This is a genomic window from Mycolicibacterium wolinskyi, from assembly GCF_002101965.1.
Classification (GTDB): Bacteria; Actinomycetota; Actinomycetes; order Mycobacteriales; family Mycobacteriaceae; genus Mycobacterium; species Mycobacterium wolinskyi.
On record NZ_LQQA01000015.1, the window covers coordinates 689,561 to 747,231 of the forward strand.

At 66.5% G+C, this 57,671-nt stretch carries 49 protein-coding genes and 1 tRNA gene (2 of these 50 running past the window's edge); 25 read left to right on the forward strand and 25 right to left on the reverse strand.

Features of this window, described 5'->3' with window-relative positions; translation table 11 throughout:
* Together AWC31_RS17720 and AWC31_RS17725 are read right to left on the reverse strand one after the other, a co-directional pair.
* On the reverse strand, positions 1–108 hold the start of the coding sequence (locus AWC31_RS17720) for a nuclear transport factor 2 family protein (protein WP_085145518.1). The gene continues 351 nt to the left of window position 1, outside the view; 108 of the gene's 459 nt are visible here — the first part of the coding sequence; its start codon is at positions 106–108; the stop codon falls past the left edge of the window.
* Positions 109–147: 39 nt separating this feature from the next.
* Positions 148–1,659, reverse strand: coding sequence for an FAD-dependent oxidoreductase (locus AWC31_RS17725; protein ID WP_085145519.1), 1,512 nt, complete (start codon positions 1,657–1,659; stop codon positions 148–150).
* 210 nt (positions 1,660–1,869) lie between these two features.
* On the opposite strand from AWC31_RS17725, the gene AWC31_RS17730 reads away from it, so the two are divergent.
* Entirely contained in the window at positions 1,870–3,693 is a 1,824-nt protein-coding gene (locus AWC31_RS17730) for an Hsp70 family protein (protein WP_085145371.1), read from the forward strand.
* Here AWC31_RS17730 and AWC31_RS17735 read toward each other — a convergent pair.
* The 5 genes from AWC31_RS17735 to AWC31_RS17755 are packed head-to-tail and all read right to left on the reverse strand — an operon-like array spanning position 3,684 to position 9,260.
* Complete coding sequence (locus tag AWC31_RS17735) at positions 3,684–4,667, reverse strand: ABC transporter ATP-binding protein (protein ID WP_085145372.1); 984 nt, start codon at positions 4,665–4,667, stop codon at positions 3,684–3,686. The two genes, AWC31_RS17730 and AWC31_RS17735, sit on opposite strands and share 10 nt — an antisense overlap.
* Positions 4,664–5,680, reverse strand: coding sequence for an ABC transporter ATP-binding protein (locus tag AWC31_RS17740; protein WP_085145373.1), 1,017 nt, complete (start codon positions 5,678–5,680; stop codon positions 4,664–4,666). Before AWC31_RS17740 ends, AWC31_RS17735 begins: the two co-directional genes overlap by 4 nt.
* Complete coding sequence (locus AWC31_RS17745) at positions 5,677–6,639, reverse strand: ABC transporter permease (protein ID WP_067853052.1); 963 nt, start codon at positions 6,637–6,639, stop codon at positions 5,677–5,679. The genes AWC31_RS17740 and AWC31_RS17745 overlap by 4 nt, the downstream gene beginning before the upstream one ends.
* A 3-nt stretch (positions 6,640–6,642) precedes the next feature.
* Positions 6,643–7,620 (reverse strand): ABC transporter permease, encoded by a 978-nt coding sequence (locus AWC31_RS17750; RefSeq protein WP_085145374.1) that lies wholly within the window; start codon positions 7,618–7,620, stop codon positions 6,643–6,645.
* Positions 7,620–9,260 (reverse strand): ABC transporter substrate-binding protein, encoded by a 1,641-nt coding sequence (locus AWC31_RS17755; RefSeq protein WP_085145375.1) that lies wholly within the window; start codon positions 9,258–9,260, stop codon positions 7,620–7,622. The genes AWC31_RS17750 and AWC31_RS17755 overlap by 1 nt, the downstream gene beginning before the upstream one ends.
* 406 nt (positions 9,261–9,666) lie before the next feature.
* On the opposite strand from AWC31_RS17755, the gene AWC31_RS17760 reads away from it, so the two are divergent.
* Both AWC31_RS17760 and AWC31_RS17765 read left to right on the forward strand, forming a co-directional pair.
* Positions 9,667–10,527, forward strand: coding sequence for a glycoside hydrolase family 16 protein (locus AWC31_RS17760; protein WP_085145376.1), 861 nt, complete (start codon positions 9,667–9,669; stop codon positions 10,525–10,527).
* Between the two features lie 91 nt (positions 10,528–10,618).
* Positions 10,619–11,803 (forward strand): hypothetical protein, encoded by a 1,185-nt coding sequence (locus AWC31_RS17765; RefSeq protein WP_085145377.1) that lies wholly within the window; start codon positions 10,619–10,621, stop codon positions 11,801–11,803.
* A 140-nt stretch (positions 11,804–11,943) separates the two neighbouring features.
* Here AWC31_RS17765 and AWC31_RS17770 read toward each other — a convergent pair whose 3' ends face one another.
* From AWC31_RS17770 to AWC31_RS17785, 4 genes are read right to left on the reverse strand one after another with little or no spacing between them, the layout of a single operon-like run.
* Complete coding sequence (locus tag AWC31_RS17770) at positions 11,944–12,966, reverse strand: zinc-binding dehydrogenase (RefSeq protein ID WP_085145378.1); 1,023 nt, start codon at positions 12,964–12,966, stop codon at positions 11,944–11,946.
* Complete coding sequence (gene phnE, locus AWC31_RS17775) at positions 12,942–14,540, reverse strand: phosphonate ABC transporter, permease protein PhnE (RefSeq protein ID WP_085145379.1); 1,599 nt, start codon at positions 14,538–14,540, stop codon at positions 12,942–12,944. Before phnE ends, AWC31_RS17770 begins: the two co-directional genes overlap by 25 nt.
* Complete coding sequence (gene phnC, locus AWC31_RS17780; RefSeq protein ID WP_085145380.1) at positions 14,537–15,295, reverse strand: phosphonate ABC transporter ATP-binding protein; 759 nt, start codon at positions 15,293–15,295, stop codon at positions 14,537–14,539. Before phnC ends, phnE begins: the two co-directional genes overlap by 4 nt.
* Before the next feature lies 1 nt (position 15,296).
* The gene (locus AWC31_RS17785; protein WP_085145381.1) at positions 15,297–16,268 is read right to left on the reverse strand and encodes a phosphate/phosphite/phosphonate ABC transporter substrate-binding protein; all 972 of its coding nucleotides are present in this window, start codon (positions 16,266–16,268) and stop codon (positions 15,297–15,299) included.
* Between the two features lie 123 nt (positions 16,269–16,391).
* On the opposite strand from AWC31_RS17785, the gene AWC31_RS17790 reads away from it, so the two are divergent.
* The 4 genes from AWC31_RS17790 (at position 16,392) to AWC31_RS17805 (ending at position 20,745) form a co-directional block, all read left to right on the forward strand.
* Positions 16,392–17,141 carry a GntR family transcriptional regulator gene (locus AWC31_RS17790; RefSeq protein WP_067853086.1) on the forward strand — a complete coding sequence of 250 codons (750 nt, stop codon included), beginning with the start codon at positions 16,392–16,394 and terminating at the stop codon, positions 17,139–17,141.
* A 138-nt stretch (positions 17,142–17,279) separates the two neighbouring features.
* Positions 17,280–17,942 carry a VldE C-terminal domain-containing protein gene (locus AWC31_RS17795; protein WP_085145382.1) on the forward strand — a complete coding sequence of 221 codons (663 nt, stop codon included), beginning with the start codon at positions 17,280–17,282 and terminating at the stop codon, positions 17,940–17,942.
* Positions 17,943–17,988: 46 nt separating this feature from the next.
* Positions 17,989–18,870: a hypothetical protein gene (locus tag AWC31_RS17800; RefSeq protein ID WP_085145383.1), complete on the forward strand. Its 882-nt coding sequence runs from the start codon at positions 17,989–17,991 to the stop codon at positions 18,868–18,870.
* 33 nt (positions 18,871–18,903) lie between these two features.
* Positions 18,904–20,745 carry an ABC transporter ATP-binding protein gene (locus AWC31_RS17805; RefSeq protein WP_234816889.1) on the forward strand — a complete coding sequence of 614 codons (1,842 nt, stop codon included), beginning with the start codon at positions 18,904–18,906 and terminating at the stop codon, positions 20,743–20,745.
* Here AWC31_RS17805 and AWC31_RS17810 read toward each other — a convergent pair.
* Positions 20,742–21,350, reverse strand: a complete 609-nt coding sequence (locus AWC31_RS17810) for a maleylpyruvate isomerase family mycothiol-dependent enzyme (RefSeq protein ID WP_085145384.1) — start codon at positions 21,348–21,350, stop codon at positions 20,742–20,744. The two genes, AWC31_RS17805 and AWC31_RS17810, sit on opposite strands and share 4 nt — an antisense overlap.
* 64 nt (positions 21,351–21,414) lie before the next feature.
* Between AWC31_RS17810 and AWC31_RS17815 the strand changes: the two genes are divergently transcribed.
* A complete protein-coding gene (locus AWC31_RS17815; RefSeq protein ID WP_085145385.1) occupies positions 21,415–21,849 on the forward strand; it encodes a MarR family winged helix-turn-helix transcriptional regulator in 435 nt (144 codons plus the stop codon).
* A 74-nt stretch (positions 21,850–21,923) separates the two neighbouring features.
* Here AWC31_RS17815 and AWC31_RS38150 read toward each other — a convergent pair whose 3' ends face one another.
* The gene (locus tag AWC31_RS38150; protein WP_165765982.1) at positions 21,924–23,444 is read right to left on the reverse strand and encodes a hypothetical protein; all 1,521 of its coding nucleotides are present in this window, start codon (positions 23,442–23,444) and stop codon (positions 21,924–21,926) included.
* Between the two features lie 420 nt (positions 23,445–23,864).
* On the opposite strand from AWC31_RS38150, the gene AWC31_RS17835 reads away from it, so the two are divergent.
* Entirely contained in the window at positions 23,865–24,413 is a 549-nt protein-coding gene (locus AWC31_RS17835; RefSeq protein WP_207626372.1) for a hypothetical protein, read from the forward strand.
* A gap of 37 nt (positions 24,414–24,450) precedes the next feature.
* Here AWC31_RS17835 and AWC31_RS17840 read toward each other — a convergent pair whose 3' ends face one another.
* The gene (locus AWC31_RS17840; protein ID WP_085145387.1) at positions 24,451–24,735 is read right to left on the reverse strand and encodes a hypothetical protein; all 285 of its coding nucleotides are present in this window, start codon (positions 24,733–24,735) and stop codon (positions 24,451–24,453) included.
* A gap of 547 nt (positions 24,736–25,282) precedes the next feature.
* On the opposite strand from AWC31_RS17840, the gene AWC31_RS17845 reads away from it, so the two are divergent.
* The 3 genes from AWC31_RS17845 to AWC31_RS37175 all read left to right on the forward strand — a co-directional run bounded on the left by AWC31_RS17845 (position 25,283) and on the right by AWC31_RS37175 (position 27,566).
* Positions 25,283–26,218 (forward strand): sce7726 family protein, encoded by a 936-nt coding sequence (locus tag AWC31_RS17845; protein WP_165765983.1) that lies wholly within the window; start codon positions 25,283–25,285, stop codon positions 26,216–26,218.
* A 42-nt stretch (positions 26,219–26,260) separates the two neighbouring features.
* Entirely contained in the window at positions 26,261–27,217 is a 957-nt protein-coding gene (locus tag AWC31_RS17850) for a sce7725 family protein (protein ID WP_165765984.1), read from the forward strand.
* 121 nt (positions 27,218–27,338) lie between these two features.
* On the forward strand, positions 27,339–27,566 hold the full coding sequence (locus tag AWC31_RS37175; protein WP_133060181.1) for a hypothetical protein: 228 nt from the start codon (positions 27,339–27,341) through the stop codon (positions 27,564–27,566).
* A 683-nt stretch (positions 27,567–28,249) separates the two neighbouring features.
* On the opposite strand, the gene AWC31_RS17860 is transcribed toward AWC31_RS37175, so the two are convergent.
* The 3 genes from AWC31_RS17860 to AWC31_RS17870 form a co-directional block, all read right to left on the reverse strand.
* Positions 28,250–29,200, reverse strand: coding sequence for an HAD family hydrolase (locus AWC31_RS17860; RefSeq protein ID WP_085145390.1), 951 nt, complete (start codon positions 29,198–29,200; stop codon positions 28,250–28,252).
* Positions 29,201–29,635, reverse strand: coding sequence for a hypothetical protein (locus tag AWC31_RS17865; RefSeq protein WP_234816890.1), 435 nt, complete (start codon positions 29,633–29,635; stop codon positions 29,201–29,203).
* A 179-nt stretch (positions 29,636–29,814) separates the two neighbouring features.
* A tRNA-Gly gene (locus AWC31_RS17870) sits at positions 29,815–29,888 on the reverse strand.
* A gap of 371 nt (positions 29,889–30,259) precedes the next feature.
* On the opposite strand from AWC31_RS17870, the gene AWC31_RS17875 reads away from it, so the two are divergent.
* The 9 genes from AWC31_RS17875 to rfbA all read left to right on the forward strand — a co-directional run bounded on the left by AWC31_RS17875 (position 30,260) and on the right by rfbA (position 40,617).
* A complete protein-coding gene (locus AWC31_RS17875; protein ID WP_133060182.1) occupies positions 30,260–31,822 on the forward strand; it encodes a DUF7159 family protein in 1,563 nt (520 codons plus the stop codon).
* 31 nt (positions 31,823–31,853) lie between these two features.
* Positions 31,854–32,423: a dCTP deaminase gene (gene dcd / locus AWC31_RS17880; RefSeq protein ID WP_067853131.1), complete on the forward strand. Its 570-nt coding sequence runs from the start codon at positions 31,854–31,856 to the stop codon at positions 32,421–32,423.
* A 163-nt stretch (positions 32,424–32,586) separates the two neighbouring features.
* Positions 32,587–33,903, forward strand: coding sequence for an ammonium transporter (locus AWC31_RS17885; RefSeq protein WP_067853133.1), 1,317 nt, complete (start codon positions 32,587–32,589; stop codon positions 33,901–33,903).
* Between the two features lie 220 nt (positions 33,904–34,123).
* Positions 34,124–35,791: a DUF7159 family protein gene (locus AWC31_RS17890; protein ID WP_085145392.1), complete on the forward strand. Its 1,668-nt coding sequence runs from the start codon at positions 34,124–34,126 to the stop codon at positions 35,789–35,791.
* 80 nt (positions 35,792–35,871) lie between these two features.
* Positions 35,872–37,230: a UDP-glucose dehydrogenase family protein gene (locus AWC31_RS17895; protein ID WP_085145393.1), complete on the forward strand. Its 1,359-nt coding sequence runs from the start codon at positions 35,872–35,874 to the stop codon at positions 37,228–37,230.
* Between the two features lie 66 nt (positions 37,231–37,296).
* Positions 37,297–38,613 (forward strand): cytochrome P450, encoded by a 1,317-nt coding sequence (locus AWC31_RS17900; RefSeq protein WP_165765985.1) that lies wholly within the window; start codon positions 37,297–37,299, stop codon positions 38,611–38,613.
* A gap of 1 nt (position 38,614) precedes the next feature.
* Positions 38,615–39,367, forward strand: coding sequence for a maleylpyruvate isomerase family mycothiol-dependent enzyme (locus tag AWC31_RS17905; RefSeq protein WP_067853146.1), 753 nt, complete (start codon positions 38,615–38,617; stop codon positions 39,365–39,367).
* Between the two features lie 18 nt (positions 39,368–39,385).
* A complete protein-coding gene (locus AWC31_RS17910; protein ID WP_085145525.1) occupies positions 39,386–39,754 on the forward strand; it encodes a nuclear transport factor 2 family protein in 369 nt (122 codons plus the stop codon).
* Positions 39,754–40,617, forward strand: coding sequence for a glucose-1-phosphate thymidylyltransferase RfbA (gene rfbA, locus AWC31_RS17915; RefSeq protein WP_085145394.1), 864 nt, complete (start codon positions 39,754–39,756; stop codon positions 40,615–40,617). Before AWC31_RS17910 ends, rfbA begins: the two co-directional genes overlap by 1 nt.
* A 1-nt stretch (position 40,618) precedes the next feature.
* On the opposite strand, the gene AWC31_RS17920 is transcribed toward rfbA, so the two are convergent.
* The 5 genes from AWC31_RS17920 to AWC31_RS17940 all read right to left on the reverse strand — a co-directional run bounded on the left by AWC31_RS17920 (position 40,619) and on the right by AWC31_RS17940 (position 46,888).
* Positions 40,619–42,721, reverse strand: coding sequence for a xanthine dehydrogenase family protein molybdopterin-binding subunit (locus tag AWC31_RS17920; protein WP_085145395.1), 2,103 nt, complete (start codon positions 42,719–42,721; stop codon positions 40,619–40,621).
* Entirely contained in the window at positions 42,718–43,710 is a 993-nt protein-coding gene (locus AWC31_RS17925) for an FAD binding domain-containing protein (RefSeq protein WP_085145396.1), read from the reverse strand. Before AWC31_RS17925 ends, AWC31_RS17920 begins: the two co-directional genes overlap by 4 nt.
* Complete coding sequence (locus AWC31_RS17930) at positions 43,707–44,234, reverse strand: 2Fe-2S iron-sulfur cluster-binding protein (protein ID WP_085145397.1); 528 nt, start codon at positions 44,232–44,234, stop codon at positions 43,707–43,709. Before AWC31_RS17930 ends, AWC31_RS17925 begins: the two co-directional genes overlap by 4 nt.
* 42 nt (positions 44,235–44,276) lie before the next feature.
* Positions 44,277–45,506, reverse strand: coding sequence for a YibE/F family protein (locus AWC31_RS17935; protein WP_085145398.1), 1,230 nt, complete (start codon positions 45,504–45,506; stop codon positions 44,277–44,279).
* 107 nt (positions 45,507–45,613) lie between these two features.
* Positions 45,614–46,888, reverse strand: a complete 1,275-nt coding sequence (locus tag AWC31_RS17940; RefSeq protein ID WP_067853401.1) for a pyridoxal phosphate-dependent aminotransferase — start codon at positions 46,886–46,888, stop codon at positions 45,614–45,616.
* Positions 46,889–47,142: 254 nt separating this feature from the next.
* On the opposite strand from AWC31_RS17940, the gene AWC31_RS17945 reads away from it, so the two are divergent.
* On the forward strand, positions 47,143–47,379 hold the full coding sequence (locus tag AWC31_RS17945; protein ID WP_085145399.1) for a hypothetical protein: 237 nt from the start codon (positions 47,143–47,145) through the stop codon (positions 47,377–47,379).
* 74 nt (positions 47,380–47,453) lie between these two features.
* Here the strand turns inward: AWC31_RS17945 and AWC31_RS17950 are convergent, their stop codons facing one another.
* The 3 genes from AWC31_RS17950 to AWC31_RS17960 all read right to left on the reverse strand — a co-directional run bounded on the left by AWC31_RS17950 (position 47,454) and on the right by AWC31_RS17960 (position 55,078).
* Positions 47,454–50,579: a 4Fe-4S dicluster domain-containing protein gene (locus AWC31_RS17950; RefSeq protein ID WP_234816891.1), complete on the reverse strand. Its 3,126-nt coding sequence runs from the start codon at positions 50,577–50,579 to the stop codon at positions 47,454–47,456.
* A gap of 203 nt (positions 50,580–50,782) precedes the next feature.
* A complete protein-coding gene (iniR, locus tag AWC31_RS17955; RefSeq protein ID WP_085145401.1) occupies positions 50,783–53,275 on the reverse strand; it encodes an isoniazid response ATPase/transcriptional regulator IniR in 2,493 nt (830 codons plus the stop codon).
* Positions 53,276–53,281: 6 nt separating this feature from the next.
* On the reverse strand, positions 53,282–55,078 hold the full coding sequence (locus AWC31_RS17960; RefSeq protein ID WP_085145402.1) for an Hsp70 family protein: 1,797 nt from the start codon (positions 55,076–55,078) through the stop codon (positions 53,282–53,284).
* Between the two features lie 218 nt (positions 55,079–55,296).
* Here AWC31_RS17960 and AWC31_RS17965 point away from each other — a divergent pair, with 218 nt between their 5' ends.
* The 3 genes from AWC31_RS17965 to iniA all read left to right on the forward strand — a co-directional run.
* Positions 55,297–55,824, forward strand: coding sequence for an Rv0340 family IniB-related protein (locus AWC31_RS17965; protein WP_085145403.1), 528 nt, complete (start codon positions 55,297–55,299; stop codon positions 55,822–55,824).
* A gap of 262 nt (positions 55,825–56,086) precedes the next feature.
* Positions 56,087–57,181 carry an IniB N-terminal domain-containing protein gene (locus tag AWC31_RS17970; RefSeq protein WP_085145404.1) on the forward strand — a complete coding sequence of 365 codons (1,095 nt, stop codon included), beginning with the start codon at positions 56,087–56,089 and terminating at the stop codon, positions 57,179–57,181.
* 99 nt (positions 57,182–57,280) lie between these two features.
* Positions 57,281–57,671 carry the beginning of an isoniazid-induced dynamin-like GTPase IniA gene (gene iniA / locus AWC31_RS17975; protein WP_085145405.1) on the forward strand. Its footprint extends 1,454 nt past the window's final position, so 391 of the gene's 1,845 nt are visible here — the first part of the coding sequence; the start codon lies at positions 57,281–57,283; its stop codon lies beyond the right edge, outside the window.

The following is a 57,671-nucleotide window of genomic DNA, read 5'->3' on the forward strand; positions in this document are numbered from 1 at the left end:
GCCTGCGACGTCCTCGGTGAGGGTGTCGGCGAACTCGTCCCAGTGCTTGGTGTCGAGGGCACGCAGGTACCGGTATTTGACTTGCTTGATGTCGTCGATATCACCCATGCCCGACATTGCAGCACACCTGCCGTCGCGGCCACAGCGTTATCGGACGGCAGTGAGATTCCGGGTCGCCGGGCCCTCCAGCAGCGTGCCGTCCGGTGCGAATCGGGACCCATGCAGCGGGCATTCCCAGGACTCGTCGGCGTCGTTCCAGTTGACGATGCCGCCCAGGTGCGGGCACACCGGCGAGACCCGATGCTCGACACCGTCGATCACGCTGCAGGCCTCCATGTGCCACGGCGGCCCGCTGACCACGCCACCGTCGTCGGGCACGTGGCTGCCGATGCGGGTGACGGGCGTGATCCAGCCTTTCGCGAGGTTGAGCCCCACCTCGAGGTTCACTTTCATGGCGGCCGGAATGCCCGATAGCTCATGCGGGCTCCAGCTCGCGAACGCAGTCGCCCAGTCCATGCGGCCGCCGAGAATCTGACTCGACAGCGCCAACGCCGCCGCCGTCCCGTTGGTCATGCCCCACTTGTCGAATCCCGTTGCCACAAAGATCTTCTCGTGGCCGGGCAGGATCGGGCCGACATAGGGCAACTCATCGACGGGGGAGTAGTCCTGCGCCGACCAATAGTGCGTCTGCATGGCCCCGGGCCAGTGCACCTTTGCCCATGACGCGAGCTCCTGTACCGATTGGGCGGCGTTCGCGCGCCGGCCGACCAGATGGCCCGCACCGCCGACGATCAACCGGTCGCCGTCGGGGGTGGGTGCGTACCGCACCGACCGGGTCGGCGAATCGGTCGAGATGTACATGCCGCGCGTGAGATTTCCCGGCACCCGGAACGCCATGCAGTACGACCGGTTCGGGCTGAGTCGGGCGAAGAACCCACCGCGGTCGAGTATCGGAATCCCGGTGGCCAATACGCACCGGCTCGCGAGCACGTCGAACTCGGCCCCGGCATTCGTCCGTACATGCAGTTTCAGCCCACCGCCATCGTCGGAGACGCGCTGCACCCGCACGCCTTGCGCGAGTCGGCCGCCGCGCTCGTCGAGTTCGACGATCAGGCTGTCCAACAAGGGCATCGGGTTGAACTGCGCCTGATCGGCCAGCCGGACCCCGCCGTGGAACGGGAACGGCACTTCGGCGTCGTCGCTGTCGACCCAATCGACATCGAGCCCCGCCGTGCGGCACGCCTCCAATTCATTGCGGGCGAGCCGGACGCCGTCCTCGGATTGCGCATAGGTGTAGGCGGCTTCGCGTTGAACAGACAGACCGTGCGCCTCACAGTGCCCCACGAGCCACTGCTGGCCTTCGAGATTGCCCTCGACGTACTGCTTGGCGATCTTGGGGCCGTGCTTCTTGAGGATGCTCGACATCTTCGTGCCCTGCAGCAGGCTGATCTTGGCGGTCGTGTTGCCGGTGGTACCGGCACCCGCGGTGTGGGCCTCGAGCACCAGCACATCCTTGCCGGCGCGGGCCAGCAGCACCGCGGTGATCAGGCCCGTGATGCCGGCGCCAACCACCACGACATCGGCGGATCGGTTGATTTCATCGAGGGGTTCGGGCGGAAGCGGCCGTTCGGCGCGGTCGGCCAGCCACAGAGATGTCATGGCCATCCATGTACCCGCGCACGGCCGATCGAAACGACGCGTCCAGAGAAACGTTGCCCTGGCTGCCTGAACCCTTTCTCACGTGGTGAGTCTCTTCGGCGCGTGGTTGCTGAGACGGGCCAAAGGTGCATCGGCGGAACGCGCTTGGACCGCCGGACGCGGAGTGTCGGCTGAACGTTGCCCGGTTCGGCGGCTAGGGTGGCGTGCGTTATGAGCGACCCGTTGGGGTTGTCGATCGGGACCACCAACTTGGTTGCGGCGCGAGTCGGCAATCAACCTGTCAGCCGGCGATCGGTGTTGACCCTGTCGACAGACCGTACGCCGCAGGTCGGTGTGCCCGATTCGACGACAGGTGTCACGCTGGCCGGCTTCGTCGAACGCGTCGGCGATCCGGTACCGCTCGTGGCGCCCGACGGCGCGTCCTATCCCGCTGACACGCTGCTGGTCGAGGCGCTCGACGCGATGGTGGAGGCGGCAGGCGGGCCATCGCCACAGCTGGCGATCGCCGTGCCCGCCCACTGGGGCGCGCCGACCCTGCGGGCCTTGCGCAACGCGCTGCGGACGAACCCCAGCCTGTCCCGTGACGGTATGCCCGCCCGATTGATTCCCGACGCGGTCGCCTCGCTGACCGCGTTGCGCGCCAATCCCGGCTTACCGCAGGGCGGCGTCGTCGCGCTGATGGATTTCGGTGGCGGCGGCACGAGCATCACACTCGCCGACGCGGCCTCGGCGTTCGAACCGATCGACGAGACCGTCCGATTCCCGGATTTCTCCGGCGACCAGATCGACCAGGCGCTGTTGAAGCATGTGCTCGACGGCGTGGCCCAGGCCGGCGGGCTCGATCCGGCCGGTACCGCGGCCGTCGGATCGCTGGCCCGGTTGCGGGAGGAGTGCCGGCAGGCCAAGGAACGGCTGTCGTCGGTGACGGCCACCGACCTGGTGGTCGAGCTGCCCGGTTACTCGGCCACCGTCCGCGTCACCCGCAGCGAACTCGAATCGCTCATGCGACAACCGCTCGCCGGCGCGCTCGAAGCGCTCGAAAATGCGTTGGAGCGCAACAGGATCAGCTGGTCGGCGATCTCGGCGGTGGTGACCCTCGGCGGTGGGGCGAGCATTCCGCTTATCACTCAACAACTTTCGGAGCATTCCCGGGCCGTGGTGGTGACGACGCCGCAGCCGGCGCTCGACGCCGCGATCGGCGCCGCGCTGTCGGCGGCTTACGTCGCCGATGCCGACGCCATGACCGGTGCGGCTCCCACGCTCGGGGTCGCGGCTGCCCCGGCGACCCAAACCGCGCCTGCTGTGGTGCCCGAACAGCCGGGATCGTCGACGTTCCGGGCGCTGGCCTGGTCGCAGGACGATTCCGGTGACGACGTCGTGCCCTACAGCGGGCCCGATGTGGTCGACACCTACGGCAGCGAGACCTCGGCACGGCCTGCGGTGCAGTACGTTCCGCCGACGGGACCGATCGAGCAGCGGCGCTCGGCGTGGCAGCGGTTACCGCTCGCGGTGTTCGGTGTGGCCGGCGTGTGTGTACTGCTTGCTCTGGGTGGCGTGACGTATGCGCTGACCAGTTCCGAGGGCAGCACTCCCACATCGGAAGTCAAGACCGCCGAGCCGAAGCCCCTCACTCCGGAGCCGCAACCCAGCGCCGTCGCGCCGCCGCCACCGCCGCCGACCGTGACCGAGGCACCGCCGCCTCCGCCGGTGACGGTCACCCAGGCGCCGCCGCCACCTCCGCCGCCCGTCACCCACACCGAGGTCGTCACGCAGACCACGACGCCGCCGACCACGACCACGACAACAACCACCACAACGACAACGACCACCACGACCACAACAACGACGACCACGACGACACCGACAACCACCACGACGACGCCGACCACGACGACGACCACGACCAACCCGATGACGACGACCTACGTCACGGTGCCGTTCGTGCCGGTGCCCATCCCGATCCAGGTGCCCAACCAGCAGCCGCAGAATCCGTACCCGCAACAACCACGGAATCCGTTCCAGCCCTATCCCTGATTACGCGGGTGGTGACAGGCCGCCGCGTGCCCGGGGGTGAGGTCGAGCAGGGCAGGCGTATCGACGTTGCACACCTCGGTGCACCACGGACACCGGGTGTGGAAACTGCAGCCCGCGGGCGGATCGATCGGGCTGGGCACGTCCCCTTCGAGCACAAGACGCTCCCTGGCCGCGTTGCGCCGCGGATCCGGGATGGGCACCGCCGACAGCAACGCACCTGAGTACGGGTGAAACGGCCTGCGGTAGAGGCTGTCCGCATCGGCGGTTTCGACGATCTTGCCGAGGTACATCACCGCCACCCGATCGGATACGTGGCGCACCACGCCGAGATCGTGCGCCACGAACAGGTACGACAACCCGAACTCCTGCTGCAGGTCCTTGAGCAGGTTGATGATCTGTGCCTGCACCGAGACGTCGAGCGCCGAAACCGGCTCATCGGCGATGATGAGTTTCGGCTGCAGGGCAAGGGCTCTGGCGATTCCGATGCGCTGTCGCTGGCCGCCGGAGAACTCGTGCGGGTATCGGTTGTAATGCTCGGCCTGGAGGCCGACTCGATCGAGCAGTTCGTGCACCCGGCGCCTGGCCTCCGAGCCGCTGGCCAGGCCGTGCAGTTCGATCGGATCGCCGATGATCTGTCCGACGCGTTTGCGTGGATTCAGCGACGCGAACGGGTCCTGAAAGATCATCTGCATCTGCCTGCGCATCGGACGCAGGTCACGTTGCGAACGTCCGACGAGTTCATGGCCGTCGAACCGCACCGAACCGGATGTGGGCTGGGTCAACTGCAGGATGAGACGGCACAGAGTGGACTTTCCGCAGCCCGACTCGCCGACGAGACCCAGGGTTTCGCCTTCGTTGAGCGACAGGCTCACCCCGTCGACCGCGCGCACCCGCGCGACCTCCCGATCGATGACGACCCCGGACTTGATGGGGAAGTGCTTGACCAGATCAGTGACCTCCAGCAGCGCTGTCATCGAAGCGCTCTCTTCTCGGCGGGCTGAAGCCAGCACCGGTCCAGATGGCTTCCGCCGTCTCGGCTTTCCAGCGGCGGCGGCTGTGAACACTGATCGAATACGTGCGGGCACCGCGGCGCGAAGCGGCAACCGGAGGGTGGATTCAGCAGTGACGGCGGCTGCCCCGGAATCTGCGGCAACCGATCCGGATGTGAATCTTCCACGCGCGGAAGCGAGCCCAGCAGGCCCCAGGTGTATGGATGCTGCGGGTCGTAGAAGATCTCCTCCAGCGAGCCGTCCTCGACGATCTGGCCGGCATACATCACCACCACGCGGTCGGCGACCTCGGCGACAACCCCGAGGTCATGCGTGATGAGCACGACCGCGAGTTCGCGGTCACGATTGAGCTGGTCGACAAGCCGCAGAATCTGGGCCTGCACCGTCACGTCGAGCGCGGTGGTCGGTTCGTCGGCGATCAGCACTTCCGGTTCCAGGGCTAGTGCCATGGCGATCATGACGCGCTGACGCATACCGCCGGAGAATTCGTGCGGGTAGTCGTGGACTCGCCGCTCCGGATGCGGGATACCAACTGCGCGAAGCAGTTCCACCGCCTGCTCGCGGGCCTGTGCCTTGGCGACGTCCCGATGCGCCCGAATCATCTCGATGATCTGGTCTCCGACCCGGTACACGGGGTTGAGTGAGGTCATCGGGTCTTGAAAGACCATCGCGATGTGTTCGCCGCGCACGTCACGCAACTCATCGTCGTCGAGGCCGTTGATCTCTCGCCCACCGAAATCGATCGAGCCTTCGATCGCGGCGTTCGATGAGCGGGTAAGGCCGATCAACGTCTGTGCGGTTACGCTCTTGCCCGAGCCGGATTCTCCGACCACGGCCAGTATTTCGCCGGGTTTCAGGCTGAACGAGACACCGTCGACGGCGCGGACCACGCCCTCGTCGGTGGCGAACCGGACGTACAGATCCGTGACCTGTAAGAGGGTGCCCCGCTCGACGATTCGCTCGGGAGCTTCGCTCATGCGGGGGCCGCCTCTCCGAGTCGGATCCGTGGGTCGAGGTAGGCGTAGGCCAGATCGACGATCGTGTTGAACAGCACGATGAAGAACGCGCCGTACATCGTCACCCCGATCAGCGGGGGCAGGTCGAGTGTGCGGATGGCTTCACCTGCGTACAGGCCTACACCGTTGATGTTGAAGACGGTCTCGGTGAGGATCGCACCGCCGCCGACGACGGCGCCGAAGTCGAGACCGAACAGCGTGACGATCGGGATCAGCGAATTGCGCAGGATGTGGCGCGTGCGCACCTGGCGCTCGCTGATGCCCTTCGCCCGCGCGGTGCGCACATAGTCTTCGTTCGCGACGTCGAGCATGTTGGTTCTCAGCACTCTGCTGTAGAAGCCCACATAGAGCACCGCGAGCGTGACCCACGGCAGGATCAGGTGATACGCCCACTGCAGCGGATTCTCCGCCAGCGGTACGTAACTGCTCGCGGGGAACAGTTCCAGCTTGTAGCTGAGGTAGTACAGCAGGATCGCGGCGAGCCAGAACACCGGCATCGAGATGCCGGCCAGCGAGAGCACCGTCAGGGCGCGGTCGGTGAACCTGCCTGCGTGCACGGCGCTGAGGTAGCCGAACCAGATGGCCAGCGCCATCCACAGCACAGCCGCACCGATGCACAACGACATCGTGGCCGGCAGGCCCTCCCAAATCTGTTCGGCCACATTGCGATTGCTCGCATAGGAGGTGAGCTGGCCGGTGACGATCTGCTTCATCATGGTCAGGTACTGCACCGGCAACGGCTGATCGAGGCCGAGATCCTGACTCACCCTCGCGATCAGGGCCGGGTTCGCGTTCTTCCCGGCGATCCGCGCGGCCGGATCGGAGTTCGGGATCACGTTGAAGATGACGAACACCAACAGCGAGATCGCGAACAACACCGCGATCATCCCGAGCACGCGTCTGACGATGAACCTGGCCATGGTCTAGTGCTCCAACCGGATCTTGGCCTTGGGATCGAGCGCATCGCGCAGCCCGTCCCCGAACACGTTGAGCGACAACACGGTTATCACGATCATCAGGCCGGGCACGATCGTCAGATGCGGTGCGGTGTAGATCGTCTGGTAGCCGTCGGCGATCATCGTGCCCCACGACGCGTTGGGCGGCCGTACTCCGGCACCCAGAAACGACAGCGCCGACTCGAGCAGCATGTTGTTGGCGATGTTGAGGGTGAAGAACACGATGACCGTCGAGACGATGTTGGGCAGCAACTCGGAGACCATGATCCGCAACGGGCCCTTGCCCATCGCGACGGCCGCCTCGATGAACTCCTTCTGCCGCAAGGCCAGTACCTCGCCGCGGATTGGCCGCGCCATGTAGGGCACATAGACGCACCCGATGATGAGGATCGGAATCCACAGCGAGTCCCCGGCCACCTGGATCGGGCCCACCTTCAACCCGCCGAGGGCCAGAGCCGTGCCCAGTGCGATACCCAGCAGCAGCACCGGAAATGCCCACACCACGTCCATGACCCGCGACAGCAGTGCGTCGATCCACCCCCGGTAATAGCCCGCGAGCAGGCCGATGATCACGGCCAGCACCGTCGTGGTCAGCGCAGCGGCCAGACCGATGTATATCGAGGTACGGCCCCCGTACATCAACCGCACCATCACGTCGCGACCGTTCTGGTCGGCGCCGAGAAGGTAGCGGCCGTGCAGGCCCGGACCAAGCGGTGTGCCGTCGGGGGACACGACGTATGTCTCTTCGCCGTCGATCAGCACCTTGTCGGTGATGTGGTTCTCGTTCGGCGACGTGTGTGCCACATGTTCCGCCCACAGCGGGGCGGCCAGGCAGAACAGCACGATCGCGACGAACAGCGCGCCACATGCCAGCGCAACCTTGTTGCGCCGCAGCCGGATCCAGGCCAGATACCAGGGACTGTGCCCGGTGACCGCGACCCCCATTACTTCAGCGCGAAGGAGGTGTAGTCCTGGTTGAACAGCAGATGGTGATAACTCGTGTCGAAGTCCATGCGATCCGACAGGAACGTGGTGAACTGCTCGTTGCCGTACGGCGCCCAGATGGCCTGCTCCATGAACGCGCGGTCCAGGTCGGCGTAACCCTTCTCGACGTCGTCGGACAGTTGCTTGGTGAGCAGTTCATCCATCTTGGCGTCCAGTCCCGGGATGTTGACCCGAGAGTAGTTGTTGCCGTTGGTCGGAAGGATGCTCTTGCCGTTGATCAGCGGCCGGAAGAAGTCGTCGGGATGCGGGAAGTCCTGGAACCAGTCGGCGAACCCGGTGTCGAGATCGGGCGTGGTCTGGTTGCCGATCGTCGTCCAGTACACGTCGCCCGCGATGACCTTGAGTGTCGCGTTGAACCCGAGCTGGGTGAGCACGTCGTGGTAGTACTCACCGATGCGCTTGCGGTCCGGCTCGTCATCGGTCCACACGGTGATGTTGCGGTCAGCCGGATTCGCTTCGGAGATGAGCTGTTTGGCCTTGTTGATGTCCGGCCCGGGGTAGAGCTTGTACTCCTCGTAGCCCGGCATCCCCGGCGGCAGGATCTGCTGGGTGGGGTGCAACCGGCCACCGAAGATGCGGTTGAGCGCCTCGGGGTCGATGGCGTAGTTGATCGCCTGGCGCACCCGCAGGTCATTGAACGGTGCCAGCTGGGTGTTCATCCAGAAGTAGTAGGTGTTGATCGAGTCCTCGAGCCGGAAGCGGTCGCTGTAACGCGCCTTCACTTCGGGTAGCCGGTCGGCGTCGGGCGGATCGACCATGAAGTCGATGGTGTTCTGCTGTACGCCGGTGACCTGGGCGCTGTTGCTCTTGTTCTGGGTGATGATGATCTTGTCGACGTGCGCATCGGCCACCTCGTCGGCACCGGCGTCCTTGACGGTCTGGAACTGCGGATTGCGTTCCATCGTGAGGGTGTGCGGCGCATCGACTTTGGTGATCGTGAACGGTCCGCTGGTCGGCGGCGGGTTGTTGGTCGCGTCCTTGTCGAGCGGGGTACTCGGGGGGACCGGCGCGGCGAACGGCAGCGCGAGGATGTGGTCGAACGTGCCGTTCGGCCCGGTCAGCGTGATGGTGATGTCGCCGGACGCGTCGTCGGTCTTGATGCCACTGATCGTGTCGGCCTTGCCTTCCGCGTAGTCGTCGGCGCCGGCGATGACGCCGTAGAACACCGAACCGCCGGAGTCGGCCTTGAACAGGCGCTGGATGGCATAGGTGAAATCCGATGCCTTGATGGGGGTTCCGTCCGAGTACTTCATGTTCGGTCGTAACGTGACTTTGTATGTCTTGCCGTCAGGGGAGACCTCGGGCAGCGATTTGGCCAGCCCGGGCACCACCTCGGTGCCCTCCTCGCCCTTGGCGTGCTTATAGGTGAGCAGCGGGGTGTAGGTGTTGTAGAGCACCTCCCAGCCCTCGAGCGTGTAGGACAGCTGCGGGTCGATGTAATCGGGGAACGACGTCATGCTGACGTTGATCTCACCGCCCTCTTTCGCGGTCGAGCTTTCGCCCCCACCGCAGGCGGCCACCCCGATCACCGCAAGCGCGGCGACGCTGGCGATGGTCAAAACTCTGCGCGTCGACTTCATCTGTTCCCCTTGTTTTCCAACCCGACGATTGCCCGATACAGCTGTACGCCATTTGTTGGGCCGTTGAGCATTTTTCGGGAAAATTCACGGTCTGCAACTCAAACGACCGAAGTTTCTACTGTGTAACGCGAACCTGTGTGTCGAGACGTGCGGTTTTCACCGGGCAGTCCGTCGCACGCTGGGACTATGACGAGTCTGTGACGTGCGGCCCCGGCCGACGCCGGCGTCGTCGTCACCCGCGACTTTCGGTCGGCACCCTCTGAACGCGCGGCGATGCGTCTGCCGCCGGTGCGTAGCTGCGCTTTTGCGTCTCTGACCGTCGTGTCTGTGGCGACGCCGCACCCGTTCACCGCACCGAAATACGCCGTATCGTTTGGCGTCCATCTATTGTGTGGCTGTGCCTGAAATGGATCGTCGCCGCGTGATGTTCATGATGGGTCTGGGGGTGGCGGCCGCAGCATTGCCCGCCGGAACCGCCAGCGCAGAGCCGAACATCGGCGACAACCCGCCCGGGCCCGGCCCGGCTGCTGCCGATACCGCGCCGAACTTTCTGTTCCAGGACGAGTTCAACGGCCCGGCGGGCTCACCACCGGATCCGGCATGGTGGCATCTCGTGCCTGCCCGCGAGACGATCAAGAACCCCGTGGAGTGGGACAAGCCGTTCAACATGGGCCGGTACGTGACCGACCAGGAGCATGCGTTCCAGGACGGCAAGGGCAACCTCGTCATCCGCGCGACGCGCGGGCCGGGCACCACGATCCAGGAGAAGTACGCGAGCGCCAAGGTCGTCGGACTGTGGCGTGGTGGCATCGGCACCACGTGGGAGGCGCGCGTCAAGCTCAACTGCCTCACCGACGGGGCCTGGCCGGCGTTCTGGGTTCTGAACGACGATCCGGTCCGCGGCGGCGAGGTCGACCTCGTGGAGTGGTACGGCAACCGCGACTGGCCCTCGGGCACCACGGTGCACGCCCGGCTGGACGGCACGTCGTTCGCCACCAACCCGCATCCGGTCGACAGCGACTGGCACACCTGGCGTATGTCGTGGACGCCTGCCGGCATGTACTTCTGGAAGGACTACGGCCCCGGCATGGAGCCGTTCTTCGAGGTTCCCGCGAATTCATTGCAGGACTGGCCGTTCAACGATCCTGGCTACACGATGGTGCCCGTGTTCAACATCGCCGTCGGCGGATCGGGTGGGCGCGAACCCGCGGGCGGCAACTATCCGGCGGAGATGCTGGTCGACTGGATCCGGGTGTTCCAGGGCTGAACCCCGGGGGACGTAGCCCCCATTTACAGCAACTTCTCAGCTAACGTTTGCGTTGTCAATCGTCCAAGGCAGCGCAGGAGTTTTAAACGTTATGGCGGACAAGGGTTTTCGGCGATCGCTCACGGCAGGGGTGGCGCTGGCGGGTGCTGGTGTCATTTCCTTGGGGTCGATCGCGGCGCTGCCCGACACCGACGTTGAAATCGCTGCGGTCGCGCCGCGCGTGGTGTCGACCGAGGTTCAGCACGTCAACTTCGCCGAGTACGCACAGATTCTGGCTGCGGGCGCGACCGAGGCGCTCGAGCTGAGCGGCGATGCGCTCTTCCGCAAGGTGCCCGAGTTGTGGCAGACCGTGCAGGCCACCTGGCCCGATGCCGACCTGACGCACTGGAACTACGCGCTGGTGGCCGACATGGTGTTCGCACCCATCGCACCGCTCGTGATCGGACCGTTCAACGACGCGGTCGCCCACGTGCTGGCCCGCCAGTTCCCGGCGCTGGAGACCGAGATCCGGCAGCTACCGGAGCTGGTCGAGTACACCGCCGTGCGGCTTGTCGGCCCCTTGCTGAGCGCGATCGGCGGAGCCGGTATGGCCCACTCCGAGATCTTCTACTCCATGACGACCGGCGAGCTTCAGCCGTTCTTCGAAGCCGTTGTCCGCGCGCCTTTCCACGTGGTGGACGGCTTGCTCAACGGGGGTTACGGCGACCTCGGTCCGCTGCTTCCCGGCCGCGAAGGCGATTACATTCCCGCGCCCGGCATCCTCACGCCGTGGGGTGAGGAGCCTGCGCCTCGCGACATCAAGACGCCCGAGGACGTTGAAACCGCTGAGGCGAGCACCGCGGTCGAAGAAGTCGAAGACGTGGTCGAGGCGGACGAAACCGAGGACGCGACCGTCAGCCCGCTGCGGGCCGTCGTGGAGAAGCTCACGAAGCCGGCGGTCGAGGAAGTCACCGTTTCGACTGAAACCAAGACCGAAACCGAGGTCCAGGAGAACGGGTCGGCGACGGACACGGCCGACACGACGGACACGACAGACACGAAGACAGAGTCCGAGGTCGCGAAGCCGTCGCGCAAGGGTGTGCAGAAGTCCGATGACCGAAGCGGAATCCGCCAGAGCGTCAAGGACTTCCGGTCCAACGTGCGCGACAGCGTCAAGAAGCTCACCGGGAACACGAAGTCGACGACGCGTACCGACGACGATAAGAAGTCGCCTTCTTCATCGGCTGCCGGCTCCAGCGACAGCGGTGACAACAGCGGCAGCGACAGCAGCGAATAAACCTGGTTCGTGGTCGTCACCACGCCAGGGAGGTTCGGCTTTTCCGTTGTGACGCACTGTGACGAACGTGCAGGCTTTTGTGCCGTGAGGTCGAGATCGCCTCAACAAGTTGCACGTTCGTCACAGTATCGGCGAACGGGTCAGGGCCGCGGGGCCACTGCCGTCCGTAACTTCCCGACCGGTGGCGCGCAGAACGCCGACGCGATGTCGTCGAGCGGGACGGGCGCCCCAACCAGCGAGTGCCACGGATAGCGGTCTCTGGTCCGGTCGAGGAACTCGACGGCCCGGTGCAGGTGGCGTGGCTCGTAGTTGTGCACACCCGTGATGGTGAGCCATTGCCTGACAACGGCTTCCGGGTCGACGGCCAACGGCGCGCCAGGCATCACGGACCCGGCGAGTACGAGCACGCCGCCGATGTCGAGTCGGCCCAGTGCCTGCGCGACGGCATCGGTGGAGCCGGTGTAGTCGATCGCGACATCGACCGGCCCACCGTCACCGGCGCGGCCGCCGAATTCCGTTGCCAATTCCAGGCGTCCGGGATCGATGTCGACGACCTGAACGTCGGCGCCGGCTTCGGCGCAGGCCGCCACCGCGGTGAGGCCCAGCATGCCGGCCCCGCCGATCAATACGCGGCGCCCGGCGAGCTCGCCGGCCCCCTCCAGCGTCGCCATCACGGTCGCCGTCGCACATGCCGCGGGGGCCGCCACGGTATCGGGCAGAGTCGACGGCACCACGGCGATCGTCGTGCCCTTGGGCAGCACCACGTGCTCGGCATACGAGCCCGACAACGGCCAGTCACCGTCGAACGGCTCATGGCCGACCTTGCGCACCGATGTGCACTTCGCGGTCAAACCCGAACGGCAGCGCGCACATTCACCGCAGGTGACCGTCACCGACCACACCACTCGTTGCCCGACCTGGACCGGCGCACGCGGACCGGCGGCGATGACGTCGCCGACGGCTTCATGGCCGAGGATCGACGGGCACGCGGCGGAACGGCGGCCGGTCACGGTGTGCAGGTCACTGCCGCACACCGTGGCCAACCGAACCTGCACCAGGACATCTCCATCGCCGAGCTCGGGGATCCCGACTTTCTGCAGCTCGACCTCGGAGCCGCCGGTCCAGACCGCGGCCAGCGTCACACGAGGCGTGAGCGTATCCACCCGGACAACCTTTCGATGGCGTAGACGATGACGAAGATGACGATCACGATGGCGCCGGCCACGTCGAAGTTCAGCGTGCGGATCGACTCGAACAGCAGATAACCGATGCCGCCCGCCCCGACGATGCCGAGGATGGTCGAAGTGCGCACGTTGACGTCGAACAGGTACAGGCTCGAGCCCACCATCGCAGGCATCGACTGCGGAATCACCGCGGCGAACAATGTCTTCCACCAACCGCCGCCCACCGATTTGACGGCTTCCATCGGACCGGGGTCGATCTCTTCGACCGCGTCGGCGACCAACTTGGCCAGGAAGCCGACCGATCCGATGGCCAGCGCACAGGTGCCTGCGATCGGCCCGAGACCCAAAGCCGCGACGAAGACCACGGCCAGGATGAGCTCTGGCACGGCCCGTACCAACAGGATCCAGCCGCGGGCGAACCAGTACACCACAGCATTCGGCGTGACGTTACGGGCCGCGAGGATGCCGACGGGTATCGACAGCACCACGCCGATCGCCGTGGAAACCACGCCGATCGCGACCGTTTGTGCTGCGGCGACGAACAATTCGCTGCCGAGCGCGTCGAAGTTGGGCGGGATCATGCGGGTGAAGACCTCGACCGAGGGAAGCACCCAGGTGAACAGCGACACCGGATTGATCTTCAACACCACGAAGGATGCGAGGACCGTGCCGATCAGAAGGCCCGAGAAGACGAACCGGGTGGCGCGATCACGTGCCGGACTTGTCTGCTCGGGGGTCAGCAGCATCCTGCGGATGAGGATCGCGAGCAGCTCCATGGCCACGATGATCGCCAGGATCACGCAGACGATGCCGAGTGCGCGTGGATAGATCAAGCCCCGCAACGCATCCTGCAGGGCGAAGCCGATACCACCCGCGCCGACGAAGCCGAGCACGACCGACATGCGCAGGTTGATGTCGATCCGGTAGATGAAGGTGCCGATCCAGGCCGGCATCACTTGGGGGACGACAGCGTTGAGCATTTCGCGGAAGTATCCGGCGCCGGTACTGCGCACGGCCTCGCGCGGACCCGGATCGGTCTGCTCGATCGCGTCGGCGAACAGTTTGCCGAGCATGCCGATGGAATGCAGGGCGAGTGCGAGAATTCCTGGCAGCACGCCGATTCCGAGTGCGCGGACGAACAGCACCGCGAACAGCAGATCCGGCATGGCCCGGCAGAACGTGATGATCGCGCGTGCCACCGCGTACACGGCTGGGTGCGGTGTGGTGTTGCGGGCGGCCATGAATGCCAGCGGTACCGACGCGATGGCAGCGAGAACCGTGCCGAGCACGGCCATCAACAGTGTCTCGACGGCGAGTCCGGCGATCCGGCCCGGGTCGTCCAGACGCGGCGGCACCATGCGTTCGAGTAGTGCGACGACCTCGTCGAATCCGTCGATCAGAGCGGTGGGGGCGAAATCGATCGACCACGCCGACACGATCGTGGCGAGGACCGCGGCGATCGCGACGAGCTGAAGCAGACCGGGCCAGGGCGGCTTGCGATTTGGCGCCGACGGCCCGGAGGCCGCCGGCCGCTCGGTGACTTCGATGGTCATGACGGACGGGTGGTCGAGGTGACTGTGGGGTCGACGCGCTGATAGATCGCCATGACGTCGTCGCGGGTCATGCCCACGGCGGGCCGGTCGAGAACCTTCTGCCCGTTGCGCAGGCCGACGAGGCGGTGCGCCCAGCCGAGCGCGAGGTCGACCTGGTGCAGCGTGCACACCACGGTCAGCTTCTCCTCGATGCACACGCGGAACAGCAGATCCATGACGACGCCGGCGTTTTCGGGGTCGAGTGAGGCCACCGGCTCATCGGCCAGCAGGAGCGCCGGCCGCTGCATCAGCGTGCGTGCGATCGCGACGCGCTGCTGTTGGCCGCCCGAAAGCGTGTCGGCGCGACGCTCCGCGAAATCGGCGAGCCCGACCCGGTCCAGGTGGGCAAGCGCCGCCACGCGCATGCTCTTGGGGTAGGTGAGCGCGCCATAGCGCGGGAAACGCAGCTGGCCGAGGCCGCCGATGAGGACGTTCTCCAGGCAGCTGAGCCGGCCGACGAGGTTGAAGTGCTGGAAGACGAACCCGACCCGCCTGCGCAGGGCACGCAGCTGCGCGCTCGAGGCCTGGTCCACCCGGGTGCCGCCGACGTCGACGGCACCCGACGTGACGGGGTGTAACCCGTTGAGGCAGCGCAGCAGCGTGGATTTGCCCGACCCGGACAGGCCGAGCAGCACGAGCAGCTCGCTGCGGTGCACGTCGAGGGACACGTCGTCCAGTGCGAGGGTGTCACCGAATTTCTTGGTGACGTTGCTCATGTCAGCCCTTGCACTTCTCGGAACCGGTCACGTCGCAGACGTGGCGGACGCCGTCGTAATCGGAGTCGTTGACCGGCACGACGCCCCACGCGCGCTCGTCGGTGATCCGGCACGCGTCACCCTCGCAAAAGCCTTCTGCCTCAAAGTTGGTCACGTTGGCCTTGTCGGCGAACACCTTCTTGAGCTTGTCGATGGCCTCGGTGCCGAGTGAGTCGTTGGCGGCGAACACCGAGCCGGCGATCATCTCCGACTTCCACACCGTCTTGAGCTGGCCGGGCTTGAGGTCGCCCTTCTCGATCATCGTCTTGTCGACCATGGTGTCGAACGCGAATCCGGCGTCGCAGTCGCCGTTGGCGATCGCGAGGGCCGACGAGTCATGGCCACCGGCATAGATCGGCGACATCGCGGCCGAGATGTCGGCCTCCGAACCGGACTTGATGACACCGGCCTCGATCAGCCCCGCGCTCGGGTACAGGAATCCCGACGTCGAACCCGGGTCGACGAAGCACACCTTCTTGCCCGCGAAGTCCTTGAGGCCGTTGATGTTTGCCTCTTCGGAGCGGGCCAGGCCGTACGACTGGTAGCCCGGCTGCGTGCCCTCGTCCTTGATGACGGCGCCGATCGGGGTGATCTTGGCCCCGTTGATGCCGGCCACGACATACGCGAACGGCCCGAAGAATGCGAGGTCGACGTTGTCGGCGATCATGCCCTCGACCACGCCGGCGTAGTCCGAGGCCTGGACGAATTCGACCTTCGACCCGGTTTCCTTCTCCAGCAGCTTGATGAGCGGGTCATAGCTGGCCTTGAGATCGCTGGAGTTCTCGGCGGGGATGGCGGCCAGGGTGATGGTCTCTGGGAAGCCCTGTTCGGTGGTGGCCTCGGAGCTGTCGGAACCCGAACAACCGGACATGACCAGGGCGATGCTGGCAGCTGCAGCGGCGGCCGCGATCGGCCGGCGGGGACGAATCTTCATGGGCGCGGAAACCTTTCGAGGGGGCGGGGTTGATCCGCCACACACCCTGTGCGTTGGTCTATACCAACAGGTTCAGCTAAGGCGAACGGAAGGTTAACAGCTCGAAACTTCTTGGTCTATACCATGGTCTATACCAGGAATTGGTACGGTGGTCTCGTGGCTGCGAGCGCAGAGCATCGAGTTCTCAAGCACCAGGTGGTTCGCGCACAACTGGATCGGATGCTCGATGACATGGAGGTCGGCGACCCTTTTCCGGCCGAACGCGAGATTGCCGAACAGTTCGACGTCGCACGCGAGACCGTCCGGCAGGCGCTGCGTGAGCTTCTGCTCGACGGTCGTGTCGAACGTCGGGGCCGCACGACGGTCGTCGCCAAGCCCAAGGTTCAGCTGCCGCTCGCGATGGGCTCCTACACCGAGGCTGCCAAGGACAAGGGGTTGAGCGCCGGGCGCATCCTGGTCGGCTGGACCGACCTGACCGCCGACGAGACACTTGCCGGCCAACTCGCCATCGAGCCGGGCGCGCCGATCATCCAGTTGGAGCGCGTGCTGACCACCGACGGTGTGCGGGTCGGTCTCGAGACGACGAAGTTGCCCGCCGCCCGCTATCCCGGGCTGCGCGAGACGTTCGATTACCGGGTCTCGCTGTACGCCGAGATCCGGAGCCGGGGGATCAAGTTCGAGCGGACGGTCGACACCATCGACACCGCGCTGCCCGACGCGCGGGAATCGGCGTTACTGACCGTCGACAGCCGCACGCCCATGTTTCTGCTCAACCGGGTGTCCTATGACCAGAACGGCGTTCCGATCGAGCAGCGGCGGTCGTTGTATCGCGGCGATCGGATGACTTTTACCGCTGTGATGCATGCCTCATAACGCAATCGTTTCGTGACTATTTTGTGACCTTTGACCTGCGAAAACGCCGGGCTGGGGGCGCTCACGGAAATTTAAGGGAACTCTCAGAGACCGCGCTCGGTTGCTGCAATCGCTCTGACCTGCCCGTATGGTGCCCGTGTGGGCCGACATTCATTAGCCAGCCCCGGCCGACGGAAGAAGTCGGCTGTCGCGGCTGCGATCATCGCCCCGGCCGCTGTGTTGTTCGCGGTCGGCAGTGATGTCCAGAAGTTACCCGCCAAACCGGTGGCCAAACCCGTCGCCGAGGAACCGCCACCCTGCTGCATGGAGATCGTCTCGGCGCCCGCCTCGTCGTCGCCGCCTCCCGTCGTCCAGCCGGAAGGCGTGAACTTCGTATCGGCGGCCACGGCGTCGCGCTGGCGCGTCATCGACATCCCCGAGGCCCTCCCGGTCGGGGACGCCCCGGAGAGCGGTTTGCAGGTCAAGACGATCCTGGCCTCGCGCAGCATCAGCGCGGACTTCCCCGAGATCCAACAGATCGGCGGTGTCCGGCCGGATGCGCTGCGCTGGCATCCCGACGGGCTCGCGCTCGACGTCATGATCCCGAACCCCAGCAGCGCCGCGGGTATCGCGCTCGGCAACGAGATCGTGGCGTACGCACTCAAGAACGCCGAGCGGTTCGGATTGCAGGACTGCATCTGGCGCGGCACGTACTACACGCCGGGTGGTTCCCGCAGCGGCGGGTACGGCCACTACGACCACGTCCACATCACCACGACCGGAGGCGGTTATCCCTCCAAGGGGCAGGTCTACCTCCGCTAAAGCGTGTCGCGACCGGTGGACGGACGCTGACCTTTAGATTCGCGGTGTGGCGCTGTCTTTTCGCCGGGCCCGATCGGTGATGAGTGCCGAGGTCGCCGCGATCCGCAGCCGCGACCCCGACCTCGACGCGAGCGACATCGCCGGCTTCACCCTTCCGATTCTCGTGCGGGTAGCAGGCGTCATCGCCATCGGCGTGGTTCCGCTGCTCGTCGTGCGCAACGGGGAGAGCGAGAACTCGCAGCTCGTCGCGATCATCGGGTCTTTCGCACTCGTGGTGATCTGTGCGGCCGTCGTGGCCTGGCTGACCTCGATCGTCATCTCCGGGCTCGTCGTGATGATCCTGTACCGGACGCGTCCGACGGCGTCGTCACGACTCGTGATGCGCATTCTCACCGACTCCTTCATGCGCATCGACGACTCGACGTCGGCACTGGCCCTGCTGGCGCTGCTGGCCGGCCTGTTGTCGCTCGCGTTCGGCCTGCCGACCCGAACGGCCGACGAACTGGCCAACTCGGTGCTCGACGACCTGCTCGCGGCTCAGGTCGGAGTCCTGTTGGTGGCGTTGGCCTTCGCGTTCATCGCTGAGTCGATCCGCTCGGCCGCAGACATCGTCGACGACCAGTCGCTCATGCTGGCGTGGCCGTGGGCGCTGATCATCGCGTCGCTGAGCTGGGTGCTGGCCACCATCGCCGGACCGTTCGAGGCCACCCGCATGCTGACGATCCTGTTGCACGAATGGCTACCCGCGGTCGTCGACGGCGTGCCGAGCACCGAGGTGATCGCCGAACTCGTCCCACCCGGGGCGCGGTGGTTGGTCGCGTTCGGACCCGTGCCGATCATCGCCGCGATCTGGGCATACCAGGCGGCGAAGCACGGCGGGTTCGCCGCGATACGGGAGTTCTTCGAGGACGACGCGCCGACGGCGTGACGGAGCGCGCGCCAACTGAACGGAGAACCCGCCTTGGCCAAACCGGATGTGCACCAGCTGTCCTCGCGTCGCCTCGTGCTGCGGAGTATCGGCATGCTCCGAACGGTGCGCGGCCGGCTCGTTCTCCTGCTCCTGTTCGGAGTGCTCGCGTCGGCCCTGCCGTACGTCACGATCGCCGTGTTCGGACCGATGATGCAGGTGGTCGCCGAGGCCGGTGCAAGTGAGAACCTCGCCGGGGTGTGGGACCTTCGTGGACCGCTGGTGGCCCGAGAAGACGGCGTGCTGCGGTCTCTGGCGGGTCCGGTCCCGTTCGCGGTACTGCTCATCGTGTGGGCATCATCGCTGTTGCTGACCCAGCTGATGTACTTCGTTAACGCCTGGGTGGGTGCGAAGGTCGAGCAGACCCTGGCGGTCGATATCAGGCAACGCGTGCACGACCACCTTCAGACGCTTTCGCTGGACTTCTTCGTCGGATCCCGCAGCGGTGAGTTGATCCAACGGGTCACCACTGAATCCCTCGGTGTGCAACGGCTTTTGACCGACTGCCTGCTACCGCCACTGATCGACGCCGCGGTTCTCATCCTGGTCATCAGCTACCTCTTGGCCATTTCCTGGCAGATGACGGTCGCGGCCTTGCTTCTCACTCCGCTGGCCCTGCTCACGCTGCGATATGCGGGCCGCCACGTTCAAGCCGTCATGAGGCGGGGGATGAATGCCGACCGGGCGATGGCTTCCGAAGTCGAGCAGACGATGAGTGGAATCGCCGAAATTCAGATGTTCAACGCGCAACCGGCGCGCAGCAAGCGGTTTCACGACGTGTCGTCGTCCTCGGCGAGGAGCGTGGCGTCCGCGGTGGTCTGGACGCAGGCCACCGTGAACGGGTCGCAGATTTTCGTCGCGCTCAGCACCGTCGTGGTGTTGCTGGTCGGTATCGCATACAGCGCGCACTTCGGGCTGACTTTCGCGGCCCTGCTCGTGTTCGCCGGCGTTGTGCCGACGATGTTCGGTGCAGCGCAACGAGTTCTGGGCGCGTACACCACGTACCAGTCGGTGGCGCCCAGTGCGGCGTCGACCTACGAGCTGCTGGATACCCGCCCCTCGGTTCGGGAATCCCCGGGTGCCGTACGGCTCGGTGAGGTGCACGGGAATCTTGCGTTCGAGGATGTGACGTTCGGCTACACGCCGTCGCAGCCCGTCCTCGACGGGCTGTCATTCGCGGTCGCCGAGGGCGAGACTGTCGCAGTAGTTGGTGGCATCGGATCGGGCAAGTCGACGATGTTCAACCTCGCGTTGAGATTTCTCGACCCGCAGCAGGGCCGCATCTTGTTGGATGGTCACGACATCTCAGGTGTCACCATCGCCTCGTTGCGCGAGCAGGTGTCGAAACTCGCGCAGTTTCCGTTCTTCACGAAAGCCACGATCCGGGACAACATCCGGTTGGCGCGGCCCGACGCCGGCGACGCGGAGATCGAAGACGCGTGCAGGCAGGCACACATCCACGAGGTCATCACGACGAAGATGCCCGATGGCTACGACACGATCGTCGATGTGCAGGTGCCGTCCGGTGGGCAGAAGCGGCTCATTGCGCTGGCGCGGTGCCTGCTGCGCAACCCGGAGGTCCTTCTGCTCGACGAGCCGACGGAGAATCTCGACGCCGATCAGCGGACCAGGCTGATCGGCGTGATCCGGGGCTATGCCCGCGATCGCACGTGCCTCGTCATCAGTCACGACATGGACTTCGTCGCCGCTGTCGCCGACCGAATTCTGGTGTTGGAGAACGGACGGATCAGCCAGGAGGGTGACCATCGCACGCTGCTCACGCAACCCGGGCTCTACAAGCGGTTGTTCGAGGCGCAGAGCGCCGACATGGGCTAATCCTCAGGTGGCTCTGGTGCGGCGGGTGCGTTGCGCCGTCTCGCGAGGATCATCACGATGTCGCGCATGGGCAACTCCCGCAGACCTCCCCATTGCGGCCCGACTGCGAAGTCGGTATCGGTGGCGACGAACCGATACCCCGGCAGGTCGCGTTGCGGATTGAGCGGAAACTTCATGTGCCACAAGCGCTGTGCGACAGCGATCGCCGCGTCGATGGGCATCGGGCGGTCGATCCCGAGTGGCACGCAGATGTCCTGGGTGTGCACCAGGATGTCCATCAACGGGTCGACTTCCTTGGTCATGGGGGGACGCTTGCGTGAACCGACCATGGCACGCAGTCGCGCGGTGATGTCGTGCGGAGACGCTTTGTCGGCCAAGGCCATTCGCCGGATCATGGTGTCGAACCGGAAGCCGGACTTGAGTGCCGCGAGTGCGGCGTCCTTGCTGCTCACCTGCGAATGTGTCAGGTGGACGGCGACGTCGCGCACCGTCCACGCCGTGCACAGCGACGGTGTCGACCACTGGTGCGGTTCAAAGGTGTCGAGCAGATCGGCGAGTTGTCCACGCTGCTCATCGACCGTGCGCCAGATCGCGTCGGATTCCATGTCCGCTCCTATAGTCAGGATTCCTGACTAAAAATTAGTCAGGAATACGTACTAAAGTCAAGGTGTGGATGAGGCGCCGAACTCTGCGGTGATGATGTTCATCGCCTACCGGGCTGCCGAGAACCGGATCCTTGAAGTCGTGCACCGGGCCGGTTTCACCGATCTGACGCTGGCACAGTGCCGGATCGCGCAGCGGTTGAGCCCGCAGGGTATCCGGCTCACCGATCTGGCCGAGCAAGCGCAGGTGACCAAACAGACCGCGGGCGCCCTGGTCGACGAGCTCGAGCGGGCCGGGTACGTCGTGCGCCAACCCGACCCCACCGACGCGCGTGCTCGCTTGGTGATGCTGGCCGAGCGCGGCGCGGCAGTGTGTCGGGTGGCCGCCGCCGAAGTCGACGCGATCGAGGCCGAATGGCGAGAACATCTGGGCGCCAAGGCGTATCGCGATCTGCGCCGGGCGCTCGTCGCGCTGCGCGAGATCACCGACCCTTGGACATGAGAATGGCGGGTACGGATCCGACTGTTGTGCAGTCGGATCCGTACCCGCCTTAACGCTCGACGCTGCTTGGCGTCTTAGGTGCTGCTACCGGAGGGCCCGTCGCTGCCGTCGTTGCCCTGGTTGCCGTTGCCGCCACCGCCCTGGCCGCCGGCGCCGCCGTTACCGCCGGTGCCGGTCTTGCCTGCGCCAGGAGTGGCGTTGCCGCCGCTGCCGCCGTTACCGCCGACACCGGTGCTGGTGCCGTCGTTCGTCGGGACGGAGCTGCCGCCCTTGCCGCCGGTGCCGCCGTTGCCACCGCGGGCGTTGCCACCCGTCGCGGCGCCGCCGTTCATGCCCGCACCGCCGTTGCCACCGATGGCACCGCCGTTGCCGCCATTGCCGCCGCGACCGCCGGTGGTGTTGCCGCCCTCGGTCGAGGTCGCGCTACCACCGCGCCCGCCCCGGCCGCCGAGGCCCGAGACGATGCTGGTGCCACCGGAACCAGCCGCACCGCCGGTGGCGTTGCCGCCCTCGGTGTTCGCGGATCCGCCGCTGCCGCCGTTGGCCGAGCGCGAGATGACACGGCTGCCGCCGTCGCCGCCCGCACCGCCGACCGCGTTGCCGCTCTGGTGGCCGGTGGCGTTTCCGCCGCGACCGCCGTTGCCGGTCAGGTCAGGCGTGTTGCCGCCCGACACGAGGCCGAAGCCGCCGTCGCCGCCCCGACCGCCCGTGGCGGTCTGGCCGGAGGTTCCGCCGGTTCCGTCGGCGTTGCCGACCGTGGCCGAGCCGCCGGTGCCGCCGGCACCCGGGCCGTAGTTCTCGTCGGGAACCTCGTTGGGCAACGGCAATCCGAAGTTCGTGCCGCCGCCCTGGCCGCCGGCACCGCCCAAGGCGTTGCCGAACAGCGACGAGGCGTTGCCGCCGGCGCCGCCGTTACCGCCCCGGCCCGGTGCATAGCTCGCGCCGTAGCCGCCATCGCCGCCCTTGCCGCCGGTGGCGTTCGCGCCGTCACCGGCGGCGCTCGAGTTGTAGTCGTTGCCGCCTGCGCCGCCGTCACCGCCGTCGCCGGAGAAGAACCCGGCGTTGCCGCCGATGCCGCCATCCGTGGCAGCCGAGACGAGGTTGCCGTTCGCGTCGTACACGGCGTCGCGACCGGCGCCGCCCTGGCCGCCGTTGCCACCGAACAGGCCGGCGTGCCCGCCGTTGCCGCCGTTGGCGCCGGCACCACCGTTGCCGTAGAGCAAGCCGCCCGCGCCGCCGTTGCAGGCGTCGCCGGTGCAGTCGGCAGCGGCGTCGAGGCCGTTGCCGATCAGCCAGCCGCCGTCACCGACGATCGGCCGAATTGCCGCGGTGCTCACCGCATTCGGGCTCAGCGCGGCCGCGCTGATGAGCTGGTTGTCATTGCCGCCCGGGGTTCCGAACAGCAGCAGCGAGTCTTCGCTGTTGACCAGTTTCACCTGGGCTTTGTGGGCGGTGGCCGCCGACGGCTCCTCGGCGATGGCGGCCGCGGCCGTCAGCACACCGAGGCCGACCAACGCCGCACCCGCGACTCCCGTCGCCGCGTACTTGGGTGCGGATCGCGCTACCGCGCGATGCCGTCCGGGTTTCACGTACATTCAGGTCCCTTCATGTAAGCGCCAGCTAAAACTGATCGTTGGCTTAACGTTTGCTGTGAGAAAGCAAGCCGAATTCTCAGGTTCGCTTACCGGGGCGTCAATGCCTACGTTTTGGGTTCTGGGCGGTCAATGCCATCGGCTCGCCGTTCTCGCGCGTCGCGTGTGTGTAGTTCTGGCGCACTACAGCCACCCAGGCTGATCAGGTCAAATGTGCTGGGTAGCAAAGAATCTCAGATGGTTGCCGAGTGCGACGCGGCTGCTTGAAAGTCCCGCCGAAAAAAGATTTGCCGGAACGCGTTGCGGCGGAAGGATTCTCAGCTTCCGGAGATCAAGATCAATAATCGAGCTAGATATTATGGTGTGCGGCGGCGCGTTTGTGTGGCCCACCTATCAGGCGGCGCCGCCGATACGATCCACGCCGTGGCAGAGCAAACCATCGAGCAATCTCTCGACGACCAGAGCGACGAACGCCCTTCGTCGGAGAAAGCACAGAGCCCGGGGTCCAGCCGCCTTGCCCCCGTTGCGTTGGTGGTTGCGCTCGCGGCGGTCGGCCTTGCGGTGTTCGGATTGTTCCGCCCCTCGGCCGGACCGGCTGACGCCGCACCGGCAGCGGTCGATGCCTCGGCCGAGCAGGGTTCCAAGGCCGACGTTTGTAGCGCGTTCCAGACCGTCAGGTCTGCCGTGTCGATCCAGACCCACGCCACCAGCGAAGGGCCCGCCGGTGCGCAAGCCGTCGCGGCCAATGCGCGGCTGTCCATGCTTGGCGGCGGAGCCTATCTGCTCGAACGCACCGGCCCGGCGACGCCACCGGAACTTGCCGATGCGATCCAGAAATTCGCCGGCGGCCTCCAAGACATCGCCATGCACTCACTCACCGGAATCGGCAACGACGATCCCCAGCAAGCCGAACGGTTGCGCAATGCCGATGCGGCGAACAAGTCGATCGCTGGCATCTGCGCTGCGCCGTAATCTGCACAACTAGTTTGGTGTCGGCTCATGGCAGGTCTCAGTGCGCGACGGCTTCCAGAAGCCCCATCAAGTGTTTGAGGTCATGCCAGGGCACGAGCTCGTCACGCGGTCTCGACGCCATCGCGGTCAACTCGGCGACGTCATCTGAAAGCTGCCCGGCGTTGGGCACAGGCACGCTCTCACGGCTGAACATGTCGGCCGTCTCCAGAAGCCAGTAGTGATCGGCGTCGAACTCTACGGTCGAGCCATGGCGCTCCTCGACCAGGGACAGGACGCGGTCGAGTTGACGTCGCAATACGGAGAGGTCGAGCGTCGTCGTCACCTGTTCATGGTGACGTTTTCGTGGAGCCGATGACGGGAATCGAACCCGCGTATTCATTGCGACAGAACGCTTCAAACAGGAGCCGTTCAAGGGCCTTCCGGTCCAGGTGGCCGAGAATGCCGACGACCTCAACCGGTACGTTACGCTGCTCAATCGCCTCGACACCTTACGGCGGATCGCTACGCAACTGGTGAGGAGAGGCGCTCCGGCCGGCGGTCACGACCTGCCTGCCGATGCGTTAGCAGAGGATCGGGCGAGGAGACGCGTTGCCGCGCCCTTCACCGTCGCCTACACCAACGCATGCACTACGCGAGGCCGCGGAGAATGCCCCAGCAGTGCCGGCTGGACCACGCGCAGGTAGACGAGAGGATGAAGTCACGCCCGGTCATACCGTTTCGAAATATGATCGAACGATGGTTGACGTGCGGGCGATTCGAACAATCGCTCATCGCGGGCCTTGACGGCCGGGTGAGGTGGCTGTGCGCGAGCGCGTGCACGCGGGGCTACTCACCAGGTGGTAGGTGGTGATTGTCTCAAAGTGATCGCGATGAAGCGGCAGGTCAGAGATACTTTCACCAACGATATGCGCCCCGCGCCGGATCTCTGCAAGAATCGCCGAATGCCCGCCACCGACCTGGCCACTATCGCGGGATTGTTTTCTCGCGGGAGCTTTCGAGCTCTTGCGTCCGCGCGACCAGAACTCGCAAATGAATTTGCCCGCCGCGTTGGGGAGTCAGTTCCCGGGACAGCAGGTGTGAGCATCGGAGACGCGCTCGACACCGCTCTATCCATCATGGCTAAGCGGTACCGCAACGAGTACGTATTCAAGAACTCGCTGGTGGACCGCATTGTTTTCGGCCGGCACAACCCCCGAACAGCATCGGCGCTGCTGGAATTGCGGGCCGGGCCCTCAATCGCAGACGTGGTGATCTTCAACGGCACGTCGACGGCGTACGAGATTAAGACCGACTTGGACGACTTCTCCCGCCTAGCATCGCAGCTTCGCTGTTACGAGCAATGCTTCGAACGCGTGGCGGTGGTGACCTCCCCCCGTCTCGCGCCACGCGTCCTGGCGGCCGTTCCCGATCACGTCGGGGTCTTAGCTTTGAATGATCGTGGGAGTCTGTCCGAAAGGCGTGCGCCTGCGTCGGGTGTTGGCCGCCTGTCGCCACCTGCATTGTTCGGCCTGCTTCGCCGGCAAGAAATCCTGACCATTCTGCGGCGCACGCGGGGTTACGAAATAGACGTTCCACCGGCGCAGTTATGGCAACGAACGCGTGACCTATTCCTAGATTTGTCCGTCGAGGTTGCCCACGCCGAAGTAGTCGATCAATTGCGTGTACGGGGAATGCGTGCTGCTGCGCCCGCCGCTGTAATGCCTCGATCGCTACGAGCGATGGCTTACGAAGTTCCCCTAAGCACTAGTGCAACCGCGCGGGCTCATGCCAAACTCATCGCGCCAGCTTCGTCCTTCGTCAGGTGATCTGAGGGGAGATCCGGGTCGCAGCAGGCAGAAAGATGGCTGGTGTATTTCCCGTATCTCTATGGCAGGCAATACGAGCTGCTTGCTCTCCGTGACGTCGCAACCGACCTCGCTGGGTGGAACAACATCACTCCGGTAATCGAACCTGTAATGGCGAAACCCGGTGACCTTGGCCGGTGTCTGCGACGACTACAGGAGGTCCGTTCGCCGATGTACTTGATTGTCAACCCCAGTCAGGGCGAATTTGAGACGGGAGTGCCTGACACGTGGCGGCAGCCAATCAGTGAGTTCGTTGCGGACACCAGTCTCGTCTATCCCACCCACCAGGTCATATCCGAAGCTGATGCCGCGACCCTTTCCGAATTTCTGGAACGATTCCAAGGCCGTCGCGTGGGCGTTGTACTACGGCAACCGCACATCTCGGCCCAGGATCTAGCGGCGGAGGTAGACGATCGAGATGTGATCGTGTTCGTTCACGCTTCGGCGAATCCACGCACGTATCTACGAGAATTGCCCGCCGGAAAGTGTGTCGAAGTGGCGGCGTCGTTCAACGAGCAAGCGCGCAACGCCGACTACGGCGCGCCGGAATGGTTCACGAGTTCGCACCTAGAGTTCGCCAACGATGGGCGACCAGGTTTCTCCGACTTTGGACCTCTTCCTAGGACGTTTAGCTTCGGGGGTGGCCGTCCAGGGGCGGTCGCTATCCATCTCAGCTACTCGGACGGTGATGGCAGCCTGTGGATCCACCATTTCGTTTCCGACACCACAGACCGCGACCTTGGCGACGCTGCTTCGAAGATTGCTGAAGCAGTCAGAAAGCTTGAAGCGGAAGTAGAAAGCAACCCCGAGAAATTCGTTGAAACAGCCGGCTTGCAAGCCTACTTGGCGAACCAGGTTCTCGGCCTTCCCAGCAACAAGCGTCAGCAGCTCATCCACCACTTGGCAACAGTCGCTGCATCTCTCGGAGATATAGAACGGCCGGCGACGAATCTGGACTGAAATTCCGGAATGCGACCGGAACCGAACCGCTGCGCGAGCCGTCCAACTGAGGGTGCGCTCCCTTGAAGCGATCGGCGGCGTGGTTGGGCGACGGCAGAACTTGGTTATCGGGTGTCGTAACGTGATAGCCAAGCCCGACTCGGGCCACCGGGGAGCCTTTCTTAGTGCGCCTGAACTGGTGGTCCTGGGTGCGGCGCTCAATATGTCGCCAGTAAGTTTGGTCTATCCGGATCCGTATACTGAGCCCGGCGACTTTCTTCCCGGTGTTGAAATCGCGAAATTTTGGGCTGCACAGTGGTTGTCCGGCGAGGGTTCAGCGGCGGCGCGCGACGCCCAGAATCTCGACTGAGATCAGCGGATCTCCAACGTCACACGTTCGGCCTTCTCCGGGACCTCTACGAGACGCTTCCGCAAAGAGCTGCCGTGATGGAGAGTTCGGCCGCGATTGGTAGCAGTTCGGGTTCTACGACAAGCGAATTCGTCAAATCAAGCAAGAGTTTGATGATTGCTGACGCTGTCTAGGCAGCCACTCGCGCCCGGTGAACACGGGGGATTTTCGGCACCCGTAAGAGTGAACCGACCGGCGGCGTAATCAACCGAAGCACAACGCTTTCAGCTGTATTCGAAGCATTGATTCCAGCCAAGGCCGGAGAGGATGGGATAGGAGATCGGACCGTGACGCTGTACCGGGACACGTAGCGGCTGCACGGCGAACATTGGCTCGGGGAACTCCGAATCGCGGAGCTATCTACGGGCCGTGCCGACGCTCACTTGAAGACGCGGCCCGCCGTCAGCCACCTGCACGCGGATCATCTTGACAGGCATGAACAGCCTCGGGGCGAGACTCGACGTCGTGAAGCACAACCCCATGCGGGTAACCAAACCTGCTAGGACGGAACGCAAGCCAGCTCGGGCGCTCAACGCATCGGAATTCGAGCAGGTACGCCAAGCCGTCAAAAAGTTCTGCGAGTACAGAGGACCAGGGCCTCAGCGTGGCTGAATGCTGCCCGCATTCGTGCTGGGCGATACGGCTTACTTCGTGACGTGGCCAGCCGGATTTGTGAAGTTTCCTTTCCGTTGGTCACGGTCATTGCAGATTCGATCTGCGATCCTTTCGATCCAGCGGAATAGCCATCGATCGGCAGCGCTGCCGACTGTGTAATCGGCTGGTGCAGTGCTGTTTACACGGCCCTCGTCCTGCAACTGCTGCACACCGTCGTAATTATTATCGCCATAGACTGCGAGAGTTTTCCCGCCATTCTGCCCGACAACAGAGAAAACGGGAACATCGCTGGGTCCATCTGCTATATAGATCATATTTTGAAAAGGTACTCGACGCTCGTCCGCGGCCATACGAGCGTTGACATTAACTCCATCGAGCTTATTGATCCCCTTGTTTATCTCGAATATTGCCCGCGTTTTGGTCGTGTTATCTATTGTGTACCCAATTTGGGTAAGAGGGCCATTAGGATCGAACGTAGAGCCGTCCAATTTGCCATCGGAAGCCGAAGGAGCATCCGGTAGAAGTTCGCATGCCCAAACGCCATCCAGGAATGCATGGATAGGATTGCCCTCTATCATCTGGCGAAACCCTGTTGATACCACGTAATGCTCAACCGCTATTTTATTGTCCACGTAACGTTGATTCGTTGCGATGAAGTCCTTAGTTCGCTGCATAAACTCGGGCATTCCCGGTGCTAAATCCACCTGTGCGCCCAGTTCGCGGAGCAGGGAATTGTTCAACCCCCGGAAACGGCCATTTCTTACGTAATTCAGAGTATGCTCGAGATATGCTGTGTCGTCTGCAAGTTCTAGACCATGTTTCTCATAGAATCCACGTAATGCATTGACTTCGCCCCAGAAATGACCTTCGTTTACGTTGAAATGCTCGAACAAAGGTTTTTGCATATAGCCGGTCGTCAATGTTCGGTCGAAATCCCATATGAGCGCGATTTCGGTTTGCGTGACAAGCGAAACTGGCATTTAGGCGACCTCTGGACCAGTGAACCTTATTACGTTGTCGCCGCGATCGATCCAGCCGTATAGACGCAGTCCTGTGCCCCAGAACTCTTCGTGAGCGCGCCCCAGTTCTGGCATCGGGAGTACGACTGCGACCTCGATACCGCGCTTTCGAATCTGCTCGAACACTCCAGATAACTCAGCAGCTGTCTGCGCACTCTCGCAAACCCACTCGACCAGTCTTCGTTCGTATAGGTAGACGGCGGTCGGCGTGAGCAATTCGACCGAGGTGTTTTCGTTCTCGTGCCAGCTCTGCGCTATAGCTTTCGCTATGTCCTCAATAGAAATGCGGCTCTGAGTCGCGGTCCCCACGTCCGTCATGACGACAGTGTAGGGCGGTCGGTTAGTGGAATCTGGCAATACGTCGTCGTGCGCGTGGCCTGGCAGTTCGGTACTCATGCCTGCGACGCTAGCTTCCACCACCGACGGAAATCGCACAGACGTTCGAAACCGTGCAGCCAACGCGAGCAGCTAACCGTTTCAATACCACGGTTGCGCACGCGCACGGCATACGACGGTCAAGATCACCCTTGTCGGGCGGTTGGGAGTCTGGCATAGACCGCTGGTCAGCGGTTTCATGGAGCCGATGACGGGAATCGAACCCGCGTATTCAGCTTGGGAAGCTGATGTTCTGCCATTGAACTACATCGGCATGGTTGCCGACGAAGGATAGCAAGTCGGCGGACGGCGAGGGAACGCGGTGTGGCCTTCGAGCGTCGTGATTCTAAGAATTTGCCGGATAGTGCCATTGGCCGATGGCATTGTAGCTGGCGAGCACCATACCTGCCAGCGGGGGCCGGTTGGGATGGGCCGTCTTGGTGCGACGTTTACCGCCGCGAAACCTCGGGCAGCGGAACGTGATTGGCGGGCCCCGAGGGGCACCTGTGAACTCTGAGAGTTCCGTAAAGCAGCGCCCAATGGCTCTCAAAGACAGCCGTTAGCGTTTGACCGAGTTCTTCTCCATCCGGCGCGGGGTGGAGGCCGGGGGGATTCATCAGGGCTTACCAGTCGAGGAGTTCAACTATGGACGTTGTGCTTGGCGTTGCCATGACATCGGTCGACGCCCGACTCGTTCTGGTGGAGGGCAGCCGCGGTGACGGAGCGATGCTCGACCACGATTCGTTCGACGCCTACGCCGGCGTGGGCGTCGGCGTGCCCGGGTTCAGCGAGCACGTCGTGAGCGCGATCCTCGGCACGTATGCCACCGTCGCGGCATGCGGCCACACCGTCTGTCGGGTGGTGCTGACCTGGACCGATGTCGTCGCCACCGAGGCCGAGTTGGTCCTCGATGCACTCGACCAGCGCGGCATCACCGACATCGCCACGGTCACCGCGCCCGACGCCGTCGAGGCGGCCGCCGAGCATCTGGTGCGCTACGGCGGCGAGCGTTCGGTCGCGCTGTGCATTGTCGAACCCGACGCGACGATGCTGACGGTGCTGCATGGCGACGCGACGGGGATTCGCCAGATGCGCAGCCGCTGCCTCGGCGTGGTCGACCAGCCGGCGGCCGTGCACGCGCTACGCCGGGCCTGTGACACGTTCTCCGAGCAGATTCAATCGGTCGTTCTCGGGGGCGCCGCTGCCGACCTGGGAAGCCTTGCCGCGGAGGTGAATTCGCAGACCTCGCTGCCCGTCACGCTCTCCGACAACGCGGCGCTGATGCTGGTGCGCGGGGCGTTGCTGTCGAGTGCGGACACCGCACTGCGCGAGCTCACCGAGAGTCCGGCGGTGCTGGCCGACGCCGAGGATGCCGACGCCGAGGAATCCGAGACGCCGACGCTGTCGGTGTTCGTGCCCCGCTCCGCGAAGGTGGCGGCCGTGCCGGGCGTGGTCGACGAGGCCGAGGACGAAAACTCCTCGCCCAAAAGTGCTTTGCTGGTCCGCACGTTGAGCGTCGTGCTCGTCGCGGGCGTACTGGCCCTGACCGCGTCGGTGTTCTTCGCGATCAGGCAACACTTCTCGTCCGATGACGTCGAGCCGTCGGTATCGGCGCGCGCCGAGCCGGCCGACCCGCTGCCGCCCGCCCCACCGGCCGATCAGAAACCTCCGGAGCTGATGGCACTGCCTGCCCCTGCCCCGAATGCCATGCCTGCCGGCTTCCCACCGCCGCCCATGGCGCCTGCACCACAGCTGCCTCAGCTCGCGCAGCTCGTGGCGGCCGCCGCAGCCCAGGTGCCGCAGTCTCCCGTCGTCGCGCAGTTGTCGCCCGACGCAATTGTCAAGGCGCTCAACGATCCGAAGGTGAGTGCGGCCGCCCTGCAAGTCGCGCAGCGAGTGCTGCCGCCGGCCCTGGAGGCCTATCAGCGGCCGATCACGGTGCCCAACACCGGCATCAACGCGCCTGCGCCGGCCGACCTCATCGCGCCGTATCGCGAGGGTTACGGCCACACCGGACCGCATATCCCGGTGCCCGACTCACCGCAGTACATACCGCCCGGGCCGCCCCCGATACCGCCGCCGGGCTCGCCGCCGCCGGTCCTGCCGATCCCGCCGGGAATCCTGGCACCTCCGCCGCCCGGGGCTCCGCCGCCACCGCCGGTCCCCGGATTGCCGCCTTTACCGACGCCACCCCCGCCGGCAGTCTGATCGCCGGGCGGGGGACGGATAGTCTCGTCGGGTGCTGCTCTCCGATCGCGATATCCGGGCTGAGATCGCCGCGAAGCGCCTTGCCCTCGAGCCGTTCGACGACGCCATGGTGCAGCCGTCGAGCATCGACGTTCGACTCGACAGCCTGTTCCGGGTGTTCAACAACACCCGGTACACGCATATCGACCCGTCGATCCAGCAAGACGAGCTGACGAGCCTGGTCGAACCCGCCGAGGGCGAGCCCTTCGTGCTGCATCCGGGCGAGTTCGTACTGGGCTCGACGCTGGAGCTGTGCACGCTGCCCGACGATCTCGCGGGCCGGCTCGAGGGAAAGTCGTCGCTGGGCCGTCTGGGTTTGTTGACGCATTCCACGGCCGGGTTCATCGATCCGGGGTTCTCCGGCCACATCACGCTGGAGTTGTCGAACGTCGCCAACCTGCCCATCACGCTGTGGCCGGGCATGAAGATCGGTCAGCTGTGCCTGCTGCGCCTCACGAGCCCGGCCGAGCACCCGTACGGCAGCGACAAGGTCGGCTCGAAATACCAGGGTCAGCGGGGCCCGACGCCCTCGCGCTCACATCTGAACTTCCTCAAGTCCTAGGCGGCGGGCCCGAACGTGGGCGTTATGGACGGATTTCCGCGGATATCGGTACAAAGGGCCCACGGTCGGCGGGTGTGAACTTTCGGTAATCCGCACGCAACACGAAACAATTCGGAAACACCTTTGCCGCGCGGTTGAAACGCGAGACCGACATTCTCGCCGAATGCAAGAGATCGATCCGGCCGCCACCGCCTGGCTGCTCGCGAGCACCGCGCTGGTTTTGCTGATGACCCCCGGCCTCGCCATCTTCTACGGCGGCATGGTGCGCACCACCGGCGTGCTGAACATGATCATGATGAGCTTCATCTCGATCCCGCTCGTCACGGTGGCGTGGCTGCTCGTCGGCTACACGCTCGCGTTCTCCGAGGACGCCGGCGGCGGCCTGATCGGCGGCCTCCAACACTTCGGGATGCTCGGCATCGATCCGACGACCGCGCGCGGCTCGGTCCCCGAACTGCTGTTCGCGACGTTCCAGCTGTCCTTCGCGATCATCACGGCCGCGCTGATCAGCGGCGCGATCGCCGACCGCGCGAGGTTTGCCGCGTGGATGGTGTTCGTCCCGGTGTGGGCGGTCGCGGTGTACGCGGTCGTCGCGCACTGGGTGTGGGGGCCCGGCGGCTGGCTGTTCGAACTCGGCGTGCTCGATTACGCGGGTGGCCTGGTCGTAGAGATCGTGTCCGGCGCGTCCGCGCTCGCGCTCGCGCTGGTTCTCGGCCCCCGCATCGGATTCAAGAAGGACGCGATGCGCCCGCACAACCTGCCGTTTGTGTTGCTCGGCGTGGGCTTGCTGTGGTTCGGCTGGTTCGGGTTCAACGCGGGCTCAGCCCTGGCCGCCAACGGCACCGCCGCGGCGATCTTCCTCAACACGCTCGTCGCCGGTTGCCTGGGCATGCTGGGCTGGCTCACCGTCGAACAGATCCGGGACGGCAAGCCGACGACGTTCGGCGCGGCGTCGGGCGTGGTGGCCGGCCTCGTCGCGATCACGCCGTCGTGCGGCACGGTCAACACCCTGGGCGCGGTCGTCGTCGGGCTGGCGGCCGGGATCGTGTGCTCGTTCGCGATCGGCCTGAAGTTCCGGTTCGGCTACGACGACTCGCTCGACGTGGTCGGCGTGCACTTCGTCGGCGGCGTGGTCGGGGTACTGCTGATCGGGTTCCTCGCGACCGAGGTGATGACCGCGGGCCCCGAAGGCCTGCTCTACGGCGGCGGGCTGGCCCAGTTGGGTAAGCAGCTGCTGGCCGCGGTCGTCGTCGCCGTCTACGCCTTCGCGATGTCCTACGCGGTGGCCAAGGTGATCGACCGATTCATGGGATTCCGGGTCAGCGCCGAGGACGAAACCACGGGCGTCGACTTCACCCAGCACGCCGAGACGGCCTACGCCGAGGGCGTCCACGGCCACTCGCCGTTGCGCCGCCCCGGGCTCTTCGACGGCCCGCTGGGAGAACGGCCTAAATCACTGGAGGACGACCAGGCGGGATGAACCGGTGGACGCCTTTTGTCGTATTGCCGAGTAGGGTCTAACTACCGGCGTCGGCGGGCACCGTGCCGTCGCGGTCCGACCAGAACTACGCGCCGTCAGCTAACGCGTTCGGTTGTAACGATCGAGCTGGTTGCGACGATGAAGGTTCTAGTTGTCGGCTCGTGTCACATGCGTGCCCAATGGCGACTTAGGCAGTGTAGCAAACGTTTTGGAGGACTTGGTGGACATCGTATTGGGTGTGTCGATGACACCTACGACGGTCCGCATGGTGCTGGTCGAGGGGGAGAAAGCCGACGGCGTCACGGTCGATCACGACGCTTTCGACGTCACCGCCGGCGAAGGTTCGGCAACTTCGAGCGCGGCCGAGCAGGTGGTCGCTGCCGTCCTCGGAACCCAAGAGAGCGCCGCTGCGGGCGGGCATCATCTGAAGTCGATCGGGGTCACGTGGAGTGACCACTCGGACGCGTCCGCGCTGCGCGATGCACTGACGGCCCACGGCATCGAAAACGTCATGCTGGTGTCGGAAGGCCACGCCGCCGCCGCACTCGCGCAGGCGGTCGGCCGTGCGGTCGGGTACGACACCACGGCGTTGATGTTCATCGACCGTGACACGGCGACGCTGTCGGTCGTCAAGACCGAGGACGGCTCGGTCGTCAAGGTATTCGACCGTAGCCTGCACAGCTCCGACGCGATGGCCGTGCTGACCGAGATGGTCGCCGCGGTCGACGCGCAGGACGCCGCCCCGCAGGCCATGTTCGTCGTCGGTTCGGGCGTCGACGTCAGTTCTGTCAAGTCACACCTCGAAAACCTGGTGTCGATGCCGGTGAGCGCCCCCGACGAGCCCGAGCTCGCGCTGGCCCGCGGTGCGGCGCTGGCGTCGGCCAACGCACCGGCGTTCGAGGCGTCCACCGTCGGGCTCGCGTACTCGCAGGATCCCGACGGCACCACGGCGGGCAGCGCGTATGCGGGGCTGGCCGGCCTCGACACCCAGCTCGCGCCGCTCGGCGACTCCGCGGTCGACGACCTCGACCCCGCCGCGTTCGACGCGGTTCCGGCCGACGAGGGCCGCAAGCCGTTCCTGTTGGTCGGCAGCGCGCTGACGTCGGTGTTCGTCGTCGGCGTTGTCGCACTGGTCATTTCGTTGGCGGTGAGCATCCGCCCGACGGTCGATCAGCGCCCGGCTCCCGCGCAAGGCGCGGTGGTTCCGAGCGCGCCGGCGAAAGCCCCGGCGCCCGCGCCGGTTCCCGAAGCCAAACCGGTACAGCAGGCCCCGCCGCCCGCGCCGCCACCGGAGACCATCAAGGCCCCGGTGCCCGTGGTGCAGGAAGCGCCGCAGGCTCCGCCGCGCACGGTCTACGTCGAAGCACCGCAGGCGCCTGCTCCGGCACCCGCGCCGGCAGCACCCGCCCCGGCTCCCGCTCCCGTGGCTCCGCCGCCTGCCCCGGCGCCGGTGGCGCCCGCCCCGGTGTTGCCCGCGCCGGCACCGATCTATCAACCGCCGGGCTACCGGCCGCCGGTCGTGGTCGTGCCGCGTATCCCGTCAATCTTCCGTCCGCCGTGGGAACCGCAGCGTCCGCCGTATCAGGAGCCTGAGACCCCGCCGTGGCAGCCGCCATCGCATGAGGAGCCGGAGAGCCCGCAGTGGCCGTTCCCCGGTTCGGGCGGCGGCTCGGACGATGACGATTGGGGGCCGGGTTCCGGTTCCGGTAACGGTGGCTGGAATCCCGGCGGTTCAGGTGGCCACGGTTCGTCGGGCGGTGGCTCGGGTAGCTGGGATCCGGGTGACTCCGGCGGCTGGAACCCGGGCGGCGGTTCGGGTGGTGGCCGCGGTTCGTCGGGCGGTGACGGTGGCGGCATGTGGCCGTTCCCGTTCGGCGGCGGGCACTAGCGTCCAACCGTCACCTGTCGTTGGTCTGCCGCTCAGTGTCGCGTAGCGGCTAGCTCATCGGGGCTGCCTATAGAGGCAGTATGCGATGCACCGTCTTCGGCACCGGCTATCTGGGCGCGACACATGCGGCAGGCATGGCCGAACTCGGCCATGAGGTGATCGGGGTCGACATCGACCCGGGCAAGGTCGCCAAGCTCGCCGCGGGCGATATCCCGTTCTACGAACCGGGCCTGCGGAAAGTGTTGAACGACAACCTCGCCGCGGGCCGGCTGCGGTTCACCACCGACTACGCCGAGGCCGCCGACTTCGCCGACGTGCATTTCCTCGGCGTGGGCACCCCGCAGAAGAAGGGCGAGTACGGCGCCGACCTTCGTCACGTGCACGCCGTCGTCGACGCGCTCGTACCGGCGCTGCGCCGGTCGGCCGTGATCGTCGGCAAGTCCACCGTGCCGGTCGGCACGGCCGCCGACCTGGCCGAACGGGCCCGGCGGCTGGCCCCGGCCGGTGTCGACGTCGAGGTGGCCTGGAATCCGGAGTTCCTTCGCGAAGGTTTCGCCGTGCACGACACGCTGCACCCGGACCGGATCGTCGTTGGGGTGCAGAAGGATTCAGGCCCGCACGCGAGGAGGACAAAAGACTCACGCGCCGAGGCGGCGGTCCGCGAACTGTACGCACCGCTCCTCGACGACGGTGTGCCGTTCCTGGTCACCGATCTGCAGACCGCCGAACTCGTCAAGGTTTCGGCGAACGCGTTTCTGGCGACCAAGATCTCGTTCATCAACGCGATCTCGGAGGTGTGTGAAGCCGCCGACGCCGACGTGACGTTGCTGGCCGACGCGCTCGGCTACGACCCGCGCATCGGCCGCCGCTTCCTCAACGCGGGCCTGGGCTTCGGCGGTGGCTGCCTGCCCAAGGACATTCGCGCATTCATGGCCCGCGCCGGCGAACTCGGCGCGAACCACGCGCTGACGTTCCTGCGTGAGGTCGACAGCATCAACATGCGCAGGCGCACGGCGATGGTCGAGCTGACCACGCGGGTCTGCGGCGGATCTCTGCTGGGCTCCAACATCGCCGTCCTCGGCGCGGCGTTCAAACCCGAATCCGACGACGTGCGCGACTCGCCCGCCCTCAACGTCGCGGGCATGCTGCAGCTCAACGGCGCCACGGTCAACGTCTACGACCCCAAGGCGATGGAGAATTCGCAGCGCGTGTTCCCGACGCTGAACTACTCCACGTCGGTCGTCGAGGCGTGTGACCGCGCCGACGCAGTCCTCGTGCTCACCGAGTGGGCCGAGTTCGTCGATCTCGATCCCGCCGTCCTGGCCGATACCGTCCGCGCGAAAGTGATTGTGGACGGCCGTAACTGCCTCGATACGAAGCGCTGGGAGAGTGCGGGGTGGCGCGTGTATGCGCTTGGCCGCGGCGAGCCGCGCAGCTAACTCTGCGCAGCCAACAGCACTGTTTGACACTTGTAGAACAGCTGGGCCGGTCGTAGGCTCGGCCACATGCGGGAACGGATCCGTTGGCTGGCCCTGCACGGGGTGGTACGCGGCTTGTCCGCGATCGGGATGCGGCACGGGGATCCGCAAGCCCGGCTCATCGCCGATCCGGTGGTCCGCGCCGACCCGGCCACGTTCGCCGATGAGCTGCGGGACCGAGGTCCGGTGATCCGATGCCGCGCAGTACTGCTGACGTTCGACTACGGCGTCGCCAACGATCTGCTGCGCTCCGAGGAATTCCGGGTCAGCTCGCTCGGTTCGAACCTGCCGAAACCGCTGCGCTGGGTCATCGACAAGACCAGCACCGGAATGCTGCACCCGATCGAACCGCCGTCGCTGCTGTCGATCGAGCCTCCCGAGCACACCCGGATGCGCAAGCTCGTGTCCTCGGTGTTCACCACGCGGGCCGTGAAACGGCTGCGGGATCGGGTCGAGGAAACCGCGACCGAACTGCTCGACGGCCTCGGCAGCGATCCCGGCGCTGTCGATATCGTCGACCGCTACTGCTCGAAGCTGCCCGTCGCGGTGATCGGCGACATCCTCGGGGTGCCCGAGGCCGACCGGCCGCGCATCCTGCACTTCGGTGAACTCGGGGCACCCAGTCTCGACATCGGCCTGTCCTGGGCCCAGTATCAGCAGGTCAACGAGGGCATCGCCGGATTCGACAACTGGCTCGGCGGGCATCTGCGCGAGCTGCGCCGCAACCCGGGCGAGGACCTGATGAGCCAGATCATCACGGCCTCCGACGAGGGCGCGGCCGGCGAGCCGCTCACCGAACGGGAGATGAAGGCGCTGGCCGGCCTCGTGTTGGCGGCGGGCTTCGAGACGACGGTGAACCTGCTGGGCAACGGCATCCGCATGCTGCTTGAGCACCCCGAACACCTCGACACCCTGGCCGCCCGGCCGGATCTGTGGCCCAACGCCGTGGAAGAGATCCTGCGGCTCGACTCGCCCGTGCAGCTGAGCGCCCGGATCGCCACCCGCGACGCCGACGTGGCGGGCACGTGGGTGGAACGCGGCGAGCTGATCGTCATCCATCTCGCCGGGGCCAACCGAGATCCGAACGTGTTCACCGACCCGCACCGCTTCGATATCGAACGCGACAACGCCGGACGGCACCTGTCGTTCTCGGGCGGCAGGCACTTCTGCCTGGGTGCGGCGCTGGCCCGGGCCGAAGGTGAGGTGGGGCTGCGGGCGTTCTTCGAGCGGTATCCGGATGCGCGCCTCGCGGGCGACGGGGTCCGCCGTGACACCCGTGTGCTACGCGGATGGTCGACTCTGCCGATCGCGCTCGGGAAGTCGCGCGCGGCGGTAGGTTCGTGATGTGGATTTCCGAGCCGCGCTGCTCGACCAGACCCGTGCCTTCGGAGAGCTGATCGCCTCCGGCGATCCCGCAACGCCCGTCCCGACCTGCCCGGACTGGACGTTGAAACAGCTCTTCCGTCATGTTGGCCGCGGAAACCGTTGGGCCGCACAGATAATCGCCGACCGCCGGTCCACTGAGCTGGATCCTCGCGACGTACGCGACGGCAAGCCGCCCGACGATCTCGACGGCGCCATCGAATGGCTCAACTCAGGTGCCGCATTGGTCGCCAAGGCCGTCGATCAGGTCGGCTCCGACGCGCGGGTGTGGACCTTTCTGGGGCCACGACCCGCGGGCTGGTGGATCCGGCGACGTCTGCACGAGGCGACCGTGCACCGGGCCGACGCCGCAATGGCGTTGGGTGTGGACTACGACCTGGACCCGGAACTCGCCGCCGACGCGATCAGCGAATGGCTCGAACGCGTGTGCATCGAGGCCAAGAAGTACCACCGGGTTCCGCTGGAGTCTGGGCAGAGCGTGCACCTGCACGCCACGGACGACGTACTCGGGCCCACGGGGGAGTGGACCGTCGTCAACGACGAGGACGGCGTGTGGTGGTCGCACGACCACGGCAAGGGCAGCGCCGCGGTGCGTGGATCGGCCAAAGACCTGCTGATGGTGACCACCCGGCGCCGCACGGCGGCCGATCTCGGTCTCGAAGTGTTCGGCGACACCGCCGTATGGGACGCATGGCTTGAGCGCACGCCGTTCTGAGTGGCGTACGTTTCGTTCATGACCACATCGGAGATCGCAACGGTTCTTGCCTGGCACGACGCGCTCAACGAGAAGGACTTCGACACCTTGATCTCGCTGTCGAGCGACGACATCGAGGTGGGCGACGAGGCCGGGGCCGCCCAGGGCCACGCGGCCCTGCGGGACTGGGCCGAATCCGTGGGGGCCAGCGCAGTGCTCGGCCGGATGTATGTGCACGACGGGATCGTCGTCGCCGAGCAGACCATCACGACCGCCGACGGTGAGACGATCACGTGCGCGTCGGCGTTCCGCGTCGTGCGCGACCACGTCACGTCGGTGTTCCGCCACGACACGCTGGCTTCCGCGCTCGCCGCGACCGATCTGACCGAGCAGGACCTCACCGGCTGATGCGCGGCATCATTCTGGCCGGCGGGTCAGGGACGCGGCTGTACCCGATCACGATGGGCGCCAGCAAGCAGATGCTGCCGGTGTACGACAAGCCGATGATCTACTACCCGCTGTCCACGCTCATGATGGCGGGCATCCGCGACATCCAGGTGATCACCACCGCCGAGGATGCCCCGGCCTTCCACCGGTTGCTCGGCGACGGTTCGGGTTTCGGCATCAACCTGAGCTACGCCGTGCAGGACCGCCCGGACGGTTTGGCGCAGGCGTTCGTGATCGGCGCCGACCACATCGGCACCGACAAGGTCGCGCTCGTGCTCGGCGACAACATCTTCTACGGGCCGGGCCTGGGCACGAGCCTGCGCCGGTTCCAGAATGTCAGCGGCGGAGCGATTTTCGCGTACTGGGTGGCCGATCCGACGGCCTACGGCGTGGTGGAGTTCAGTGCCGACGGCACCGCGCTGTCCCTCGAGGAGAAGCCCGCGACGCCCAAATCGCACTACGCCGTGCCCGGTCTGTACTTCTACGACAACGATGTCATCGAGATCGCGCGGTCACTGCGTCCGTCGGCCCGCGGCGAGTACGAGATCACCGAGATCAACCAGGCCTATCTCAACCAGGGCCGGCTCGCGGTCGAGGTGATGGCCCGCGGCACCGCGTGGCTGGACACCGGCACGTTCGACTCATTGCTCGACGCAAGCGATTACGTGCGCACGATCGAACGCAGGCAGGGCCTCAAGATCAGTGTGCCCGAGGAGGTCGCCTGGCGCGTCGGGTTCATCGACGACGAGCAGCTGGCGGCCCGTGCCCACACCTTGCTCAAATCGGGTTACGGCGCATACCTTTTGGAGCTGCTCGACCGCTGAGTCAGGGGAGTCCGGCGAGGACCTTGTCCAAGGTCACCGGCAGGTCGCGGACCCGCACACCGGTGGCGTGGTAGACGGCGTTGACCACGGCTGCCGCCGCGCCGACGATGCCGATCTCCCCGGCGCCCCGTGAGCCCATCGGGTTGAAATGCTCTTCGGCCTCGTCGAGCCAGACGGCGTCGATGTCGGCCACATCGGCGTGGGCGCTGATGTGGTACGTCGCGAGATCCTGCGTGACCACGTGGCCGAAGCGCGGGTCACGGACACTCTCCTCGTGCAGGGCCATGGACAGGCCCATGGTCATCCCGCCGATCAGCTGGGAGCGCAGCGTGCGCGGGTTGATGGCGCGGCCCACCGAGAACACCCCGAGCATCCGGGGTATGCGGATCTCGCCGGTGTCGGCGTTGACGTGGGCCTCGACGAAGTGCGCGCCGAAGGACTGCACGGTGAACTTGTCGGCGCCGGGATTCTCCGGGGCCTGCGCCACGGTCGTCGCGCCGACGGCGGGCGGGTCGCCATGATCGGCACGGAATTGCTTGGCCGCGGCCACGATCGCCGAACCCCACGATGTGATACCCGACGAGCCACCCGCGACCGACGCCTCCGGCAGGGTCGAGTCACCGATCTGCAGATCAACCGCGGCCAGGTCGCATCCCAACGCGTCGGCGGCGATCTGGCTCAGCGTCGTCCACGTGCCGGTGCCGATGTCGGCCGCCCCGATCTGCACCGTGTAGTGGCCTTCGGGCCCGTAGCTGATCCGTGCCGAGTTACCGGGCATCGCCATGCCGGGATAGGTCGCGGCGGCCACGCCTGTCCCGGTGAACCACTGGCCGACACGCCTTTTCGCGGGCCGCGGGTCGCGGGAGGCCCAGCCGAACCGTTCGGCGCCCGCATTCAGGCACTCGACGAGATGACGGGCCGACCACGGCTTGCCGGACTCCGGATCGACGTCGGGTTCGTTGCGGATCCGCAGTTCGATCGGATCGATATCGCAGGCCGCCGCGAGTTCGTCCATCGCGACCTCGGCGGCATAGGTGCCCGGGCATTCGCCCGGTGCGCGCATCCAGAACGGTACCGGCACGTCCAGTTCGGCCAGCCGGTGCGTGGTCCGCCGGTTCGCCGACGCGTACATCTTTCGTGTGGTCACCGCGGTCTGCTCGGCGAATTCCTTGACCGCCGAGGTCTGTTCGATCACGTCGTGCACGATCGCGGTGAGCCGGCCGCTGCGGTCGGCACCCAACCGCAGCCGCTGGATGGTCGGGGTGCGATAGCCGACGAGCGCGAACATCTGCTGACGCGTGAGCGCGAGCTTCACGGGACGGCCGCCGCTGCGTTGGGCGGCCATGAGGGCCAGCACATCGTGTGCGTGCGGTGCACCCTTGGACCCGAACCCGCCGCCGACGTGTGGGGCGATCACCCGCATCTGCTCGGGTTCGAGTCCGAAGATCGGCGCGAGCGTCTTGCGCACCACATGCACACCCTGCGTCGAGTCGTACAGCGCCACAGCAGGCCGGCCGTCGGATGCGGTCCACCGGGCGACGCATGCGTGCGGTTCCATCGGATTGTTGTGCTCGATGGGAGTCGTATAGGTCTCGTCGACGGTCACCTCGGCGGCGGCCAGGGCGGCCTCGACGTCGCCGTCGTCGGTGTCGGGCGGATAGGACGGATTGACCGATTCCGGCGTGTACAGGCGCGGGTAGTCGACGGCGAGTTCGACGTCGTGCGGCTCCTGCGCGTACTCGGCAACGACGAGAGCCGCGGCGTCCCTGGCGATCTCGGCGGTCTCGGCGACGACCCCGCCGATGAGCTGGCCGCGGAAGTGCACCTCGGCATCTTGCAGGATCGCGAGCTCACCATCGGAAGCGTCCGCCAGCTTGGGCGCGTCGAACACCGTCAGCACGTCGAGCACACCGTCGAGATCGCGCGCCGCAGTGGAGTCCATGGTGAGTACGCGGCCACGGGCGACGGTGGCCTGGATCGGATGCAGATACACCGGGTGATCGACCTGCTGCTCGAATGCGTACGGCGCGGTGCCGGTGACCTTGGCGCGACCGTCCCTGCGGCCCACCGGATGTCCGATCACCTGCGGTTCGAGCAAGGTCATGGCCGCCTCCGTGCGGTCAGCATGCGCAACTGGGCGATCAACGTGCGGCGGGCCAGGTCCACCTTGAACTCGTTGCCCGGCTGCGGCTCTGCTTGCGCGAGTTCGGCATCGGCCGCGGCGGCGAAGACCTCGTCGGACGGCTGGTCGCCGATCAGCACCGCTTCGGCCTTACGCGCACGCCACGGCTTGTGCGCGACGCCGCCCAAAGCGATCCTGGCCGAACCGATCTGGAACGTGCTGGTGAACGACAGCTCGGCGGCCACCGAAACCACGGCGAACGCATACGACGCCCGGTCACGGACCTTGCGATAGTCCGAAACCGCGTCCGGTGGCGGAGCGGGCAACTCGACGGCCGTGATGAGCTCCCCGTGCTGCAGGACCGTGTCCCGGTGTGGTTCGTCACCGGGAAGCCGATAGAACTCGTCGAGCGCAATCCGCCGTTCGCCCTCGGTGTTTCGCACCACGACATGGGCGTCCAATGCGGACATCGCGACCGCCATGTCCGACGGATGCACGGCGATGCATTGCGGGGACGCACCGAGGATCGCGTGGTAGCGGACATAGCCACCGAGCGCCGAGCAGCCGCTACCGGGTTCGCGTTTGTTGCACGGGGTGGTGACGTCCTGGAAATACACGCATCTGGTGCGCTGCAGCAGGTTACCGGCCGTGGTCGCGGAGTTCCGTAACTGGCCAGAAGCCCCGGACAGCAACGCGCGGGCCAGCATCGGGTAGTGCGAGCAAATCACCGGGTCGGCGGCCAGGTCGCTGTTGCGCACGTTGGCGCCGATGCGTACGCCGCTGTCGGTGAGGACGGTCTCGGCCAGGTCGAGGTGGCTGACGTCGACCAGCAGGTCCGGTTCGGCGACACCGAGTTTCATGTGGTCGACGAGGTTTGTGCCGCCCGCGAGAAACGCCGCGTCGGGATGCTCGGCCAGCATGGCCACGGCGTCGGCGGGGCTGGTCGCCAGGTGATAGTCGAACGGTTTCACTGCGTGGCCGCCCGTTCGATCGCGGTGACGATGTTCGGGTACGCCGCACACCGGCAGAGGTTGCCGCTCATCCTTTCGCGGATCTCGTCGTCGGTGAGCACGGGTGTCACCTCAAGGTCGTCGGTCACATAGCTCGGCGCGCCCGACTTGGCCTCGTCGAGCATCCCGACGGCCGAGCAGATCTGGCCGGGTGTGCAGTAACCGCACTGGAACGCGTCTTCGTCGTAGAACGCCTGGGCGACCGGATGCAGTTCGTCTCCGTGTCCAAGACCGGCGGCCGTCGTGACGTGTGCACCGTCCGCGGCGACCGCGAACGTCAGGCACGTGGTGACGCGGCGGCCGTCGACCAGCACGGTGCACGATCCGCACTGGCCGTGGTCACAGCCCTTCTTCGGGGCTGTCGCGCCGAGTCTCTCGCGTAGGGCGTCCAGCAGCGTGACGCGGTTGTCGACGGTCAGACGGTGGCTTGTGCCGTCGACCTCAAGGGTCACTTCAGTGCTGTGCGCGTGACGGGGCTGGCTCACGGTCGCCGGGTACCCGTGGCCCCGGTGACCAAACGTCGCGACTCAGCGGGCGGTGTGCTGCGGGGTGGCCAGCACGGCCGCGATCCCCGTCGTCAACGGCACCGACAGGGCCAGCGCGATGCCGCCCACCGCTGACCTGGCGATCTCGATGGCCACGCTCTCACTGGTCAACACGTCGCCCAGCGACCGGTTGGCCACGCTGAACAACAACAACAGCGGCAGCGCGCTGCCGGCATAGGCGAGCACGAGGGTGTAGACCGTGCTCGCGATGTGGTCGCTGCCCACCCGCATGGCTCCGACGAAGACGGAACGCCGGGTACCGCCGTGCTCGGCGAGCTCGAAGACTGCCGAGGCCTGGGTGATCGTGACGTCGTTGAGCACACCGAGCGAGCCGATGATGAACCCGGCCAGCAGTAAGCCGGTGATCGACACGTTGCCCAGGTAGGTTGCGACGGCGTTGTTCTCCTCCTGCGACAGGCCCGTCAGATGGGCCAATTCTATTGCCGCCCAGGACAGTAACGCCGCAAGCAACAGTGAGGTCAGCGTGCCGAGCAGGGCCGCGCTGGTGCGCAGGCTCACGCCGTGGGCGAGATAGATGACCGCATAGAGGATGACCGCCGACGCCACGAGCGACACCGGAACCGCCGAGGCTCCGTCGCGCAGGGCGGGCAGCAGAAACACTACGAGAACGACGAAGGCCACCACGATGCCGATCAGCGCGCGCAGCCCACGCCAGCGGGCCACCGCGACCACCACGATCGCGAACGCCACCGCGAGGCCGATGAGCGACCAGCTCCGCTCGTAGTCGTAGAACGAGTAGGTTGTCGCGCCGGTCGGGTCGACCTGGCGGGTGATCCTGATGTGCTCGCCCACCAGAAGATTGGGCTGGCCAGGCCCGCCGCTGAACTCCAGGAGCGTGTTAGCGCCCTCGTTGGGGCCGGAATCGATCGAGATGATCGACTGCACGCAGCTGACATTGTCGCCCTCGGCGGGCTGCGGTACGGAGGTCAACACCGTGCCGACCGACTGGTCACCGCAGCTCGCCGCCCGAGTGCCCACCACATGCCCGGCCTCGGTCGTCACGGCGCCGCCTTCGGCGTTCTGGAACGGCAGCGGGATGTCGACCTTCTGCTGGCTCGGCCACAGCAGCGCCGCACCGGCGATCACGGCGACACCGATGGCGATCAGCAGCCCGACCACGATCTTGGCGGCCAGCGGGCCGAGGGGAGACGGGCCGCTCAGCGAATGCGAGTGGGAATGCGAATGCGCCACCCGGACAGGGTAGAGGGCACGGCTGGGACCCCCTGAACCGCCGAGACCACGGTTTCTGACAGATCTACGCCGAATCTTGTCAGAAAGCGTGTTCTCGGCGCGCCGGCCTACTGCCGGTAGCTCGCCAGGAAGTTGCCCAGCCGCTCGATCGCACTGGACAGGTCACGTGCCCACGGCAGCGTGACGATGCGCAGGTGATCCGGTGTCGGCCAGTTGAATCCGGTGCCCTGGGTCAGCAGGATCTTTTCCTGCAGCAGCAGGTCGAGCACGAGTTGCTCATCGTCGTGGATGTCGTGCACTTCGGGATCCAGCCGCGGGAACGCATACAGCGCACCGGCGGGCTTGACGCAGGACACGCCGGGGATCTCGTTGAGCTTCTCCCACGCCACGTCGCGCTGCTCGAGCAGCCTGCCGCCCGGCAGCACGAGGTCGTCGATGCTCTGATGTCCGCCGAGGGCGACCTGGATGGCGTGCTGTGCGGGCACATTCGGGCACAGCCGCATGTTGGCCAGCAGGCTGATGCCCTCGATGAAGCTGCTCGCGTGTTCTTTCGGGCCGGTGATGACGAGCCAGCCGGAGCGGTATCCGGCCACGCGGTAGGCCTTGGACAGGCCGTTGAAGGTCAGGGTCAGCACATCGGGGGCCACCGAGGCCAGGGCGATGTGCTTGGCGTCGTCGTAGAGGATCTTGTCGTAGATCTCGTCGGCGAGCAGCATCAGCTGATGCTTGCGGGCCAGATCGGCGATCTGCTCCAGGGTCTCGCGGCTGTACACCGCGCCCGTCGGATTGTTCGGGTTGATCACGACGATCGCCTTGGTGCGTTCGGTGATCTTCGATTCCAGGTCGGCGACGTCGGGGTTCCAGCCCTGCGTCTCGTCGCACAGGTAATGCACCGGGGTGCCGCCGGCCAGCGAGGTCGACGCCGTCCACAGCGGGTAGTCCGGGGCCGGGATGAGCACCTGGTCGCCGTTGTCCAGCAGCGCCTGCAGGGTCATGGTGATGAGCTCGGAGACGCCGTTGCCCAGATAGACGTCGTCGACGTCGAACTTCGGGAAACCGTCGACGAGCTCGTAGCGCGTGAACACCGCGCGCCGGGCGCTGGGAATTCCCTTGGAATCGGAGTAGCCCTGCGCGTACGGCAAGGCCTGGATCATGTCGCGCATGATCACGTCGGGGGCCTCGAAACCGAACGGCGCGGGGTTGCCGATGTTCAGCTTGAGGATGCGGTGCCCTTCAGCTTCCAGCCGTGAGGCGTGCTCGTGTACCGGCCCGCGGATCTCGTACAGGACGTCCTGCAGCTTCGTGGACTGGGCGAACGTACGCGGCTTCGGGTGGTGCCCGGTGGTGTGCCACGGCAACTGATGGGTAGTCACGTCCACCATGGTCTCATCACCGTCCACTGAATTTGAATTTGCCGATTGTTGAAGTGTCCATAACCACATTCCCCGGACCGCCGGGAATTGGCATACGAATTGATTCTGGGGTTTGCGTGCGAAGCGGCTGTGGATTGCCTTGACCGGTCAGCGCGCCTGTTCGGCGTTGCGCGACGATGGCTGCCAATCAGCAGATGGCCGACGATTTCCCCAGGCCAGGGGCGTCTGAGGCCATCGACCCGACGAACAGGATTGGAATTGCAATGACGAAATTCGCAGGGCTGCGCATCAATACGATCGCGGCGATATTCGGGGGCGGCGCCGTCGTTTCGATGGGTGTCATCGCCGCGGCGGTCGGTGGCGCACAAGCAGGCCCGCCCGTGGTGGCGTCGGGTGGGTCGATGACGATCGGCGAGACCACCACGGTGACCTACACCGGGACGGTCGCCCCCGTGGTGGCCAAGCCCGCCGTGAAGGCGCCGCCCTACGGCGGCGGCTAGCACGCCGGCCCGACATACAAGCGGGCGGCCACCTCCGACTCGGAAGTGGCCGCCCGCTTGCGTGCAGTGCTTGCTCAGCGCTTGCCGGGACGCTTCGCCCCCGGCTTGATGCCCAGGCCCACGACGGGCGGCTCGGGCTTGGCCGGTTCGGCTTCCGGTTCCGGAGCCTGCTCAGCGGCCGGTTCGGCAGCGGGTGCCGGGGCCGGTTCGGCAGCGGGCTGAGCCGGCGCGGCGGGAGCCGCCGGCTTGGCCTTCTTGGCGCCCGGACGGCGTGCACCGGCCGCGATGCCCAGGCCGACCACCGGAGGTTCGGGCTTGGCGGGCTCGGCCGGTGCCTCGGCGGCAGGCGCCTCGGCAGGTGCCTCGGCGGCGGGTGCGGCAGGAGCCGCCGCAGCAGCGGTCTTCTTGGCGCCGGGGCGACGCGCGCCCGCGGCCAAGCCCAGCCCCTTGACCGGGGCGGCCGGTGCTTCCGCGGCCGGTGCCTCGGTTTCGGGCGCGGTTGCCGGAGCCGCGGACGCGGCGGGAGCGGCCTTCTTGGCGCCGGGGCGCTTGGCCCCACCTGCGATGCCCAAGCCCTTGACCGGGGCCGCCGGTGCGGCTGGAGTCTCGGTCGAAGGCGCCTCGGCCGCGGGTGCGGCTGCGGTCTTCTTCGCGCCGGGACGCTTGGCGCCGCCGGCCATACCCAGACCCTTGACCGGAGCCGCGGCCGGTGCGGCCGATGCCTCGGCGGCCGGTGCGGCCTTCTTGGCACCGGGACGCTTGGCGGCGCCCGCCATGCCCAGACCCGTGACCGGTTTGGCTTCCGCGGTGGTCGCGGCCGGCGCCTCCTGCGGCGCGGCTTCCTCCTCGACCGCGGGTGCGGCAGCGGCTTCGGCCTTCGCCTCGGCTTCGGCTCGAGCTTCCGCCCGCTTCTCGGATTCCTTTGCCGCCGTGCCCTTTTCGGGCAGAGTGATGGTGCTCTTGTCGAGCGAGTTCAGCAGCAGCTGGGCCACGTCGAGCACTTCGGCCTTCTCGACGTTGCGAGCCGCGGCGACGTCGTCGACACCGTCGGTGATCATCACGCGGCAGAACGGGCAGCCGGTCGCGATGGTCGATGCGGTGTCCATCGCCTCTTCGGTGCGTTCGACGTTGACGCGCTTGCCGATGTGTTCTTCCATCCACATGCGCGCGCCACCAGCACCGCAGCACAGGCCGCGGTCGGCGTGGCGGGGCATCTCCTTGAGCGTCACGCCCGAGGCCTCGACCAGCTCACGCGGCGCCTCGTAGACCTTGTTGTGGCGACCCAGGAAGCACGGGTCGTGGTAGGTGACCTCGGGTCCGCCGGTGGACTTGACCGGCACCAGCTTCTTGTCGCGGACCAGCCGGTTGAGCAGCTGCGTGTGGTGCACGACGGTGTAGTTGGCACCGAGTTGCGGGTACTCGCGGCCGATCGTGTTGAAGCAGTGCGGGCAGGTCACGATGATCTTGCGATCGACCGTCTCGACGCCTTCGAACAGCTCGTTGATGGTCTCGACGTTCTGCGCGGCCAGCTGCTGGAACAGGAATTCGTTGCCGGAGCGGCGGGCCGAGTCACCCGTACAGGTCTCACCGGTACCCAGCACCAGGAACTTCACGCCCGAGGCTGCCAGGAGTTCGGCGACGGCCTTGGTGGTCTTCTTGGCCCGGTCCTCGTAGGCGCCGGCGCAGCCGACCCAGAACAGGTACTCGAAGCCGTCGAACGAATCCACGTCCTCGCCGTAGACCGGGACGTCGAAGTCGACCTCGTCGATCCAGTTGGTGCGGTCCTTGGCGTTCTGGCCCCAGGGGTTGCCCTTGGTCTCCAGGTTCTTGAACAGCACGCCGAGCTCGCCGGGGAACTCCGATTCGACCATGACCTGGTAGCGGCGCATGTCGACGATGTGGTCGATGTGCTCGATGTCGACCGGGCACTGCTCGACGCACGCGCCGCAGTTGGTGCAGGACCACAGCACGTCGGGGTCGATGACGCCGCCCTGCTCCAGGGTGCCGACGAGCGGGCGCAGCGCCTGCTCGGGACCCGAGCCCATGATGCGTTCGAAGCCGGACTCGGGAACGTGGGCGTGTGCGTGCTCTTCGTCGTGCTTCTCGCCGCCCACCTTTTCGCCCAGCCCGCCCTCGGGCGTGCTCTCCAGCGGCGACGGCTTCTCGCCGAGGATGTAGGGCGCCTTGGCGAACATGTGGTCGCGCAGGTTCATGATCACGAGCTTGGGCGACAGCGGCTTGCCGGTGTTCCACGCCGGGCACTGCGACTGGCAGCGGCCACATTCGGTACATGTCGTGAAGTCGAGGTAGCCCTTCCAGGTGAAGTCCTCGATCTTGCCGCGGCCGAACACCGCGTCCTCGGCGGGATCTTCGAAGTCGATCTTCTCGCCCTTGTGCTCCATCGGCAGCAGCGGGCCGAGGCCGTCGGGCAGGCGCTTGAAGGTGACGTTGATCGGGGCCAGGCCGATGTGCAGGTGCTTGGAGTGCAGCACGATCAGCAGGAAGGCCAGCATGACGCCGAGGTGGGCCAGCAGCGCGATCGTCTCCAGCCACACGTTGGCGGTGTGTCCGAGCGGCGCCAGCAGCGCGGCCATGCCGTCGGAGAAGAACGCGCCGGACTGGTACGGGAAGTCCTCACCCAGCACGTTGACGGCCGCGCCGCGGAACACCGCGTAGGTCGCGATGACCAGGAAGATCATGAACAGGATCAGCCAGGCGCCACCGGTGTGCGAGCCATAGAACCGGGACTCGCGACCGAGCTGCTCGGGGTTCTTGCGGATACGGATGATCGAGAACACGATGATGCCCGCGAGCACCGCGACGGCGAAGAAGTCCTGTAGGAAGCCCAGCACCGGCCAGCGGCCGACGAGCGGGATGTGGAACTCGGGGTCGAACAGCACGCCGTAGGCCTCGAGGTACACCGTGGCGAGGACGAAGAAGCCCCACATGGTGAAGAAGTGCGCGATGCCGGGGATCGACCACTTGAGGAGCTTCGACTGGGCGAAGACTTCCTTGTTCTGGTTCAAGAAGCGCTGGACGAGGTGGTCCTTGCGTCCGCGCTCGTCGCCGACCGTTTGCCCGGAGTTGATCAGCTTGGTGAGCCACAGGATGCGCTTGGCGGCGAACACCAGCACGACGAGCGTGGCGAGCACACCGAGAATCAGCCGCGACAGAACGAGCGTGTGTTCGAGACTCTCCACCGAAACGCCTCCATTTCGCGTGTTACCGGTCGGTAACTTGAGCATGGTTACCCGTGGGTAACTTAGCTTCCTTCAGCTCATAGTGACATTTGAGAGTTTCCTCCCGCTACCGAGGCTTACCTAACTTGGAGGCCACTGTGGGATAGCTCTCACCGCATCGACGGTGGCCAACGGCCGCCTGCGATGGTCCTGGCAAACAGTCGCTAGGGCTTCGGAGCGAGCATCGCGCGCAGCATCGAGAGCATCTCCGATCGCGATTCCGCGCCCAGCCGCCGGCGGATCCGCGCCACGTGATGCTCGACGGTCTTCGCTGAGATGAACAACTGGCTGCCGATGTCGCGGTACGGCATCCCGAGCAGTAGCAGCTCGGCGACCTCGCGTTCGCGATCGGACAGCCGGGCCGGCCCCGAGCTGGAATGCTGGGCGGCCGGGGTGTGCGCGGCGATCGGTGCGGGCGCGTCATCGACGGCACTGGTCTGCTTGAGATCCCTCGCCAGTTGCAGCATGGCCTGAGACACCCGCGGGTCGGGCGTCTGCAGCGCGGCCTGGCTCGCCAGGCGGGTTCCGTCCCAGGTCAACCCGTACTGGGACAACCCGCGTGCCGCCGCGGTGACCTCATCGGAGTCGACATGGTTGGCCAGCACCCGCAGCCAGATACGTCCCGCGTTGGCCAGCGCCCTGGCGAATGCACTCTGGCCCGCCGCCGCCGTCAAAGCCTGGCCGTGCGGCGCGACCGCCGCCGGGGAATTCGCCAAGATCCCGGCATGCACACCGGCCCAATGCAACGGCACCGACCACAAGACCGGCTTGCCCAACGCATCCAACAGGCCGAACGCCTCGGTCAGTGTGTGCTGCAGCCGGTCGATCTGGCGCATCCGGGCGCCCGCCACCCACAGCTCGCCGAGCGGCAGCAGTGAATAGAGGTCGATCGAGTACTCGGCAAGCACCTCCATGGCGGCATACCAGTGCTTCTGCACGGCACCGCTGTCCCCGCTGCGCCGCGCGATCGCGGTGCGCAGCGCGGCCGCCCACAGTGCGTCGCGCCGGTGCAGGGCGGGCCCGGTCTCGACCGCGGACACATCGGCGGCAGCCGCGGCCAACTGGCCGTCCTGCATCTTGACCCAGCCGAGCAGTAGCCGATGCCGGTACGCGGTGAACGCGGCAGCGCCGTCGTCACCGGCGCGCACGGCCCGGCCGATCACGCTGCGGGCCCGTACCGGGTCGCCGCCGTGCAGCGCCGCGAGGGTGACGAGGGCGGCCGGGGTGTCGGGTGCGACGCCGGCGGTCTGGTGCTCGGTCGTGACGGCCTGCCCCAGTCTCGCGATGGTCACCGCGAACGGCTGGTCGAGGGACATCAGCAACCCGTCGGCCAGGTTGCGGGCGGCGCGCGCGGTCGACGTCGGAGGTCCGGCGAGTTCGGCACTGAGCGCGGTGCGCGCGGCGGCGCCATCACCCACCGCCAACTGCACGACCGCCCCGGCCGAACTGATCGCGGCATCCGGATACGGGCCGAGCCACCGGAACAGATCGGCGGCCTGGGCCGCGCTTCCGTCGTGCACCGCGATACTGGCCGCGATGCGCACGGCCGCCGCGCGCTCGGCCGGATCGTCGGAGCTGAGCAGTTCATCGGCCATGCGCCCGGCGGTGCCGCAGTCGCCGGCCAGGGCGAGTGCATCGGCCAACGGCGTGGTCTGCGCGGCCGATCCCGATTGCACCGCGGCCCGGTACAGACGCGCCGCCCGCGCCGGCTGACCCTGTGCGTGCGTGGCGTGGTCGGACAGCGCCTCGGCCAGGCGATCGTCGCGCAGTCCGTGCTCGGCGAGGCGCACCGCGAGTTCTGCCGACAGTGTGGACAGTTCCAGCTGCGAGCTCAGCAGCGCCGACTCGATCTCGTGATGCCTTGCGGCGCCGGCGATCTGGGCGATGCAGTCGTGCACCAGCCGCAGGAACCTGCGGTCGTGCGAAGGCTCGACGAGGCCGCCGGCGCGGGCCCGGTCCACCAAGGTCAACGCGTCGGGGCCGGTCAGCCGCAGCGCCGCGGCGACGTCGTCGGGTCCCAGTTCCAGGCTCAGCGACGTGATGAGCAGGGTGTCGCGGGTCTGCTCGTCCACCCGGCGGAGCCGCTCGATCAGTGCGAACCGGGCGGCCTCGTCGGGACGGGTGGCCGCACCGGCCGCAGCCCGGACCAGAAACGGCAGGCCCGCGGTCGCGATCAATACCGACCGGACCGTCTCGGGCGGTGCGGGCGCTCCGAGCGCTGCCGTGACGATCCGGTTCACCTCGGCGGCGGGCAACGCGCCCAACGTCGCCACCGGGTTCTCCCGCTCCAGTGCGGTCACCAGCGCGCGCAGTGCCTGCCGATGTGCGAGCGGTTCGGCCGCAACCACCACCGTGGCCCCCGGATGTGCGACCTGTTCGGTGAGACAGTCGATTTCGGAATCGTCGAGCAGGTGCGCGTCATCGACGACGAAGGCCACGTCGGGTGCGTCGGTGGTCCGCGACGGCCTGGTGAGGACGGTGCGCCCGGCCTCGCGGAACGCGGCGCGGATGGCTGCGAGCGCGGTGCTCTTGCCCGTCCCGATTCCCCCGGACACCAACAGCTTCGCCGGCTCGGTCGGCGCGTCGAGCAGTCGGCCGGCGGCCTCGCGGACGGCCGGCGGCAGATCCGTGAGGCGTTCCGGCGCCGGGTTCGACATGTCGGCCTAGGCGCCGTCCTCGACTGGGACGTCGGGGATTTCGACGGTCGTCGTGGTCGGTGCCTGTGTCGTGGTCGGCGGTTGCGTCGTCGTGGGCGGTGTGGTGGTCGGTTGTGTCGTCGTGGTCGTGCGCGTGGTGGTCGTCGTCGGTGACGTCGTGGTGGTCGTCGTGGTCGTCGTAGTCGTGGTGGTCGGGCTCGTCGTCGTCGGAGCCGTCGTCGTGGTCGTCGGCGGTGGTGGCGGGGGCACGATGACGGTGCTCGTCGCCTGGCCGTCGGGGCCCACGGTCACGGTCGTGATCGGCTCGGGCGGTGGGCCTTCCGGAGACGGGCCCATCGAATACGTCGTGCTGGTCTCGGTGACCGGGGTCGAATCCGAAGACGTGCCCGTCAGCGTCACGGCGAGACCGCCGCCCGCGAGCAGCACGGCCGCCGCGGCCGCACCGAACAGGATCGGCGGGCGTTTGTACCAGGGGAGTGGCGCCGGTTCGGCGTCGTACATCTCCTCTTCGTGGCTGAACTCGACGGGCGGGCGCGCCGCTGTCGCCCCCGGCTCGGTCTCATAGTTGTAGTCGCCACCGGCGTAGGGCACGGGCTCGTTCGGCGGAGCGTCGTCCTGCGACCACGCCAGCGCCCGGAAGGTCGCCGACTCGGGGCCATCGGCGGCAGCCGCGGCACCCGCCGCGCCGGCAACGCCCGCCGCACCTGCCGCCCAGGCGGCGGTGGGCCCGAGCCCGGTCGGCGCGTCGGCAGCGGCGACCTCGGGAGCCATGCCGGTCGGCGCGCCGGCCTCGGCCACATGTTCGGCGACCAGGGCCGCCCCGGCCGCGACGACGAGCTGCGGATGCGGTGTGGTGACCACCGGCGCGCGTAGCCGTTGCGAGAGCTGTTGCGTCACAAGAGGAATCGCGGCACCGCCGCCGACGGTCGCGACGGCGGCGACACTTGACAACGCAATGTTGTTGCGCTGCAACGTGTCTTCGACGTTGTTGACGAATCCGGCCAGCGGTTCGGCGATGAGCTGCTCGAGCTCGGGCCGGGTGACCCTGACATCGGAGTTGAACCCCGGCAGGTCGGCGGTGATCACCGCCGCGGTTTCCGCCGACAGTCGTTCCTTCGCCTGTCGGCACTCGGCCCGCAGGCGGGCGAGTGAACCCACGGCGGCGGTGCCCGCGGGGTCGGCGTCGTTGGCGGCCGCGATGCCGCTGAGGACATGGTTGAGCAGCGCCTGGTCGATCTGATCGCCCGAGAAGTCTTGGTACCGAACGGTTTGGCCGACAGGTGCGAAGTCGGCGCCCGCGTCGGCAAGCGTCACGCTCGTGCCACTGCCGCCGAAATCGCACAGCACCACCACGCCTTCGGCGGGCAGCCCGGGATCGGTGCGCAACGCCGCGAGCGCGGCCAGGGCGTCGGGCACCAGTGCCGGCGGCGCACCGCCCGGCGTGAGGGCCGGCTTGCCCCGCAACGCGCCGCGTAGCGCCCCTACGGTGCCGGGGCCCCAGTAGGCGGGGACCGCGATCGTGACGGGCGCGCCGCCGCCGGCCGCGCGGGCCATCACGTCGAGCGCCTCGGCCAACACCAACTCGCCGCGGTGATGGGATCCGTCCGCGGCGACGATCGGCACGGGATCGCCGACGCGCTCGACGAACCCGGTCAAGGCCAAACCGTCGCCGCTGAACTCACCCACTTCGGGTGCGCGGTCGTTGAATAGGGTGAGGATCGATCGGCGAACCACCGGTGTGCGGCCTTCGCGGGCTGCCACCAGGTTGGTCACCCCGATCGACAACCCCAGTGAGTCGGTCATCAGGCGTCACTCCTGTTGTCTGGGCCGTCCCTCACCATAGCGGCTCGATCCCCCACGGCCCGTCATTGTTCCCCTAGTGGCGTCAATCCCCTAATGGCGAGTCCCCTAATGGCGCCGCGAGAGGGGTGGGTTCGGCACCGATCCCGGCCGGGGTCCCGCTGGATAGCATCGAGTCGTGGCCGACATGGGCCTGTTGACGACCGGGAAGGAGGTGTGCTGTGGCAAGTACGTTGCTCGACTTCGTCATGTCGCTCGTGCGTGATCCCGACGCGGCCGCACGTTACGCGGCCGATCCGGCCCAGGCCATCGCCGACGCACATCTGACCGACGTGACCAGCGCAGACGTGAACAACTTGATTCCGGTGGTGTCGGAATCGCTGTCGATGACGGCTCCCACCGGCGGACTCGACGCCTTCGGCGCTGAATCGGCCGGCAATGTCTGGGCGAGTGGCGCGGCCACCGCGGCGTTCGACGCGTTCGGCGACCATGTGCCCGTCGACGCCGGACCGGATGTGGTGAGCCAGGTCATCGAGCAGCCCACCGAAACCGTGGCGTCGGGTCTGGATTCCCTGACCGACACCGGGCTCGTGTCCGATCCGTTCGACGAGGCGTCGTTGCAGGTCACTGAGCCGGTCATCGACGATGCCATCACCACGGACCCGGTGATCGCCGACGATTGGGCACAGCCGGTTGTCGACGACCAGCACCACACCGACGGGGTGGGCGGTTTCGACATCTTCGACTGATCACGTCCGCGATTCGCACAGCGCACGACCGTATGGTCGTGCGCTTTTGTGCTTTTCACCTGCGCAAACCGCAATCCCCTACGTACCCCCTAATCCCCTAACGGGGCCGTGATCCCCACCCCGGACGGGCCCCGTGCGGGGAGGGGAACCGGCCCCGTTTCCGGGGGGTTGGCGAATCCATAACGTTGTCTCCAGATCGCCGGAGAGCCCGGCGGGGGACTTCGAAAAAGACTTCCCAACAACAACCGAAAGGGTTGGAGCAATGGCTATCTCTCTGATCGACTTCATCCTCGACCTGTTCCGCAGCCCGGCCTCTGCCGCATCGTTCATCGCCGACCCGGACGGGAGCCTGCGTGACGCCGGCCTGCCGAACGTCACCGCGGCTCAGCTGCACGCCGTCGCGGCCACCGCGGCTCCGGCCGGTGTGCTGCTCGGCGGTGGCAACCCGGTGCTGGGTCTGCAGCGCGCGGTCGCCGACCACCACAACATCCCGGCACAGTTCGCGGCACCGATCGCCTCGCCGTTCTCGCCGCAGACGCAGTTCGCGCCGGATGTGGCCAGCCACAACAACACCGACTTCGCGAGCCACAACGACGTCCCGATCATGAGCCCCAACCAGGACGCCGGCGCCAACGCCCAGCAGGGTGCGTTCAACCTGGGCTTCGGTGACATCACCCTCGGCGACAAGACCACCAACACGGCCACCAACGGCGGCGTGGTGGTCGACGGGGACAACGACGGCGACATCGTCAGCGGTGACGGCGCCGTGCTCGGCGACGGCAACACCATGAACAACGGTGACATCCTCGCCGGATCCGGCTCGAATGTCGTGGTCGGCAAGGACAACGAGGTCGAGGACAACTCGCAGACCGCGGGCGGCGACCTGATCTCCGACAACGAAGGCCCGGTCATCAGCGACGTCGACATGAGCGGCGGCCACGGTGGCGGTGCCAGCGGCGGTGACAGCCTGATCGGCATCGGCAGCGGCAACGCGTCCGGTGGCGACGGCGGCAACGCGGGCTCGATCATCATCGCCGACAACGACACCAATGCGGTGGGTGGCAACCAGACCTCGGTCGGCGGCGACTACGGCAGCGACAACACCCAGGACAACTCGGTGAACACCGCGGTCGAGACCAACACGTCCACCAGCTGGGAGGACAACTCGTCGTCCTACGAATCGAACATCGGATCGGGCAACGACACCGCGTTCGCCTCGGGCAACGACATCGCCTCGGGCAACGAGACGGCGTTCGCGTCGGGTAACGAGACCAACACGGCTCTCGCGTCGGGCAACAGCTACGAAACCGACACCGACGTCGCCTCCAACAACAACACCGGATTCGACGCGTTCTGATCCGAACAACCGCATAACGCAACGGGCGGGGACCATCTCATACGCGGGTGGTCCCCGCCCCGTTCGTGCGCCTACCGTTGAGCCCGGCAGGAGGAATCCATGACGCAACCGAACGACCCGCGCAAAGTAAAGGTGATCGTCGAGCTGATCGACTACGCCAGCAAGATCGCGGCCGCCAAGGACCGCAACGACCTTGTGGAGCGGCTGCGGGCGGCGAAGGTGCGCATCAACGACCCGCAGATTCGCGTGGTCATCGCCGGCCAGCTCAAACAGGGCAAGAGCCAGCTGCTCAATTCACTGCTTAACATCCCGGTGGCGCGCGTCGGCGACGACGAGAGCACGGTGCTGGCGACGGTCGTTTCCTACGGCGAGCAGGCGTCGGCGCGGCTCGTGGTGGCGCGGCCCGACGGTGCCGAGCCCGAGCTGATCGAGATTCCGCCGTCCGAGGTCACCAATGACCTGCGCCGGGCCCCGCAGGCCGGCGGCCGCG

What these genes read in the sequence shown, in the direction of transcription:
- AWC31_RS17755 (WP_085145375.1), bottom strand. Translation starts at nt 9,260, where the DNA reads ATGAAGTCGACGCGCAGAGTTTTGACCATCGCCAGCGTCGCCGCGCTT.
- AWC31_RS17885 (WP_067853133.1), top strand. Translation starts at nt 32,587, where the DNA reads ATGCAAGAGATCGATCCGGCCGCCACCGCCTGGCTGCTCGCGAGCACC.
- AWC31_RS17960 (WP_085145402.1), bottom strand. Translation starts at nt 55,078, where the DNA reads ATGACCGACTCACTGGGGTTGTCGATCGGGGTGACCAACCTGGTGGCA.
- phnC (WP_085145380.1), bottom strand. Translation starts at nt 15,295, where the DNA reads ATGAGCAACGTCACCAAGAAATTCGGTGACACCCTCGCACTGGACGAC.
- AWC31_RS17760 (WP_085145376.1), top strand. Translation starts at nt 9,667, where the DNA reads ATGGATCGTCGCCGCGTGATGTTCATGATGGGTCTGGGGGTGGCGGCC.
- AWC31_RS17945 (WP_085145399.1), top strand. Translation starts at nt 47,143, where the DNA reads ATGACGAAATTCGCAGGGCTGCGCATCAATACGATCGCGGCGATATTC.
- AWC31_RS17845 (WP_165765983.1), top strand. Translation starts at nt 25,283, where the DNA reads ATGAAGCGGCAGGTCAGAGATACTTTCACCAACGATATGCGCCCCGCG.
- AWC31_RS17745 (WP_067853052.1), bottom strand. Translation starts at nt 6,639, where the DNA reads ATGGCCAGGTTCATCGTCAGACGCGTGCTCGGGATGATCGCGGTGTTG.
- AWC31_RS17920 (WP_085145395.1), bottom strand. Translation starts at nt 42,721, where the DNA reads ATGACCTTGCTCGAACCGCAGGTGATCGGACATCCGGTGGGCCGCAGG.
- AWC31_RS17730 (WP_085145371.1), top strand. Translation starts at nt 1,870, where the DNA reads ATGAGCGACCCGTTGGGGTTGTCGATCGGGACCACCAACTTGGTTGCG.
- AWC31_RS17785 (WP_085145381.1), bottom strand. Translation starts at nt 16,268, where the DNA reads ATGAAGATTCGTCCCCGCCGGCCGATCGCGGCCGCCGCTGCAGCTGCC.
- AWC31_RS17895 (WP_085145393.1), top strand. Translation starts at nt 35,872, where the DNA reads ATGCGATGCACCGTCTTCGGCACCGGCTATCTGGGCGCGACACATGCG.
- AWC31_RS17725 (WP_085145519.1), bottom strand. Translation starts at nt 1,659, where the DNA reads ATGACATCTCTGTGGCTGGCCGACCGCGCCGAACGGCCGCTTCCGCCC.
- AWC31_RS17900 (WP_165765985.1), top strand. Translation starts at nt 37,297, where the DNA reads ATGCGGGAACGGATCCGTTGGCTGGCCCTGCACGGGGTGGTACGCGGC.
- phnE (WP_085145379.1), bottom strand. Translation starts at nt 14,540, where the DNA reads ATGACCATCGAAGTCACCGAGCGGCCGGCGGCCTCCGGGCCGTCGGCG.
- AWC31_RS38150 (WP_165765982.1), bottom strand. Translation starts at nt 23,444, where the DNA reads ATGTACGTGAAACCCGGACGGCATCGCGCGGTAGCGCGATCCGCACCC.
- AWC31_RS17910 (WP_085145525.1), top strand. Translation starts at nt 39,386, where the DNA reads ATGACCACATCGGAGATCGCAACGGTTCTTGCCTGGCACGACGCGCTC.
- AWC31_RS17810 (WP_085145384.1), bottom strand. Translation starts at nt 21,350, where the DNA reads ATGGAATCCGACGCGATCTGGCGCACGGTCGATGAGCAGCGTGGACAA.
- rfbA (WP_085145394.1), top strand. Translation starts at nt 39,754, where the DNA reads ATGCGCGGCATCATTCTGGCCGGCGGGTCAGGGACGCGGCTGTACCCG.
- AWC31_RS17765 (WP_085145377.1), top strand. Translation starts at nt 10,619, where the DNA reads ATGGCGGACAAGGGTTTTCGGCGATCGCTCACGGCAGGGGTGGCGCTG.
- AWC31_RS17735 (WP_085145372.1), bottom strand. Translation starts at nt 4,667, where the DNA reads ATGACAGCGCTGCTGGAGGTCACTGATCTGGTCAAGCACTTCCCCATC.
- AWC31_RS17875 (WP_133060182.1), top strand. Translation starts at nt 30,260, where the DNA reads ATGGACGTTGTGCTTGGCGTTGCCATGACATCGGTCGACGCCCGACTC.
- iniR (WP_085145401.1), bottom strand. Translation starts at nt 53,275, where the DNA reads ATGTCGAACCCGGCGCCGGAACGCCTCACGGATCTGCCGCCGGCCGTC.
- AWC31_RS17860 (WP_085145390.1), bottom strand. Translation starts at nt 29,200, where the DNA reads ATGCCAGTTTCGCTTGTCACGCAAACCGAAATCGCGCTCATATGGGAT.
- AWC31_RS17750 (WP_085145374.1), bottom strand. Translation starts at nt 7,620, where the DNA reads ATGGGGGTCGCGGTCACCGGGCACAGTCCCTGGTATCTGGCCTGGATC.
- AWC31_RS17940 (WP_067853401.1), bottom strand. Translation starts at nt 46,888, where the DNA reads ATGGTGGACGTGACTACCCATCAGTTGCCGTGGCACACCACCGGGCAC.
- AWC31_RS17865 (WP_234816890.1), bottom strand. Translation starts at nt 29,635, where the DNA reads ATGAGTACCGAACTGCCAGGCCACGCGCACGACGACGTATTGCCAGAT.
- AWC31_RS17970 (WP_085145404.1), top strand. Translation starts at nt 56,087, where the DNA reads ATGGCTATCTCTCTGATCGACTTCATCCTCGACCTGTTCCGCAGCCCG.
- AWC31_RS17740 (WP_085145373.1), bottom strand. Translation starts at nt 5,680, where the DNA reads ATGAGCGAAGCTCCCGAGCGAATCGTCGAGCGGGGCACCCTCTTACAG.
- AWC31_RS17790 (WP_067853086.1), top strand. Translation starts at nt 16,392, where the DNA reads ATGGTCTATACCAGGAATTGGTACGGTGGTCTCGTGGCTGCGAGCGCA.